The sequence below is a fragment of the Actinacidiphila yanglinensis genome (genome assembly GCF_900107965.1).
In the GTDB taxonomy this organism is placed as follows: Bacteria; Actinomycetota; Actinomycetes; order Streptomycetales; family Streptomycetaceae; genus Actinacidiphila; species Actinacidiphila yanglinensis.
In genome coordinates, this window is record NZ_FNVU01000005.1 from 1 (window position 1) to 56,685 (window position 56,685).

Consider the following 56,685-nt stretch of genomic DNA (forward strand, 5'->3'; position numbering starts at 1 on the left):
TGTCCGCCCACCCGTTGGTGTCCATGTGCAGGTTCTGGCAGTCCTTGGCCAACTGGATCGCGTGGTCGCGCGAGTAGTCGGTCACGTTCGGGAAGGCCATGTGGTGCAGGATGATCTTGTTGGTCTGGTTGCCGGTGATCTGGATCGGGCTGGACGGGGGCCGGGCGCCCCAGGTGTCGCAGTCGATGATCCAGGGGAACTCGGCGGACGGCGTCGAGGGCGTGGCGCCCGCCGCCCGCGCGGCACCGGGGAAGGCCAGTTCGGTGCCGACGACCGCGGCCACCGCCCCTCCCAGACCCACCTTGAACAGGGTGCGGCGATCGACCTCGTGCTCGTGGACGGCCATGCAGTCTCCCGTGACGGACGTGCGAACGTGTCGGACATACGGACATGCGGAGGTGCGGACGGACGGCGGTGCTGACGGTGCGGGCCGTGCTGACGGTGCTGACGAACGGAGGTGCGGGGGTACGCGGCACCGGCGGCCGGTACGACCGCCGGTGGCATCCCGGAGAATATGCGGCGAACTGATGCTTCACCAGAAGCTCTTCGAGATCGTCATGACATCGGCCGCCGAATGTCCGTCAAAAGCCGGGCATGCGCGCCCTTTTCGCCCCCCGTCCGGCCGGGTCCCGTATACGGGGGCGCCGGTCCCGCCGGGCGTCCGCGGGCCCGGCCGGATCACTCCCGGCCGGACGGGGGCGAGAGCCGCGGCGGCCCGCCGGCGGTGGCGAGCGCCTCGGCGTGCAGAACGGCGGCCACGCGGCCGACGGACCGCTCCGGCCGGAGCGGAAGGCGGGCCAGGAGCAGCCGCCGCTGCTCCTGGGGGCCGCCTCGGACCGGCAGGATACGCACCCCGGGCGGCGCGACGGACGCGAGGGTGGCCGGCACCGTGGTCAACCCGCAGCCGGCGGCGACGAGATGGAGCTTGGCCAGCCAGTCGCGGGCGGTGAGGACGATCTCCGGCCGCTCGTCCAGGCCCGGCCAGACCCCCATCAGCCGGTCCTCCTCCGACGAGGAGCCGGCGATCCACCGCTGCCCGCGCAGGTCGGCGACGTCCACGTAGTCGCCGCGGGCCAGCGGGTGGGCGGCCGGCACCGCCAGGCACAGGACACGCTCGGTCAGTGTCTGCAGGGCGAGCGGGGGCGACTCCGTGTCGGGCGCCCTGAAGGGCGGCGCGGAGGCGAGCAGGGCGAGGTCGATGCTGCCGGCCCGCAGCGCGCGGGCGAGCGCGGGGGTGCCGCCCTCGCGGCCGACGACCTTCAGGTCGGGGTCGGTGCGGCGGAGCTCGGCGAGGGCCCGCGGCACCAGGACGGCGCCCGCGCTGGGCACCCATCCCAGGCGTACCGTCCCGCCCTGCCCCGGCAGGCCGGTCAGCTCGCGCGCGGTGGCCTCGATCTCGTCGAGCACGGTCACGGCGCGCCGCATGACGATGCGGCCGGCGTCGGTGAGCCGCACGCCGTCCCGCCGTCGCTCCAGCAGTTCGGCGCCCGCCGCCCGCTCGATCGCCGCGATCTGCCGGGAGACCGCGGACTGGGTGTAGCCGAGCGACGCGGCGGCAGCGGTGAAGGTGCCCTGCTCGGCCACGGCGCGCAGCACGCGCAGGGCGGTCAGCGAGACATCGGTGAAGTCCATGACGTTTACGCATAGCACCAGTGCCCAACTTTCGTTGGACTCATGGAGCCGGCCGTTCCTAGCGTGGAGCCATGGACACCTCCCGTATCGCCCTCGTCACGGGCGCCAACCAGGGACTCGGCCGGGCTCTCGTCGAAGGGCTCGCCGCCCGCCTGCACCAGGACGACCTGGTCCTGCTCACCGGCCGCAACCGGCAGCGGGTGCGGGACGCGGCGCGCGAGGTCGCGCAGGCGCCCTCGACCCGGGCCCGCGTCCAGGGCGAGGTCCTGGACGTCACGGACACCGGCGCCGTCTCCCGCCTCGCCGAGGACCTGCGGGCCCGCCACGGCGGGGTCGACGTCGTCGTCTCCAACGCGGTCGCGCGCCTGCTGCCGGGCGAGTCGCAGGCCGACCGGGCGGACGAGTTCATCGACGTCTCCAACACCGCCACCCATGCGGTCCTGCGCTCCTTCGGCCCCGTCCTGCGCCCGGGCGGCCGGCTCCTCGTCGTGGCCAGCAGCCTGGGCACCCTCGGCCACCTCGACCCGCGGCTGCACCACCTCTTCGACGGCGCGACCCTCGACCAGGTCGCGTACGCCGTCGAGTCCTGGCGCAGTGCCGTCCACCACCGGACGGCCGCGGAGGAGGGCTGGCCGCTGTGGCTGAACGTGCCGTCGAAGGTGGCCCAGGTGGCCGCCGTGCGCGCGGTCGCCGCCGAGCGCCGCGCGCGCGACCTGGCCACGGGCACCCTGGTAGCCGCCGTGTGCCCCGGCATGGTCGACACCCCCACCTCGCGCCCGTGGTTCGAGGACCACGGCCAGGCGCAGTCGCCCGCGCGGGCCGCCGCGGCCCTGCTCGACCTGATCCTCGACGAGCACGTCGACCCCGGCCTCTACGGCGAGCTGGTCCGCTTCGGCCGGGCATTGGACTGGCACTCCGGCACACCGCCGGTGGAGCAGGACCGCCTGCTCACCCCCTGACGACGCCGCGGCCGGCCGCCCCCGCACGAACCGGCACGCCCCTGACGACCCCGTACGACCCCGTAGACCCGAGGAGTTCCCCGATGAGCCGCATCACCACCCCGTTCGGATTCGGCACCACCGCGGCCGAGGCAGCGGAAGGGATCGACCTCCGCGGCCGCCGCGCCGTCGTCACCGGCGCCTCCTCCGGGCTGGGCGCGGAGACGGCCCGCGCCCTGGCCTCCACCGGCGCGGAGGTCACCCTCGCGGTACGCGACACCACGGCGGGCGAGCGCGTCGCCAAGGAGATCACCGCCGCCACCGGGAACCGGGCGGTGCACGTCGCACCCCTCGACCTGGCCGACCCCGCGTCGGTCGCCGCCTTCACCGCCTCCTGGCAGGGGCCGCTGCACGTCCTGGTCAACAACGCCGGTGTCATGGCCTGCCCCGAGCAGTACACCGCGCAGGGCTGGGAGTGGCAGTTCGCCACCAACCACCTGGGCCACTTCGCCCTGGCCACCGGACTGCACGCCGCCCTGGCCGCCGACGGGGGCGCCCGCGTGGTGGCCGTCAGCTCCACCGGGCACCAGCAGTCGCCGATCGTGTGGGACGACGTCCACTTCGCCTTCCGCCGCTACGACCCCTGGCTCGCCTACGGCCAGTCGAAGACCGCGAACGTCCTCTTCGCGGTGGAGGCGAGCCGCCGCTGGGCCGATGACGGCATCACCGCCAACGCGCTCATGCCCGGTGCCATCTACACGAATCTGCAGCGCCACACCGAGGGGCGGGGCAGCGGCCGCGTCCCCGCCGAGCTGATCAAGACCGTGGAGCAGGGCGCCGCGACCTCCGTCGTGCTGGCGACCTCGCCGCTGCTGGACGGGGTCGGGGGCCGCTACTTCGTCGACTGCGCGGAGACCGAGGTCGTCGACCGCCGCACCGGCACCCTGCACGGCGTCGCCCGCTACGCCGTCGACCCGGACGGCGCGCGCCGCCTGTGGGACCTGTCGCACGAACTGCTCGCCCGGGCACGCTGACAGCGCCCTTTCCGGCGGCGATTCGGGCACCTCCGTGATACCGGCCAGGCGCGCGAGTGACGGATGAACGTTTTAGTATGACTTGATGCGACTCGTGGCATGGTGGGCCCTGATCTCGTCGACCTGCGCCCCGGTTCTCCTGGTCGCTGGCTTCACGACGGCGACGCTCCTGGAAGAGCCCGGGTACAACCCGGTGACGCAGACGATCAGCGTGCTGGCGGCCGGCGGCCGGTCCGGGTACTGGGTGTTCACCGGCACCCTGATCGCCGTCGGCGCGTCCTACGTGGCGACGGCCTGGGGCCTGCACGCGGCGAAACCCGCCGGACGACTCTGCCTGGCCGGCGGCGGGGTGGCCGCGATCCTGCTCACGGTGTTCCCGGCCCCCCGCACCGGCGGCTCGCTGTCGCACGGCGCGGTGGTCGGCGTCGGCTTCACCTTGCTGGCCGTGTGGCCGCTCCTTGCCACCCGCCGCGGACGGCGGCGCGCCCCGTGGGGGCTGCGGTTCGTGCCGTCGGTGGTGGTGAGCGGGCTGATGTGGGTCGGCGCCGCCTGGTTCCTGGTCGAGGTGGAGATCAACGGGGCCGCGGGGGTGGCCGAGCGCGTCGTCACCTCGGGCCAGGCGCTGTGGCCGGTCGTGGTCGTGGCCTCCTGCCTCTGGCACGCCCGGCGGCTCGCCCGGCGCCGGGCCCGCCTGTCCGTGGCGGGCCTGCAGCCGTAGCCGGGTCCCGCCCGTTCATGGCGGGCGTGCGGGCCGCGGCCCCGGCGGACGGACCGGGGCCCGGCGGGCGTCAGCCGGCCTCGCCCAGCACCGCGCGCATGAAGTCGAGGTGGTGGACCACCTGGTGCTGCCCGCCGCCCTCGTGCCGGTTGTACGGCCAGACCCGGATGTCCTTCCGGCCCGCGTAGTGGTTGTACGCGGCGAAGACCGTCGAGGGCGGGCAGATCTCGTCCATCAGGCCGACCGCGAACAGGGCGGGCGCGGTCGCGCGGGCGGCGAAGTTGACCCCGTCGAAGTAGGACAGCGTATCGAACACCTGTTCCACCTGGTCCCGGTGGGTGCGCAGGTAGGTCCAGATCTCCCGGTAGGCGTTGCCCTCCACGACGGCCAGCGCCCGCCGGTAGTGGCACAGCGACGGCTGGTCGACGACCGCGGCCCGGACCCCGTCGGCCAGCGCGGCCGCGGCGAGCGCGATCCCGCCGCCCTGGCTGCCGCCGGCCACCGCGATCCGCTCCGAGTCGACCGCCGGGTGGCTGCGGGCGGCGTCCACCGCGCGCACCGCGTCGGTGAACACCCGCCGGTAGTAGTAGTCGGCCGGCTGCTGGATGCCGCGGGTGACCATGCCGGGCGAGGACGACCCGGCGCTGCCGTGCGGGTCGCCCGTGGCACCGGGCTGGAGCGAGCCGCCCTGCCCGCGGGTGTCCATCAGCAGGTGCACGTAGCCGGCGGCCGGCCAGGTCAGCCACTCGTACGGGAAGCCGCGCCCGCCGCCGTAGCCGAGGTAGCCGACCACGCAGGGCCGAGGGGTGCGTGCGGCGGCGGGCACCAGCAGCCAGCCGGCCACCGGGTCACCGCCGAAGCCGGGGAACCGGACGTCGTAGACGCGTACCTCGCTGAGCCGCGCGTCGTACGGCGTGAACTCGGCCGGCCGGTCGTGGCCGCGGGCCTCGGCGAGGGTGGCGGACCAGAACGCGTCGAAGTCCGCGGGTTCCTGACGGTCCGGCAGGTAGCGGCGCAGCTCGTCGAGCGGCAGGTCGGTCTCGGGCACGGGTCTGTCCTCCTGCGGGGCGGTGGTCGGGCGGGGAGGTCCCGGCCGGCGGGACGGCGGGTCCGGTGGCCGGGGAGCCGGGGCTAGGGGTCCAGCCGGTCGGCGCCCTCCACGACGAGACCGGGGGGCGCGGACACCTCGGCCCGGCCGTCGGCGTCGAGGCGTACCGACAGCGGGGCGCCGGCCACCCGCAGACCGCTGACCGTCAGCGGGCCGAACGCGCCCGCCGCGGCCGGGTCGACCCGCAGCCGCCCGCCGGGCACGTCGGCGGCCAGCCCGAGCGCGGCCTGGAGCAGCAGCACGCTCGCGGCGGCCGACCACGCCTGCGGCCGGCAGGCGGCGGGGTAGGGCGCGGGCGCCTCGTCGTACCCGTCGCCGTGCCCCGCGTACAGCTCCGGCAGGCGGGCCTCGAAGCCGGCCGAGGCGGCCACGACGCCCCGGGCCAGCGGGACGGCCTGCTCGGGGAAGCCGGCCCGGACCAGCCCGTGCACGGCTATCGCGGTGTCATGCGGCCAGACCGAACCGACGTGGTAGCCCAGCGGGTTGAAGCCGGCGTTGCGGCGGCTGAGGGTGCGCAGCCCGAAGCCGCTGTCGAGGTCGGGGCCGGCCAGCCGGGCGGCGAGCAGCGCGCTCTCCTCGTGGTCCAGCAGCCCGGTGCCGAGCAGGTGCCCGAACGCCGAGGTGGCGGAGTCGACCGGGCGCTTGTCCGCGTCGAGGGCGACCGCCGGGTAGCGGCCGAGCGCGTCGGAGACCCAGAAGCCCTCCCGGAAGCGGCGGCGCACCGTGGCGGCCCACTCCTCCCAGCGGTCCGCGCCGGGCCGGTCGAAGGCGCGCAGCAGCGCGGCGCCGGCGACGGCGGCCTCGTAGGCGTACGCCTGGACCTCGGACAGGGCGATGGGCGGCGCGGCGAGCCGTCCGTCGCGCCAGCGGATCGAGTCGCCGGAGTCCTTCCAGCCCTGGTTGGCCAGACCGGCGCCGGTGCTGTCGACGTACTCCAGCAGGCCGTCGCCGTCCGCGTCGCCGTGCCGGGCCAGCCACTCCAGGCCGGCCTCGGCGTGCGGCAGAAGGGCGGCGACCTGCTCGGCGGGCATGCCCCAGCGCCAGGCGTCGTGCAGCAGCACGATCCACAGCGGGGTGGCGTCCACGGTGCCGTAGTAGACCGACGGCAGCGCGCGGGCGTCGGCCAGCCGCAGCGACTCGCGGCGCACCTCGTGCAGGATCTTGCCGGGCTGCTCCTCGGTGTGCGGGTCGATGCGGGTCCCCTGGCGGCGGGCCAGGGTGCGCAGGGTGCCCGCCGCCAGTTCGGTGCCGAGCGGCAGCAGCATGCGGGCGGCCCACAGCGAGTCGCGGCCGAAGAGGGTGAGGAACCAGGGGGCGCCCGCGGCCAGGAAGGTGTCGCCGGGGTGGTCCGGGTCGGTGAGCAGCAGGCGTTCCAGGTCGCCCACCGAGCGGGCCACCAGGCGGTCCAGCCGGCGGTCGGCGCTGGCGAGCCGGGGGCGCTGCCACTGCACGCTGCCGGGGACCGGCGCCGGGAACGGGTCGGGACGCGGGTCGTGCACGGTGCACTCGATCACGGCTTCCCAGGCGGTGCCGGGGGCGAGTTCGACGCGGTAGCGCAGTTCTCCGGTCCCGGGCCGTATCGCGGGCGTCCCGGCGGGGACGACCGGCAGGGCCGGGGCGCCGGGTCCGGCGGAGGCATCGGGCTCAACAGGAGCGTCGGATCCGGCGGAGGCATCGCGTTCAACGGGGGCCGCGGCCCGATCCGCGCGGTCGTCCCGGTCCGGGCCGCCGCCGGCCGGGCGCAGCAGCACGCGCAGCCCGTCCTGGTCGCCCCATCGCAGACCGGTGGCCGCGGCATCCGCGGCGTCCGCGGCGGTGTCGGCGCCGTCAGGTGCGCCGCTGCCGCCCGGAGTGCCGGAATCGCCGCGGCCACCGGGGTCGTGGGGTTCGGGCCGCCCGGCGTGGACGGGCGCCGCAGGGCGCGGCCGCAGGTGACGGCCCGCCTTGACGTCGTCCATCCGCGCCAGGTCGGTGCCTGCGGCGACCACCATGGTGAGTGAGACGTGCAGGGCACCGGAATTCGTGATCCGCAGCGTCTCCCGCAGGCGGCCGGGCGTCAAGCGCCGGACCCGGTGCAAGGTGACCGCGGGGTCGGCGGTGAGCTCCCCCACGCCGCGCAGGACCGCGCGGTAGGCCGTCTCGTCGGCCGCCCGCAGGGTGTGCCCGACCGGCGCCAGCGGGACCGGCACGGAGCGCGGTTCCTGCCCGCCGTCGCCGGCCTCGCCGTCGCCGTGCCCGCGCGCTCCGCGGTCCGGATCCGTCTCGAACCGCACCTCCAGCCGGGACAGCGCGCGCCGGTCGCCGTGGAAGAAGCCGTCCGCCCCGCCCGCGAGATCACCACCGGCACGCGAGAGCACCAGGCTCGGCGCGTACACGGTCGTGCAGGCGTCGTGCAGGAACGGCTGGAGCCCCTCCACGGCGCCCGCGGGTGACGGGTGTTGGGGTGCGGGGTTCCCCTGGACAGCCATGTTCACGGTGCTGGGCCTCTCGTCGTGGACGACGGTTGGATCGATCAAATAGCACCATACCCCTTGCCAACCAGGCCCTACAGGGGATTTTATCGTTCCACCAAACGCAGCGCCGCGTCGGAAACGTGGTGCCGCGGGACCCGAAGGACGAGGGAGGCCGTAGGTGGCGCGTGGCAGATCCGCAGGTGGCGGCGGCAGGCCGGTGACGCTGGCCATGGTGGCGCAGCGGGCCGGGGTGTCCGCGCAGACGGTCTCCAACGCGCTCAACTCCCCCGAGTTGCTGGCCGGTGAGACCCTGGAGCGGGTCCGGCGGGCGATCGCCGACCTGGACTACCGGCCGCACCAGGCCGCCCGCTCGCTGCGCACCCGCTCCAGCCGGCTGATCGGCTACGGCGTCGCCCCGACCCCGCCGAGCATCTCCACCTCGGTGCTGGACCGCTTCCTGCACGCGCTGTCCGACTCGGCCGACCTGGCCGGCTACCGGGTGCTGCTGTTCGCCGCACCGGTCGGCGCCGACGACGAGCAGGAGCGCTACGACCAGCTGCTGCGCGACCACTCGGTGGACGCGTTCGTGCTCAGCAACACCCACCGGGGCGACCGGCGGCCGGGCTGGCTGGCCAAGCGGGAGATCCCGTTCGTGGCGTTCGGCCGCTCCTGGGCCGCCCGGGACATCGGCGACTGGGTCGACGTGGACGGCGCGCAGGGCACCGCCGACGCGGTGGACCACCTGGTGGCCGCCGGGCACCGCAAGATCGGCCTGCTCGGCTGGCCGCGCGGGTCCGGGGTCGGCGACGACCGCGCCCGCGGCTGGCGCGAGGCGATGGAGCGGCACGGGCTGCCGGTGCGCGGCCTGCGGCAGGCGGCCGAGGACGACGCGAAGGCAGCCCAACTGGCCGTGGCCCCGCTGCTGGACGGCCCCGGCGGCGTGACCGCCGTGGTCGCGGTGAGCGACACCCTCGCGCTGGGCGTCTACCGGGCGCTGCGCGAGCGCGGCCGGACCCCCGGCGCGGACGTGGCCGTGGTCGGCTTCGACGACTCGCCGGCCGCCGCGCTGCTCTCCCCGAGCCTCAGCAGCCTGCACCAGCCGCTGGAGGAGGTGGGGCGTGCCTGCACCCGGCTGCTGGTGGCGCGACTGAAGGACCCGCGGGCGGCGCCGCAACGGCTGCTGCTCGCACCGGAACTGGTGGTCCGGGAGAGCTCCGCACCGCACCCCGGATCCCTTGCCGACCCCCCACGGGACGAGCCCCCGCACTCCCGCCGGGACCCGCACACGCCGCCCCCGCCGGACCCGCCCGCGGTTCCGGACGCTCACCCGCCCACCGCCAACCGCACCGCCTCGGAGTGATGATGAACGTACGTAGAGCCGCCCCCGCCGCCCTCTGCGGCGCCCTCCTTCTCGCCGGCTGCTCGTCGGGCTTCGGCAGCGACTCCAGCAGCAAGCAGGACTCGGAAGGCAAGCAGCACCTCACCGTGATGATCGGCTCGTCCGGCGACGCCGAGACCAACGCGGTGAAGGCCGCCGCCGCGGCCTGGGCGAAGAAGACCGGCAACACCGTCACGGTCACCGCCGCGCAGAACCTCGACCAGCAGCTCGGCCAGTCGCTGGCGGGCGGCAAGCCGCCGGACGTCTTCTACGTCGGCTCCAACACCTTCGCCAACTACGCGAAGGGCAACTCGCTGTACACGTACGGCGACCAGCTCTCGTACCAGAACGACTTCTCCGACTCGCTGCGCAAGTCCTTCTCCTACAACGGGAAGTTCGTCTGCGCGCCCAAGGACACCTCGACGCTGGCCCTGGCGGTCAACACCGCCATGTGGCAGAAGGCCGGGCTGACCGCGGCCGACTACCCCACCACCTGGCCGCAGTTGGAGAAGGTCGCCAAGAAGCTCACCTCCTCCAAGGTGACCGGGCTGGTGGTGGACGCCTCCTACAACGAGCTGGGCGTCTTCATGAAGCAGGCCGGCGGCTGGATAACCGACCCCGGGCAGGCCGCGATGACCGCCGACAGCGCCGCGAACGTCAAGGCGCTGACGTTCGTGAAGAAGCTGCTCAAGGAGGGGGCGCTGAAGTACCCCAAGCAGGTCGACACCGGCTGGGGCGGCGAGGCGCTGGGCACCCAGAAGGCCGCGATGACCATCGAGGGCAACTGGCTGACCGGCGCGATGGCCTCGGACTACCCCAAGGTCGGGTACAAGGTCCTGCCGCTGCCGGTGGGTTCGGCCGGCAAGGGCACCCTGTCCTTCAGCACGTGCTGGGGCATCGCCAACAAGAGCGCCCACCACGCGGCGGACGTCTCCCTGGTGAAGGCGTTCACCGCCGTACCGCAGGAGCTCACCTTCGCCGGCGCCTACGGGGTGCTGCCCTCCCGGACCAGCGCGCTGGCGGCCTACAGCGCGAAGTACCCCGCGAACAAGGCGTTCGCCGACGGTGAGTCCTACGGGCAGGGGCCGGTGACGCTCCCCGGCTTCACCAAGGTGCTCGCGCAGTTCGACACCGACCTGGCCGGGCTGGCCACGGCCGACCCGAAGACGATCCTGTCCAGCCTCCAGAAGAACGGAACGGCCGCGCTCGGTTCGGGCGGCTGACCCCGGTCCGGGAGCGGCGTCGGACCAGCGGGCACGTGTGAAGGGAAGCACCATGCGCAAGGAGCAGCAGGGCGGCACGGCGGCCGTCGCACTGCCCGCGGTCCGCACCCGGCCGACCGGGCGTACCGGTCCGGCCGGCACCGGCCGGACCGGACCCGGCGGGCGGTCCCGGCGCGGGATCAGGGACCGGCAGGGCCGGTGGGGCTGGCTGTTCGTCAGCCCGATGGTGATCGTGCTCGGGCTGTTCCTGCTGCTGCCGATCCTGATGGCGCTGTGGGTCAGCCTGCTGCACTGGGACGGCCAGTCCGACCCGTTCACGTCGGCGGCGGACTTCGTCGGGGTGCGCAACTACACCGACCTGTTCGGCAGCAGCGGCGGCCTGACCCACCAACTCTTCATGATCTCGCTGCGCAACAACCTGTACTACGTGCTGCTGGTCGTGCCGTTGCAGACCGTGCTGGCGCTGGGCCTGGCGCTCGCGGTCAACAGCCGCCGGCTGCGCCGCAAGGGGCCGCTGCGCACCGCGTTCTTCTTCCCGTCCGTCACCAGCTCGATCGCGATCTCCACCGTCTTCCTCTTCCTGTTCCAGGGCAGCGGCGCGGTGAACGCGCTGCTGAAGTGGGTGGGCATCAGCGGGCCGAAGTGGTTCACCGACGCGCACGGCCTGGTGTGGTCGGTGCTGGGCGCGGTCGGCCTGGTCGACCCGGACAAGCCGGTGCACGCGCTGGCCGCGCACGGCGTGCTGGGGCTGTCCTGGTGGGACTGGCTGGCCGGGCCGTCGATCGCGATGTGCACCATCATCGTGCTGGCGGTGTGGACCACCTCCGGCACCTTCATGCTGATGTTCCTGGCCGCGCTGCAGGACGTGCCCGCCGAACTGGAGGAGCAGGCCACGGTCGACGGCGCGAGCCGCTGGCAGTCGCTGCGCCACGTCACGCTGCCGGCACTGCGCCCGGTGATCTTCCTGGTGGTCACCCTCGGACTGATCGGCACCTGGCAGGTCTTCGACGCGGTCTACGTGATGAGCCAGGGCGCGCCGGGCAACACCACCCTCACGCCGGCCTACCTGTCGTACACCTCCGGCTTCCAGGACAGCGACTACGGCCACGCGGCCGCGATCGCGTTCGTGCTGCTGGCGATCATCATGCTGGTGCAGCGGGTGCTGCTGCGGGAGCGCGACGGTCAACCGAGCCGGATCCGCCGGCTCCTGGGGAGGAACCGATGAGCATCGTCCGCGGCACCACGCGCGGGACCGCCGACCGGGCCGCCCGGCGGCGCCCGCGGCGCTCGGCCACCACCGCCCTCCTGCTGGGCGTGACGGTGCTGCTCGGCGTGGTGTACGTCCTGCCGTTCGTGATCCAGCTGGTGACGTCCTTCAAGACCGATCCCGACGCGGCGTCCCATCCGCTGTCGCTGCTGCCGAACCCGTTCACGCTGGACTCCTACCGGCGGCTGTTCGGGCTCGGCGGGTCCGGCGAGTCGGTGCCGTTCATGCGCTGGCTGGGCAACTCCGTGCTGGTCACCGTCTTCGTCACCGTCGGCCGGGTGTTCTTCGACTCGCTCGCCGGGTACGCCCTGGCCCGGCTGGACTTCCGCGGCCGGAACCTGCTCTTCAACGGGCTGCTGACGGTGATGTCGGTGCCCGGCGTGGTGCTGCTCATCCCGAAGTTCCTGGTCCTCAACGAGCTGGGCATGTTCGACACCTACGCGGGCATGATCGTGCCCCTGCTGGTGGACGCGGCCGGGGTGTTCGTCATGCGCCAGTTCTTCCTGTCGGTGCCCAAGGAGGTGGAGGAGGCGGCCCGGATCGACGGCGCGGGGATCTTCCGCACCTTCTGGTCGGTGGTGCTGCCGATGGCGCGCCCCGCCCTGATCACGCTCACCATCCTCTCCTTCCAGTCGTCCTGGAACGAGTTCACCCACTTCCTGGTCGCCACCCAGTCCCCGCAGTACGAGACCCTGACCACCGGCCTGGCCCGCTTCGTCTCCGGCAGCCTCAGCGCCGGCACCCAGTACCCGCTGAAACTCACCGCGGCCCTGGTCGCCACCATCCCGGTGGCGGTGCTGTTCTTCGTCTTCCAGCGCCACTTCGTGCGCGGCGCGAACTCCGGCTCCGTGAAGGGCTGAACCGGCCCGCGCCACCGGGGCCCGCGAAACCTCCCTCACCCGCATGAAGTTCGCAGACCGGTCCAAAGCCCCGTGCCGCCCCTTTTGCATACGCCGCACGTCACGGGGCAGGGGCCGGGGCAACGGGGCAACGGAGCCGCGGGTGAGGAGACAGTACGCATGGTGGAGACGACCAAGCCCACCGTCGGGTCCCCCGACGACGGTGCGGCCGGGGGGACCCGGCTGCGCCGGGACATGGGGCGGGTCAGCCTGCTGTTCGCCGGCGTGGGCTCGATCATCGGCTCGGGCTGGCTGTTCGGCGCCCTCAACGCCGCCCGGATCGCCGGGCCGGCCTCGATCTTCTCGTGGGCGATCGCCGCGGTGATGATCCTGCTGATCGGGCTCTGCTTCGCCGAACTGGGCACGATGTTCCCGGTCTCCGGCGGGGTGGTCCGCTTCCCGCACCTGTCGTTCGGCTCGTTCGCCAGCTACACCATGGGCTGGATCACCTGGGTCGCCGCCGCGACCGTCGCGCCGATCGAGGTCGAGGGCGCCCTCCAGTACGCCACCAAGTGGGCTGATTTCACCCAGCCGCACGCCAACGGCTCGCACACGCTGACCGGCCTGGGCTACCTGGTCGCCGTCCTCGGTATGGCCTTCTTCGTCACCCTGAACTACTTCGGCATCCGCTGGTTCGCCCGGGTGAACAACGTCCTGGTGTGGTGGAAGCTCGCGATCATCCTCACCGTGGTGCTGGCGTTCCTGTTCACCGCCTTCCACGGCCACAACTTCAGCGCCAAGGAGTACGGCGGGTTCGCCCCCGGCGGCGCGAAGGGCGTGTTCACGGCGATCTCCACGGCCGGGATCACCTTCTCCTTCCTGGGCTTCCGGCAGGCGGTCGAACTCGCCGGCGAGACCGACGACCCCAAGCGCAACGTGCCGTTCGCGATCATCGGCTCGGTGCTGCTCACCGGCGCGATCTACGTCGCGCTGGAAGTCGCCTTCCTCGCCGCCGTCCCCGGCCACGACCTCAGGTCCTCCGGCGGCTGGCTCTCGCTGCAGTTCGCCAACGACTTCGGCCCGCTCGCCGCCATCGCCGGCGCGATCGGCCTGGGCTGGCTCGCCTACCTGCTCTACGTCGACGCCGTGATCTCCCCCGCCGACACCGGCCTGATCTACACCACCGTCACCGCCCGCATCTCCTACGCGATGGCCCGCAACGGCAACGCGCCCAAGCAGCTGTCCGCCACCACCTCGCGCGGCGCCCCGCTGGTCAGCCTGATCGTCACCTTCGTCCTCGGGCTGATCGTCTTCCTGCCCTTCCCGAGCTGGCAGCAGCTCGTCGGCTTCATCACCTCCGCCACGGTGCTGTCGTTCGGCTCCGGGCCGCTGGTGCTGGCCGCGCTGCGCCGCCAGGTGCCCGAGCAGGAGCGGCCGTTCCGGGTGCCGGGCGGCGACGTGATCCCCTTCCTCGGCCTGTACTCCGCGAACCTGATCGTCTACTGGGCCGGCTGGAACACCAACTGGAAGCTGTTCGCGACCATCGGCATCGGCTTCGTGCTGCTCGCCGTCTTCGAGGCGACCAGCCGGGAGACCCCCGACCTGGAGTGGCGCGCGGGTGCGACCTGGGTGATGCCGTGGCTGATCGGCCTCGCGCTCGTCAGCTGGGCCGGCGACTACGACGGCGGGCGCGGCTGGATCGGCCTGGGCTGGGGCTTCGTGGTCAACCTCGCCCTCGCCGCGATCGTCTACCTGCTGGCGCTGCGGGTACGGCTGCCCGAGCCGACCGTCCGCGCGCACATCGCGCATGCCGTCGAGGAGGCCGAGGCGGAGCAGGCGGAACTCGGCGCGACCCCCTGACCCGGCCCCGCCGGCCCGGACCCGTACGCGGTCCGGGCCGGGCCGGCGGGCTCAGCGCCCTCCCGCGAACACCCCGCCGGGAAAAGCCCCGTGCGCGATCGCGGTACGGCTCAGCCGGCCGCCGATCCCGGTGAGCCGGGCCGTCGCGTCCTCGCCGAGGTGCCGGTAGGGATCGGCGGCCAGCCGGTCGGTCATCTGCTCGAGGTCGCGCCGCAGTTCGGTGCCCGCGGCGGTGAGGGCGCCGCCGGCGTCGAGCAGGCCGCGCTCGCGCAGCCGGTCGCAGGCGGCGGACCACTCCTCGCGGCTCCAGCCGCGGCTGGCCCGGGCGAACTCCGGGACGAAGCCCTTTCCGGTCGCCGTGTGGGTGACCAGCGACTCGATCCCGTCCAGCCCGTGCGCCGCCAGCGCCGCGATGTGGCCGTCGCCGCGGTGCTCGCGCAGCAGCGTGGCCGCGTGCCAGAGCGCGAGGTGCGGCTGCGGCGGGACAGCCAGGTCGGCGTGCGCGGCGTAGAGCGGCCGCCCGGCGGACGTGCACGCCTCGGTCGCGGTCGCCGCCAGCGCGGCGGCCTCGGCGACCTCCGGGTCCTGCGCGATGTCCGCGCCGAGCAGCCGCTCCAGCGCGGCGCCGGCGGCACGCCACCGCGCGGCGACGACGGCCGCGGGGGCGGCGGCCTGCCAGGCGCGGGGCAGATGGCGGGCGATGAGGGCCGGGCTGAAGTTGTAGAAGGTGGCCGTGACCGCGCCGGCGCCCACCGCCCCCATCGCCGCGGCGCGCCCCGCGAAGTAGCCCATGCCGCCGGGCCCCATGCCGCCCGACCCCATCCCCCCGGACTCCATGCCGCCGGGCTCCAGGCCGATCGCGGTGAACTCCCGCTCGGTCTCCGGGACGAAGTAGATCAGCGAGTGCAGCGGATTGAGCGCGCCGTTGCAGTGCCGGGCCGCCGTGAGCATCATGCGGCCCATCCTCGACCACGGCGCGGCGAAATACTACCGGCGGGTACAGGGGCCTTCGGGAAGCTTTCACAACCTATCGGTTGTACAAGCCAGAGGTTGTGGATAGGCTGGCGGACATGACGGCGGTCGATGTCGAAGACGAGTTGACCCTGGTGTTCTCGGCCCTGGCCGACCCCACCAGGAGGGCGATACTGGCCCGCCTCGCCCGTGGCGACGCCACGGCCGGCGAGCTGGCGGAACCGTTCGCGATCTCCCAGCAGGCGGTCTCGAAGCACCTGAAGGTGCTGGAGGGCGCGCGGCTGATCTCGCGCACCCGGACCGCGCAGGCGCGGCCGTGCGCGCTGGACCCGGTCCGCCTGGACACGGCGGCCGGCTGGATCGCGCGGCACCGGCAGGTCTGGGCCGACCGGCACGACCGCCTGGAAGAGCATCTGGCCGCGCTGCGGGCCGAACAGCAGGGCGACGCCGGCAACGACGAGGAGGCGGCAACGCCATGACCACCAGCACGGACGAGTTCACCTACCGGCGCGTGCACCGGGGCAGCCCCGGGCTGCTCTTCGCCTGCATGACCACGCCCGAGCACCTGGCCCGCTTCTGGGGCCCGGCCGGCACCACCACGCCGATCGACGGCATCGTGGTCGACCTGCGGCCGGGCGGCGCCTTCGAGACCACCATGGTCGGCGGCGACGGCAGCACCCACACGATGCGCGCGGTGTACGCCGAAGTCACCCCGCCCGACCGGCTGGTGTGGATCGAGGCGGGCGTCGAGGGCGGCATGCGCACCACCGTCACCTTCACCGACCTCGGCGACGGCCGCACCGAGGTGGTCACCCACCAGACCAACGTGCCCGCCGCCTACCGCAGCGCCCAGGCGCAGGCCGGCTTCGCCACCAGCCTGGACCGCCTCGACGCCTACGCCGCCGAACTGGCCGCCGCGGGCACGGACCAGGACGCCGGCCCGGAGCAACCCCCGCTCACGTGACGGGTATTGCCGCGTGCCGCCGCTCCGGCCCGGCACGCCGCACCGGGCCCCGCCCGCCGGCGTTACGGGTCAGGACCCCGCGACGAGCACCGCCACCGCGTCGGTGACCACCCGGCGCCGGCGGGCCGTGTCGTTCCCGGCCAGGCGGGTGTCGAACTCGGGGGTGTTGGCACTCCAGAAACCGGACAGGTGCAGCACCAGGCCGAGGAGTTCCTCGGCGGAGAACCGGGTCGGCAGCAGGCCGTCGCGCTGCGCCCCCGCGACCGCCTTGATCTTCGCCGCGTTGCTCTCCATGACCACGGGGATCAGGCTGCCGGTGCCGGCCCGCTCCAGCCGGTACCAGGTCGCGAGCCGCTGCACCCACGGCCGGGCCTCGTAGGAGTCGAAGAGCCGGCCCGCGTACTCGGGCAGATCGGCCGGGTCGATCGGCACGGCGTCGACGGTCTCACGGCACATCGCGTCGAAGACCGCGTCGAACAGGCCGTCCTTGCTGCCGAAGTAGTGGTAGATCTGCGCCTTGTTGCTCTTGGCCGCGGCGGCGATCCGGTCCACCCGGGCGCCCGCGATGCCGTATGCCGCGAACTCCTCCGTCGCCGCGCGCAGCAGCCGGCGGCGGGTGGCCTCCGCATCCCTGTTCATGACGTCCAGGGTATCGACTAACCGGATAGTTGACAAAGGGCGGGGGAAGGTGTCTCCTGGAATTGCTAATCAACCGGTTAGTCAGGAGAGATTTCCCGATCGGAGTGTGCGCCATGCCGTCCACGTCATCCGCTTCTTCCCCCTCGTCCTCCGTCTTCCTGGTCAGCGGCGCCTCGCGCGGGCTGGGCCGCGAGATCGTGCGGGCCGCGGCCGAGGCCGGGCACCGCGTGGTGGCCGGGGTGCGCTCGCCGAAGTCCCTGGAGGATCTCGCCGAGCGGTACGGCGACCGGCTCGTCGTCGTCCCGCTGGACGTGACCGACGACGAGCAGGTCCAGGGGGCCGTCCGCACCGCCGTCGACCGCTTCGGCCGGCTCGACGTGCTGGTCAACAACGCCGGGTATGCCAACGTCGGCTCCGTGGAGGACGTCGACTTCGACGACTTCCGCACGCAGGTCGACACCAACTTCTACGGCGTGGTCCGGCTCACCCGGGCCGCGGTCCCGGTGATGCGCGAGCAGGGGGCCGGGCACATCATCCAGGTCTCCTCGGTCGGCGGCCGGCTGGCCACCCCGGGGCTGTCGGCCTACCAGTCCTCCAAGTGGGCGGTCGGCGGGTTCTCCTCGGTGCTCAACGCGGAGGTCGCTCCGCTCGGTATCAAGGTCACCGTGCTCGAACCCGGGGGGATGTCCACGGAGTGGGCCGGCTCCTCGATGCGGGTGGACCCGATCCGGCCGGAGTACCAGCAGACCGTCGGCGCGTCGGCGGGCATGCACACCAGCGGGTCCGTCACGGCCGCGAGCGATCCGGCGAAGGTCGCCCGGCTCGTACTCGATGTCGTCGCCCTGCCCGAGCCGCCGCTGAGGTTGCTCGTCGGCGCGGATGCGTTTCGCTACGCGACCGCCGCGGGGAGGGCGCTGCTCGCGTCCGACGAGGAGCACCGTGCGCTCAGCGAGTCCACGACGGCCGACGGCGCGACCGCGGAGCACCTCAACCCCTTGGGTCACTAGCCCTCCGGGCTGCCCCGTCCTGTGAGTTGCGGGACCTCACGGTCCACGGTGGTTTGCCGCGCAGTTCCCCGCGCCCCCGGTTTTGTGCAGGTCCCTCCGCGAAAAGAGGGTCACCACCTAGGGACGCGGGGAACGGCTCCCCCAGAGCTTCGCCTGGGAGGTACCCCCCACTAGCCCACCACCGACAGGTGGTCCCTCAACCGGCAGAACGGGGCAGCCGGGTGGGTCAGGGCCGGCCCGACCGGTAGGTCAGTGCCGCTGCGGCGATCGCGAGGGGCCACAGGAGATAGACCCCCGCGGTGGCGAGCAACGCCGCGACGGCGACCAGCGCGCACACCGCGGCAACCCTCCCCTTGGACCCGCGAGGAAGAAGCCGGACCGCCGCGCCCACCCCGACCGCGTACACCGCGACGAACGACCCGGTCGTGAGCAGGACCAGCGGCTGGGTGCCGACACCCGCGAGGGTGGTGGTGAGGAGGGAGACGAACCCGAGCCCGGACACGACCGCGAGGCTCCGCCGCGGCGTCCGCCCGGGCGCGCTGCCGGCGGCGAGCCACCCGGGAAGGGCGCCGTCGCGGCCGAGCGCGGCCCCGAGGTTCGCCGCGCCGGCGTAGTACGCGTTCATCGTGCCCGCCGTGAGCAGGACCGCCGCGACCGCGGCCAGTACGCGCGCCCCACCCCCGAGTCCGCGGGCCATCAGATCGCCGAGCGGTGCGCCGGAGTCCGCGGCGGACGGACCGAGCACGGTGACGACGGCGTACGCGACCAGCAGGTAGAGCACGCCGACCACGACCACGGCGACGCCCGCCGCGCGCGGCAGGTCCCGGGACGGCCGGCGGAACTCCCCGGCCAGGTGCGTGATCGCCTCCCACCCCGCGAAGCTCCACACCAGCAGCCCGGCCGCGGAGCCGATCGAGGTCCAGCCGTGCGGGGCGAACGGGTGCAGGTTGGCGGTGTGCGCGTGCGGCAGCGACAGCCCGACCGCGACCAGCAGCAGGGCGACCAGCAGCCCGGCCAGCCCGAACTGCAGCCGCCCGGTGGCGCGCAGCCCGGCCGCGTTGGCCACGGTGACCAGCACCATCAGCCCGGCGGCCGTCACGGTCGTGGTGGTCGCCCCGCCGCCGACCGCCGCGGCGACGTACGCCCCGCCGAAGTGGGCGGCCGCCGCCGCGCCCGTGGGGACCGCGAGGTAGAAGCACCAGCCGACCACCGCCGACGCGCGCGGGCCGAACGCCCGCATGGCGTAGGTCGCGACGCCTCCCGCGTCGGGGTAGCGCGCGCCGAGCGCGGCGAAGGTCGCGGCCAGCGGCACCGAGACCACCACCAGGGCGAGCCACGCCAGCAGCGAGGCCGGTCCCGCGGCCTTGGCCGCGAGCGCCGGGAGGGCGATCACGCCGGTGCCGAGCACCGCTCCGACGTACATCGCGGTGCCCTGCGGGACCGTGAGGCCGCCGGCCGCGCGGCCCGCCCCGTCGCCACCGGTGCCCGCACCGGCCCGCGGACCGGCTCCGCCGCCCGCCCCGACTCCCGTACCCTGCACCGCCGGTCCGGCGGCGCCGACGCCCTGCCCGTTCACGCTCACCGGACCAGCGTCGCCCGATCGCCGTGCCGCCACCAGCGTCAGTTTTGCCAGGGTGCGCTAAATTTCCGACATGCGCCCGCACATCGTCGCGCTCGCCGTCACCGATGCCACGCCCACCTTCGAACTGGCCGTGCCCTGCGAGGTGTTCGGCATCGACCGGTCCGATCTCGCCGACCCCTGGTACCAGGTGCGGCTGTGCGGCGAGAGCGGCCCTGACGGCGGCCCACGCACTCCCGCCGGGCTGGCGATCCCCACGCCGTACGGCTTCGACGCGCTGCCCGCCGCGGACACCGTGATCGTCGCGGCCTGCGCCCGGCCGGTCCAACTCGCGCCGCCGGCGGCCCTTCTGGCGGCGGTGCGGGCCGCGCACGACCGCGGCCGGCGCATCGTGTCGATCTGCACCGGCGCGTACGTCCTGGCCGCCGCGGGCCTGCTCGACGGCCGCAGGGCGACCACGCACTGGATGAACGCGGTGGACTTCGCGCACCGTTTCCCGGCGGTCGACTTCACGCCGTCGCCGCTCTACACGGACGACGGGGACATCCTCACCTCGGCGGGCACCGGCGCGGCCGTCGACATGTGCCTGCACCTGGTCCGCCGCGACCACGGCGCGGCGGTCGCCAACGAGGTGGCCCGCCGGATGGTGGTGCCCCCGCACCGCGAGGGCGGGCAGTCGCAGTACACCCGGCCGGTCCCCCGGGCGGTGCACGGCGACGAGTTCGCGGCGGTGCTCCAGTGGGCGCAGGAGCGGCTGCACGAGCCGCTGACGGTGCCGGAGCTCGCCCGCCGGGCGGGCCTGGGCGAGCGGACGTTCGCCCGGCGGTTCCGGGAGCGGCTCGGCACCACGCCGTTGCAGTGGCTGCTCCAGCAACGGGTGCGGCTGGCCCAGGAGTTGCTGGAGACCACCGACGAACCGGTGGAACGCGTCGCGCACGCCGCCGGGTTCGGCTCCGCCGCGAACCTGCGGCACCACTTCGCCCGGGTCACCACCATCTCCCCGCAGACCTACCGGCACGTCTTCCGCCGGCGCGCGGCCGCGCAGCTTTCGCCGCGCACGTCTTGACCGCTGTCGGCGGCTGCCGGTGAAGTGGCGGGGTACTGCCGGGATCTTCGTCAGGAGGCGGCGTGTCGACGGAACAACCGCGCGTTTCAGGTCTGGAAGTCCGTTCCATCGACTACGTCCCGTTGCGCGAGCGGCACGGGAAGCTCTGGCACCTGGGCCCGCTGTGGTTCATGTCCAACGCGCAGATAGCCACCCTCGCCGTCGGCCTGATCAGCATCACCAGCGGCGGCAACCTGATCTGGTCGCTGATCTCCATCGTGCTGGGCACCGCGCTCGGCACGTTCTTCATGGCGTTCCACTCCGCGCAGGGACCGCAGCTGGGCCTGCCCCAGATGATCCAGTCCCGGCCCCAGTTCGGCTACGTCGGCGCACTGCTGGTCTGGCTGTTCGCCTACGTGCAGTACGCCGGGTTCAACGTGTTCAACACGATCCTGGCGGGCCAGGCGATGAGCCGTACCGCGCACGGCGGTGTGAAGTGGTGGGTGGCCGGCGTGACCGTCCTGGCGCTGGTCGTCGCGCTGGTCGGGTACGACGTCATCCACCGCGCCGAGCAGGTCCTCACCTACGTGTTCCTGGCGGTCTTCGGCGTGTTCACCGTCGGGGTGCTGGTGACGCTGCACTACCCGGCCGGGTCGTTCGACCTCGGCGGCTTCAAGTGGACGCCGTTCCTGGCGCAGTTCGGGGTGGTCGCGGGTTACCAGATCAGCTGGGCGATCTACGTGTCGGACTACTCCCGCTACCTGCCGCCGGGTGTCACCGTCCGGAGGACCTTCTACTGGACGTACTTCGGCTCCGCGCTCGGCGGGGCGTGGCTGATGGTGCTGGGCTCGCTGCTCGCCGCGTGGGCGGGCAAGGACTTCGACACCATCGCGTCGATCGACGCGGCCGGCGACAAGGTCTTCGACGGCTTCGGCGCGGTGGTGCTGATCTTCTCGGCGCTGGGCCTGGTCTCGGTCACCGCGCTGAACATGTACGGCGGGTCGCTGACGCTGATCAGCGCGGCCGACTCGATCCGCAAGATCCGCCCGACGGTGAGCGCGCGCCTGCTGACCCTCGCGCTCACCGCGGTCCTGTCGCTGGCCGGCGCGCTCGCGGCGACCTCGCACTTCCTGGAGAACTTCAACAACTTCCTGCTGCTGGTGCTCTACCTGTTCATCCCCTGGACCGCGGTGAACCTGATGGACTACTACGTGGTGCGGCGCGGGCACTACGCCATCGCGGAGATCTTCAAGCCGCACGGCATCTACGGCCGCTGGGGCTGGCGCGGCATCACCGCGTACCTGGTGGGCTTCGGCGCGATGGTGCCCTTCTTCTCGGTGGGCACGCTGTTCACCGGCCCGGCCGCGAAGGCGCTGGACGGCGCGGACATCTCGCTGTTCATCGGCCTGCCGGTGTCCGGGCTGCTCTACTGGTGGCTGGCCCGCACCATCGACGTGGCCGCGGAGACCGAGCTGGCCGAGGCCGAGGCCGCGTCGCTGGAGCCGGCCGAGACGGGGTGAGCGTGGAGACGGGCACGGGACCGGACACGGAAGCGGGCGGAGCAACGGGCGCGGGCGCGGGAACGGACGCCGACGCGCGCGCGGCGGACCGGCAGGAGGTGGCCGCCTTCCGGCGCTCGCTCGGGCTCGACCGCCTGGTGGACGTCCACACGCACTTCATGCCGGAGCGGGTGCTGGCCAAGGTGTGGGCGTACTTCGACGCGGCCGGACCGCTGGTGGGGCGGCACTGGCCGATCGCCTACCGGGGGGAGGAGCGGCAGCGGCTGGAGATGCTGCGCGGTTTCGGCGTGCGCGCCTTCACGTCCCTGCTCTACCCGCACAAGCCGGGGATGGCCCGCTGGCTGAACGAGTGGGCCGCCGATTTCGCCGCCCGCACCCCGGACTGCCTGCACACGGCCACGTTCTTCCCGGAACCGAGCGCCCTGGCCGACGTGCGGCGCGCCCTCGACCAGGGGGCGCGGGTCTTCAAGTGCCATGTCCAGGTGGGCGGGTTCGACCCCAACGACCCTCTGCTGGACGGGGTGTGGCGGCTGCTCGCCGACGAGGGCGTCCCGGTGGTCACGCACTGCGGCTCCGGCCCGGTGCCGGGCGTCCACACCGGTCCGGCACCGATCGCCGCCCTGCTCGGCCGCCATCCCCGGCTGCGGCTGGTCGTCGCCCATCTCGGCATGCCCGAGTACGAGGACTTCCTCGGCCTCGCCGAGCGCCACCCCGGCGTCATGCTCGACACGACCATGGCCTTCACCCCCTTCGCCGAGTCCGAGGCCCCCTTCCCCCGCGCCGCCCTGCCCCGCCTCGCCGCCCTCCAGGACCGCGTCCTGCTCGGCACCGACTACCCCAACATCCCGTACACCTACGCCTCCGCCCTGCACGCGCTGCGCGACACCGGTCTCGGCGTCCCGTGGCTGCGGGCCGTCTGCCACGACAACGCCGCACGCCTCTTCTCCCTCTGAGCCGCAGCCGCCGAGCCCAGCGCGCCCTCGGCCCGTCCGCAGCCCCCGCACCCCTCGCGCGACCCGGGGCGTCAACCTGCGCGAGGGCCGAACGGACAAACGCCACTCCCCGCCGAACGGGGCTTCACCGGCCTGGCCGACCTCGCCGCCGAACGGGTCCCGCCGGGCCGCGGACTCCGCCGGCGACCTCCTGACGTGGCCTTTTGTCCCGGCATCCGCAGGACCGCGCGGCGCGGCGGGCGTGTGCGGCCGGATCGGCGTGACCGTGATGCCCCGCGCGTCCACCAACGGAGCGTCCGGACGCTCTGGTCCAATAACGCATATCGGGCATCAGGAGAACTCACCCATACCACCCATGGAGGCAGTCATGCGGGATGCCGGGCAGGGCGCTCGGGGGCGTACGGCCGTACGCCGGTCGGCGCTCGGGATCGGGTGCGCGGTGGCCGCGCTCGCAGGCGTGGTGGCCGCGCCCGCCGGGCCGGCCGGCGCGATCGGCGGCGCGCCGCACGTGCGCGGCGCGCTGCTCCACCCCGAGCGGGACTGGATGGGCTCGTCCATCGCCGCCCACGAGGGCCGGTCCACCGGGAGCCCCACCGCCCCCGGGGCCGCGACCCGGACCCAGGGCTTCGACGTCAGCAACTGGCAGGGCACCGTCGACTGGGCGGCCGCGTACAGCAAGGGCGCCCGGTTCGCGTACATGAAGGCCACCGAGGGCACCACGTACAAGGACCCGACGTTCAACGCGAACTACACCCACTCCTACAACGCGGGCTTCATCCGCGGCGCCTACCACTTCGCGCGCCCGGACAGCTCCGGCGGCAAGACGCAGGCGGACTACTTCGTCGCGCACGGCGGCGGCTGGTCCAAGGACGGCAAGACGCTGCCGCCGCTGCTGGACATCGAGTACCCGGCCGGCGCCGCCTGCTACGGCCTGAGCAAGACCGCGATGGTCAGCTGGATCAAGGCGTTCGTCGACGAGGTGCACGCCAAGACCACCCGCTGGGCGACCATCTACTCCACCACCGACTGGTGGACCACCTGCACCGGCAACACCGCGTCGTTCGCCGCCCACGACCCGCTGTTCGTGGCGCGTTACGCCTCCAGCGCGGGCAAGCTCCCGGCCGGCTGGCCCTTCTACAGCTTCTGGCAGCACGCCGACTCCGGCACGTTCCCCGGCGACCAGGACTACTTCAACGGCCCGCTCAGCGGGCTGCGCAACCTCGCCAACAACACCTGAGACAGGCGGAGGAGGAAGCCTCCGGCGCGGGCGTCGTACGCCCCGCACAGGGATGGCCGGCCGGGTCCGTGCCGGCCGTCCCTGCGCGGCGCGTGCGACGCCCTTTTCGTCTGCTGACCGGCGGCGGCCGAAAAGGGTCGGTCGAGGGGCGGGTCGCGCGTGCGGGCCGATCACGGCCGCGCCCGGGCCGTCGGGGAAATCGTCCGGCTCCGACCGGATTTGGGCGACCGGTGATCGTCGGTTTTCGGTAAAGCGGCACCGCTGAGCGCCATACGGTATTCCCACAACACTCACGTGGCGTGCACACTACAGGCCGGGTGCGGGTCGTGAACGAGCATGCGGTACAGGGCCGGTGCCTGACGTTTTCCTCTCACGGACCATCACGTTGGAGTCGTCATCACCCACATACACAAACCCCGTAGCCCCCGAAGGCGCGCCGGCGTGGTCGCCACCGCCTCGCTGGCTCTGCTGTCCGGGTCGCTGCTGCTCGCCTCGCCCTCCCAGGCGTCGGCGCCGGCCGCGTCCGCCAGGACCATCACCGGCAGCCACCCTGCCTGGGCCACCGCCTCGGCCGACGCGGGCTCGGTGTCGTCCTCGACCGAGATCACCGGCACCGTGTACCTCGCCGGCCAGGACCCGGCCGGTCTGACCGCGTACGCGACGGCCGTCTCGGACCCGAGCAGCTCCAGTTACGGCAAGTTCCTCACGCCGGCCCAGTACCAGGCCCGTTTCGGGGCCACCAAGGCGCAGATAGCCGCCGTGCAGAAGTGGGCCGAGGACTCCGGTCTGAAGGTGCTCTCCACCACCTCGCACGCGATCACCGTCAAGGGCACCAACTCGGCGCTCACCAAGGCCTTCGGCACCGGTGAGCACCAGTACAAGGTGGCCGGCGAACTGCGTCACGCCCCGGCCGCGAACCTGAAGGTGCCGGCCTCGGTCTCCAGCGCGATCCTCGGCGTCGACGGCCTGTCCTCGACCGCCACCAAGGCGCAGCCCGACTCGCACAAGGTGACCGCCGACGCCGCCACCACGGCCAAGAGCGCCAAGTCCGACAAGGGCCTGCCGACCACGGCGACCTGCTCGGCGTACTGGGGCCAGAAGACCGCCAAGGGCGCGCCGGCCGGGTACACCAGCAAGGACGTGCCGTTCGACCAGTGCTCGCTGTACCCCTCGCAGATCCGCAAGGCGTACGGCATCACCTCCAGCGGTCTGACCGGCAAGGGCTCCACGATCGCCATCGTCGACGCCTACGGCAGCTCCACCATGGAGGCCGACGCCGACCAGTACGCCACCAACCACGGTGACAAGGCGTTCAAGAAGGGCCAGTACACGGAGGTCGTGGACTCGTCCCAGTGGACGGACCAGGACCTGTGCGGCGGCCCGGAGGGCTGGGCCCCCGAGGAGTCCCTCGACGTCGAGATGGCGCACGGCCTCGCCCCCGACGCCAACGTGGTCTACGTCGGTGCGAACTCCTGCAACGACGACGACCTGCTGGCCGCGATCACCACGATCGTCGACAAGCACCTCGCCGATGTCGTCTCCAATTCGTGGGGCGAGATCATGCACACCACGGACAACGCGGACGTGACCGCGTCGGAGATCGCCGCCTACGAGCAGGTCTTCCAGCAGGCCGCGATCGAGGGCATCGGCATCGGCTTCTCGGCCGGCGACTGCGGTGACAGCAGCCCGCTGGCGGCCGCCACCGGCGTCAACTGCCAGGCCGACACCTCTCGCGCCCAGGCCAACTGGCCCGACTCCGACCCGTGGGTGACCTCGGTCGGCGGCACCGCGCTGGGTCTGGCCAACAAGTCCGGCGCGTACGGCTTCGAGACCGACATGGGCACCGCGCGCTCCACGCTGTCCGCGGACGGCAAGAGCTGGACCCCGGCCGCGGCCGCGGCGCCGTTCTACTTCGGTGGCGGCGGCGGTACCAGCGAGGACTTCGCGCAGCCCGGCTACCAGAAGGGCGTCGTCCCCGACACGCTCTCGCACACCCTGATGACCGGTCAGAAGGTGTCCACCGCACAGCGCGTCACCCCGGACATCTCGATGGTCGGTGACCTGTACACCTCCGTGCTCGTCGGCATGTCCGACGGTGCGGCGTACAGCGAGGGCGGCTACGGCGGCACCAGCGTCTCCTCGCCGGAGTTCGCCGCGGTCCAGGCCGACGCGATGCAGGCCGGCCACCACGCGATCGGCTTCGCCAACCCGGGGATCTACGCCCGCTCGCACGTGGTCACCGACGTCGTCGACAAGAACGCCCTGCACAGCAGCACCCCGCTGAGCAGCGTCTACGACGCGGGCGTGGTCAACGGCTCGCTGCTGGTGCGCCTGATCGGCTTCGGCGAGGACACCTCGCTGAACGCGGTGCACGGCTACGACGACGCGACCGGCGTGGGCTCGCCGAACGCCGCCTACCTGAAGTCGTTCGACTTCAAGAAGTAGGCCGCGCGCGGCACCGGTTGAACCGGACGGGTTCCCGGTGGAGGACGACTCCTCCACCGGGGGCCCGTCCGCACGTGTGATCGGATCGACTGAATAATGGACCCGGACGCACCCGCACCTGGGGTGCCGTACGGGGGGACCCGAGCACAGATGGCGAAGCTCAAGCGCGGGGCCGTGGCCGGCCTCGCCACGGCGGGGGTGGCCGCCGCGTTAACGGTGACGCTGATCGCGGTCGGCAATGGAGGCGGCGGCGGGGGCTCCGCCCACGCGAAGGCGGCGCCGCGCAGCACGCAGCCGCCGGTCCGGCACGCACCGACCACCGGCGCCACGCCCAAGTGGGACGGCAAGACCAAGGTGATCGGCGACGGCTCCACGTCCTACACCGGACCGCAACCGAACCAGCCGAGCTGGCACAAGCTCAAACCGGGCGAGAAGCCCCCGCAGTTCGTGGTGTTCTCCTGGGACGGCGCGCTGGAGGGCGACGACCACGACTTCTCCCGCTTCCGCACCCTGGCGAAGCAGTACCACGCCAACATGACGTTCTTCCTCAGCGGCATCTACCTGCTGCCGAAGGACAAGCGCACCCTCTACCACCCGCCGCAGCACCCGCCGGGCTCCTCCGCGATCGACTTCCCCACCGACCAGCACATCACGTGGACGATCGAGCAGCTCCGCCAGGCCTGGGAGGACGGCGACGAGATCGGCACCCACTTCAACGGTCACTTCTGCAAGCCCGACAAGGGCGCGGGAGCGAACTGGAGCACCAAGGAGTGGCTGAGCGAGGCGGACCAGGCGTACTCCTTCGTGCAGAACTGGAAGACCAACACCGGCGACACCGACATCCCGCCGCTGCCCTTCGACTACGCCCAGGAGCTGGTCGGCGGGCGCGCGCCGTGCCTGGAGGGCCAGAAGAACCTGCTGCCCGCCGAGAAGCAGCTGGGCTGGCGGTACGACGCCAGCTCGCCCGGCGACTTCCAGCTCTGGCCGGCGAAGAAGGACGGGGTGTGGAACTTCCCGCTGGAGCTGGTGCCCTACCCCGGCAAGAGCTTCCAGGGCCTGTCGATGGACTTCAACTTCCTCTACAACCAGTCCGGCGGCGACGTCACCGAGGGCGACCCGGCGAAGTACCCGGCGTGGGAGAAGCAGACCCGCCAGGGCTACCTCGACGGCTTCGAGCGGGTCTACAACGGCAGCCGGGCCCCGCTGTTCATCGGCAACCACTTCGAGGACTGGAACGGCGGCATCTACATGCAGGCCGTCGCCGACGTGGTGAAGGACGTCTGCACCAAGAAGGGCGTGGAGTGCGTGTCCTTCAAGGAGCTGTGCGACTGGCTGGACCTGCAGGACCCGGCCGTGGTGGCGAAGCTGCGCAACCTCGACCCGGGCGAGTCCCCGGACTGGTCCACCTTCCTCACGAAGTAGCCGGCGTCGCTCCCGGCCGCGGGTCGCCCGGTGGGCGGACCGCGGCCATGTAGCGGGTCCAGATGTCCGTCGGGTAGTCGCTGCCGGGCTTCTTCTTCGACCGTCCGCCGATGCCGGTGAGCGGCTCCAGCAGTTGCGACTTCGGGTCGATCCGGAACAGCGTGACCGCGGTGGCCATCTCCTGGTCGTAGCCGACGAAGGAGGCCGAGGTGTCGTCCGGCGCGGTGCCCGGCAGACCGGCCAGCCCCGGCCCTGCCTGCGCCACCGCGTGCCCGGCGCCGGCGCCGGTGCCGACCGCGTCGTGCAGCGCGTCGTCCACCTCCCCGGCCACCTTCGGGGTGAACGGGTGCGTGACGGCGGGCGACTTGAGCGGCATCTGCGAGCCCTTCAGGGTGACGCGCAGCACGGAGTACGGATCGGTGTGGGTGCCGCCGGCCGCGAAGGTGGCGTACCCGTCGGCCATCCGAATCGGGCTGGGTGTGGAGGTGCCCAGCGAGAAGTCCGGGATCTGCTCGGCGAAGCCGCTGTCGGGCAGCAGGCCGGCGTCGACGGACGCCTGCCGGACCTGGTTGAGCCCGACGTCCATGCCGAGTTGCGTGACCGGCCCGTTCACGCCGTCCGCGACGGCCTTGCCCAGCGGAATCTTCCCGTACGAACGGCCCCCGGCGTTCGCGGTCTTGACCACTTTCCCGTCCCGGCTCCAGTACGGCCCCTCGGGCGTCTGGATCGGCACCTTGTCGTCGCCGTCGTACGGCGAGGACGGGCTGACGGCGGCGCGTGGCGCGTCCCGGTCGCGGACCACCCCGTCGCGCAGGCCGGCCGCGTACACGAACGGCGCGTAGGTGGTGCCGGCCGGCACGATCGAGATGTCGGCGTCGTCGAAGCCCTGCTTGATGTAGTCCGGTCCGCCGTAGATGGCGAGGATCCGCCCGTCGGTGGCGACGGAGGCGGCGCCGACCCGCACGTCGCGGTCGGCGGGGCGGCCGGCCGGGTCCAGGGTGCCGAGCCGCTTCTTGACGGCGGCGGCCAGCGCATCGACCTTCGGCTTCTGGAAGGTGGTGTAGATCTGGTAGCCGCCGAGGTCGAACTGCTGGTCGGAGATACCGCTGTGGGCCGAGATGTAGGCGCGCGCGGTGTCGACGAGGTAGCCGGTCTGCCCGCTCAGGCCCACCGGCCTGGGCGGCGCGATCGGCTCCGGGAACTTCGTGTAGGTGGCGCGCTGCGCGGCCGACAACTTGCCGGTCTTCACCATCCGGTCCAGCACCCAGCTCCAGCGGTCCACCGCCCGCTGGTGGTTGGCGGCGCTCATCGAAGGGTCGTACTCCCCCGCGCCCTTGAGCAGCGCGGCGAGGAAGGCGGCCTGACTGGGGTTGAGTTGGGAGACGTCCTCGCCGTAGTACGCCTTCGCTGCGCGCTGCACCCCGTAGGCACCGCGGCCGAACCAGCTGGTGTTGAGGTACCCGTCGAGGATCTGCTGCTTGCTCATCTTGCGGTCGAGCTTGATCGCGATGAAGATCTCGGAGATCTTGCGGCTGACCGTCTGGTCCTGGTTGAGGTAGACGTTCTTGACGTACTGCTGGGTGATGGTCGAACCGCCCTGCGTCTCACCGCCGGTGGCCATGGTCGCCACCGCCCGCGTGATGCCCTTCGGGGAGACGCCGGGGTCGGAGTAGAACGACGCGTTCTCGGCCGCGAGCACCGCCGACTGCACGGAGGTCGGTATACGGTCCAGCGGCATCGCCTGCCGGTCGACCGGCCCGACCCGGGCCATCTCGGTGCCGTCCGCCCAGTAGTAGACGTTGTCCTGCTGGGTCGCGTAGGCGTTCAGGTCGGTGGGGATCGCGGTATGTTCGTAGGCCCAGCCGACCAGCGTGACCAGCGCCAGGAGCGCCCAGGTGAACGTCATGATGATCTGCCGCGGTGACGGCAGCCAGCGGCGCCACCCGGTCCGGCCCCGCCGCGGATAGTGCGGGCGCAGCCGGCGTAGCCCCCCCAGCCGCCGCACACCCGGAAGCCGCCGCAGTCCGCCCAGCCTCTTGACGCCCGGAAGCCGCCGCAGCCGCCGCCGGGATCGCCGTAACAGCCGTGCCAGGCGGTTCTCGCTGCCGCCGGCCGCCCGCTTCGGCCATGGCGGGCGGGCCGCCGCCACGCGCCGTGCCAACGCCTTGAACCGCAGCCGCCGTTGTCCCCGCCCGAGCCGTGAAAACATGCACTCTCCTGCCGGCACCCTCGGAAAGGGCGTTCCCCCGCCCCCCAACTGTTCGAATTTAGGGGGGAGTTGAGTGCGGAATGAGGCGAGATCTTCACAGGTCTGTAACAGGGCCCCCGCACCTGGCGCGTCCCGGGACGGCCTCCCCCGGACCGCCGCCGGGCTCTCGGGGCCCGCGTGGGGCGGAGGTTACGCATCCGTGACCCGGGGACCGATGACTTCCGGGCGTGCTGCGGGTCTGACCTGGGTGACAGGACGGATCGCGCCGTGCGCAGCGCGGGCGCGGGGCAGAACGAGGGAGAGTCACCCATGACGGACGACGTGACGCGGATGCTGGACCTGGGCCCTGCCGCGGCGAGGGTCGCCGGGCTCGCCGAGGGCGTGCGCGACGGGCAGTTCGGCGGTCCGACGCCCTGCCCCGAGCTCGCGGTCCGCAACCTGCTCGGCCACCTGATCGGCCTGGCCGCCGCGTTCACCGACGCGGGCCGCAAGGACCTGGGCCCCTCCACCGCGACGCCCCCGGGCACGATCGTGCCGGACATCGACGACGAGGGGTCCTGGCGGACCGCGCTGCCGAAGGTGATGGACGGCCTGGTCGCCACCTGGCAGGACCCGGCCGCCTGGGAGGGCATGACGCAGGCCGGCGGGGTGACCCTCCCCGCCGGGCAGACCGGAGTGGTCGTCCTCAACGAACTGGTGGTGCACGGTTGGGACCTGGCCCGCTCGACCGGCCAGCCCTACCAGCCGGCGCCCGCCGATCTGGAGGCGTGCCACGCGATGCTCGCCCCCTTCGCCGAGCATCACCCCGCGCAGAGCCCGTTCGGCCCCCCGGTCACGGTCCCCGCGGACGCGCCGCTGCTGGACCGGGTCATCGGCCTCACCGGCCGCGACCCCCACTGGCAGCCCGCGTCCTAGGAGCCGGCGCGCACACGGCTCCGCCCCGGGTCCCGGACGGCTCGTCCGGGACCCGGGGCGCGGTGGTACGCGGAGTACGGGAGCGAGCGGCGCCCGGAGAGGTCAGCTCTGGTACGGGTTGGCGCCCTGCGGCGGGACCGGCTGGCCGGCCTGCGGCTGCGGCTGCGCCTGGCTCGCGACCTGCGCCTGGAGCTGCTCGGCCTGCTCCTTGGGCATCGCCGTCTGCGCGCCGCAGAAGGTGCACTGGGTCGAGTACTTGGAGCTGATCGGGAAGAGCGGGATGAAGAACAGCGTGAACTTCATGACCCGCTTGCGGAGCGTGTGCGCCGCCGGGTTGCCGCAACGGCCGCAGAGCAGCGTGATCATCGCGAGCTGGTAGATGTAACTTCTGGTGCCCCAAATGATCATGGTGGTTCGCCTTCCCCCTGGAGTTCCCGCCCCTGCGACGGACTCGCTGTCAAGGAGCACAGTGTGCCGTACCCGGGCGACAACACGGCAGCCGGGCAGCGGAATTTACCTATCCATGCCATTCCGGCGGCGCGGCGGGCGCGGAACGGGCCCGGCCGGGTGCGGAACGGGCCCCGAACGCGTGCGGCCCGCCGCCCCGTTCAGTCCCTGCCGCCGGGCAACGGCGGCCGGGCACCGTCCCGCGCGGTCGCGTAGAGGGCCACTGCCAGCGGCCGGATGCTGGCCAGCCGGTGCTCGCTCTCGTCGGGCGGCGCGGGCAGCGTCTCCCCGGTCAGATCGCGCTCCAGCAGCAGTTCGGCCGCGTGGATGCGCGACCGCACCGTCTTGGCCGCGATCCCCAGCGACAGGGCGGCGGGCTCGAACCGGCAGCCGTGCCGCACCCACTCCCGTACGGTGCGCAGCAGGTCGCGGCGGTCGTCCGCGAGCGGCCGCAGCACCCTCTCCGCCCAGGCCCGCAACGCCGGTTCGGACAGCAGGGTGTGCAGATCCGGTACGGCGCCGTGGTCCGCGTCGTCCCGCCCGACGGGCGGCTCGTTGCCGTACCGCGCGACGATCTGCGCGGCCAGTGACAGCACCACCCGGTCGAGGATGCCGTCCTGGTCGAGGCCGACCGCGTCGAACACCTGCCGCACCCGGCGGGTGACGGTGTTGCGGTGCACCCCGATCACCCGGGCGGTCGCGGACATCTCGAACTCGACCGCCATCGCGGTGGTCTCCAGGATCTGCGTCCCGCCCCTCGGCATCGCCAGCACCGGCCGCAGCAGGCGGGTGGCCCAGGCGCGGGCGACGTCGGGGGCGAGCACGTCGACGATGCCGGTGACCCGGCTGGCCATCGCCACCCGGTCCGGGTTGCGGCCCGCCCGGGTCACGCAGTCGAGCGCCTCGCCGTACGCGTCGGGCACGGCGTCCAGCGGGTGGACGAGGCTGCCGCCGAGCAGCGTGCGGGCGTCGTCGAAGGAGTGCATCAGCCCGTGCAGACCCTCCTCCGCCCGGGCGGTCGAGCAGCGCGGCGCGAGGAAGATCAGGTGCCGCTGGTAGGCGGGGCAGCGCACCGTCAACGCCACGTCGGCCAGCACGCGTTCGGCCTCGCCGAGGACGGTCTCGCGGGAGGCGCGGTTGCAGTCGAGGATGAAGACCCGCACGCTGTCGCTGTCCAGCAGGGAGCCCTCTATCCCCGCGACGACCCGCTGCGCGGCCACGGTGTGCCCGGTCATGAACAGCTGGAACGCCGACAGCCGCACCCCGCGCAGCGCGTCGCCGACCGCCCAGGTGGTGCGGCGCTCGCGCAGCCCCGCCAGCGCCACCCGCAGCGCCTTGGCGGTGTACGCGACCAGCACCGGATCGGGGTCGGGCTCCTTGGTGGCGACCACGAGCGTCGCGTCACCGGCGGCCGACAGCATGACACTCCGCGCGTAGCCGCCTCCCGCAGTGCGCTGACGGATCCCCACGGGCGCGTCGAGCAGGGGCGCGAGCGAGGCGGCCGCCGCCGCGGGCGCGGCGGCGAGCGCCTCGCCGTCCGCGTGCACCAGCACCTCTGCGTCCAGTTCCCTGGCCAGATACGCGGTCAGCTGCCTGACGGTCACCCGCTCGTCGGCGCCGGGCACCGGCAACCGGTCCAGCAGCCCGGCCAGCCGGGCGTTGCGCTGCCTCACCGCGCCCGCGCCCAGCGCGGCGACCTGCGCGGCCAGTTCGCGCCAGGCGACGGTGGGGTGCGGGCCGACCAGCAGCGGCACCCCCGCAGCCGCGGCCGCCGCGACCAGCCCGGCGGTGCGCGGGTCGCCGGCCCGGGTGCCCGCCAGCGCCAGCCCGGCGGCGCCGGCCGCCGCGAGCGTCCGCACCAGCCGGTCGGGGTGGCCTATCCGGCCGGGGTCGGCGACCACCAGCGCCCGCTCGATCAGCGCGCCGGCCAGTTCCGCGTCCGGGTCCCGCGGCACCAGCGCCTGCTCGACCTCGCTGCCGCCGTCGCCGGTGACGAGGGTCAACCCGAAGTCGGGCGCGGACGCGAGGTCGTTGAGAGTGAGCACGCTGGCTCCCGGGGTCGGCGGAGGGCGAGCCGTGCACCGCCGCGCTGCGGCGCGCCGGGTCCGGCCCCCCGGCCAACCGTCCCGTACCACCGACGACATCGGTCCTGCGCGGCTCGCCCGGGTCGTCAACCCCAAGCGTAAGCTCCACTCACCGTCGCCAAAAAGCCCAGGGGGGCGCGAATCGCCCGCGCAGGGCGGCGGAACGGGCCGGTGCGGCATCGGCACGCACCCGGCCAGGACACGTGAACGGTCGGCGATCCCCTCCCCCGAGCGGTGAACCCCCCGTGCCCGCGGACCGCCGACCACGTCGAATCTAAGGTGCGTGCGAGCACCGCACCACGTCCCCCGTGCACCATTTCGCCCGGGTCGACGGCACGCGTGCACCACGCCGTCCCCGACGCACACCCGGCCCGACCTGTGGCGCAGCCGCCCGCGGCGGCCGGCACCCCTCACACTGGCAATCGAGCGCGCCGGGCCCGGCCGGCGCCCGGCGCCCTGACGACGGAAAGGCCGCACCGCACCCTATGAACGCGTCCGCATGAACACCCCGCACGCCGTGAGGACCGCCGGATGAGCAACGCCGCGGCCGAAGCACTCAGCGCCGTCCTCCTGGTCCTCGTCCTGGGTTGCGCGGTGGTCCGCCCCTGGGGGCTGCCGGAAGCGGTCGTGGCGGTGCCGGCCGCCGCGGTGGCCGTCGCCACCGGGGCGATCTCCCTGGACCACGCCCGGGCCGAGGCGCAGCAGCTGGGCCCGGTGATCGGCTTCCTCGCGGCGGTCCTGGTGCTGGCCCAGCTCTGCGACGAGGAAGGACTGTTCACTGCCTGCGGCGGCTGGATGGCCCGCGCGGCCGGCGGCAGCCCGTACCGCCTGCTCGGGCAGGTGTTCGTGCTGGCCTCGGTGATCACCGCGGTGCTCAGCCTGGACGCGACCATCGTGCTGCTCACCCCGGTGGTGTTCGCGACGTCCGCACGGCTGGGCGCCCGGCCCAAACCGCATGTCTACGCCTGCACCCACCTGTCCAACACCGCGTCCCTCCTGTTGCCGGTCTCCAACCTCACCAACCTGCTCGCCCTGGCGGCGAGCGGCCTGAGCTTCACCCGGTTCGCGGCGCTGATGGTGCTGCCCTGGCTGGCCGCGATCGGCGTGGAGTACGTGGTGCTGCGGCGGTTCTTCGGCACCGACCTGGCCGCCGGGGCGAATCCCACCGGGACCACGGAACGGCCGCCGCTGCCCCGGTTCGCGCTCGCCACCGTCGGCTGCACGCTCGCCGGTTTCGTGGTCGCCTCACTGGTCGGGATCAACCCGGCCTGGGCGGCCTTCGCCGGGGCGGCGGTACTCGCGGTGCGCGCGCTGATCCGGCGCCGCACCACCCCCCGTGCCCTGGTCCGGGCAGCCGCTGTGCCCTTCCTGGCCTTCGTGCTCGCGCTGGGCATCGTGGTGCGCGCGCTGGTCGACCACGGACTCGGCTCCGCCCTCGGCCACGCGGTGCCCGGCGGCACCGGCTTTCCCGCGCTGCTCGCCCTGGCCGCGCTGGCCGCGCTCCTGGCGAACCTCATCAACAACCTCCCCGCCGTGCTGGTCCTGCTCCCGCTGACCGCGCCGAACGGCGCGGGCGCGGTCCTCGCCGTCCTGCTCGGCGTCAACATCGGCCCCAACCTCACCTATGCGGGCTCCCTCGCCACCCTGCTGTGGCGGCGTATCGTGCGAGCCCACGAAGCCGAGGTGGACCTCGGCGAGTTCACCCGCCTCGGCGCGATCGCCGTGCCTGCCACGCTGCTGGTCGCGGTGGTGGCACTGTGGCTGTCGCTGACCGTGATCGGAGGCTGATCCCCCTGCCCACGCCCCCGCCGCCGCACCGTCCCCCCGGTCCGCCCGGTCCCCACGAGCCGCCGCACCCCCCGCACCCGCCGCACGTGAGCAGGCCCGGGCCCCCGAAGCAGGGTGGGACGAACGGCGCCGTCCGGCACGTGGTCGCCTGGATCGTCGAGGGCACCTGGCCGGCCTGCGTGGACGCGGTCCGCACCCACGCGCCCGGCGACGCCGACATCGTCCTGGTGCACGTCCCGGAGCCGGAGGTGGCCGGCGCCGCGCACGGCGCGTTCGCCGGCCTGCTGGGCCGCGGCCGGCCGGCCCGCGACCCCGGCCTGGCCCTGTCCGAGCAGGCCACCGCCTCCGGCGAGGCGCTGCTGGCCGAGGCCGCCGCCCGCCTGGCCCGCCCCTGCACCACCCGCCAGCGCACCGGCCGGGTCGAGCGCGAGGTCGTCGCCGAGTCCGACGGCGCCGACCTCCTCGTCCTCGCCCGCGACGGTGACCGCACCCACCTCGGGCCGCACAGCCTCGGCCCGCACAGCCGCTTCATCGTGGACCACGCCCCGTGCGCGGTCCTCCTCGTCTGGCCCGAGTCCGCGCCCGCCCCCGACACGATCCCGCCACCGCCACCGCCTCCCGCCCCCTAGAAGCGTCGCACGCCCCCCGAACAGCTCATCCGTAGAGGCCGCAACGGGTCGCTCGTGCTTCCTTGAGTAGAAGCAGAAGTGCGATCACGAGCCAATGCCGGTTGCCCGACGACCGGCGGGAAGCAGGCCGACATGGCGCCACGTGCACGCGGTTCAGGGCTGATCGGCGAGTTGTCCGCTGAGTTCGCCGGCACCCTGATCCTCATCCTCTTCGGCGTGGGCGTCGTCGCCCAGGTCGTCGCCGGTGGAGCCCTGACCACGCCGCCGGGCGGTCTCGGCGACCACGACAGCATCGCCTGGGCCTGGGGTCTGGGCGTCACGCTCGGCGTGTACCTCGCGGCACGACTGAGCGGCGCCCACCTCAACCCGGCGGTGACCCTGACCCTCGCGGTCTTCAAGGGCTTCTCGTGGGTCAAGGTCGTGCCGTACTGGATCGCCCAGCTGCTCGGCGCGTTCTGCGCCGCGCTGCTGGTGCGGTGGAACTACACCGAAGTACTGGCCCGGGCCGACCCCGGCCACACCTTGAAGACGCAGTTCGTCTTCTCCACGCTGCCCGGCAACGGCAACATCGCCGCGGGCGTGCACGAGTGGGGCGCGTTCCGCGACCAGATCATCGGCACGGCGATCCTGCTGATCCTGATCCTGGCGCTGACCGACCTCCTCAACAACCCGCCCCGCGCGAACCTGGGCCCCTTCATCATCGGCCTGGTCGTGGTGGCGATCGGCATGGCGTGGGGTACGGACGCCGGCTACGCCATCAACCCGGCCCGTGACTTCGGGCCGCGCCTGGCCAGCTACATCACCGGCTACAGCACAGCCTGGCGAGATCAATGGGGCAACCTCTACTGGTGGGTGCCGGTCGCGGGTCCGCTGATCGGCGGCCTCGTCGGCGGCATCGCCTACAAGCTGTTCGTCGGCATGTGGTTGCCCACCGCGGAACCGGAACCTCCGGGCCGTGCACCCATCCCGCAGGAGTGAACCCGGGTGCCCCGGCGAGTCCGGGGAACCCGACGGAGCCCGGGGGTCCGGAGCGGTCACCGCACCGGGCGCCCCGGGCATCGTGCCGAGCCGGTCCGGCTCCCGCACGCCACACCTTCGTTGACCCAGGAGATCCAGGAGAGGCAGCAAGCCATGGCGGACTTCGTCGGCGCGGTGGACCAGGGGACCACCAGCACCCGGTTCATGATCTTCGACCACGACGGGAACGAGGTGGCGCGGCACCAGCTGGAGCACACCCAGTACCTGCCGCGTCCCGGCTGGGTCGAGCACGACCCGACCGAGATCTGGGAGCGCACCAACGTGGTCATCCAGACCGCGGTGCGCAACGCGGGGATCACCGCGGCCGACCTGGCCGCCATCGGCATCACCAACCAGCGTGAGACCACGGTGGTGTGGGACCCGCGCAACGGTCGGCCGTACGGCAACGCGATCGTCTGGCAGGACACGCGGACCGACTCGATCGCCAAGAAGCTGGAGCGCGACGGGCACGGCGACCTGATCCGGCAGCGGGCCGGGCTGCCGCCGGCCACCTACTTCTCCGGCGGCAAGATCAAGTGGATGCTGGAGAACGTCGACGGCCTGCGCGAGGCGGCCGAGCAGGGCCACGCGATCTTCGGCAACACCGACGCGTGGGTGCTGTGGAACCTCACCGGCGGCCCCAAGGGCGGCGGCATCCACGCCACCGACGTCACCAACGCCAGCCGCACCATGCTGATGGACCTGGAGACGCTGGACTGGGACGACGAGCTGCTCGGCATCTTCGGCATCCCGCGCTCGATGATGCCGAAGATCAACCCGTCCTCGCACCCCGAGGCGTTCGGCAAGACCCGTCCGTCCCGGCCGACGACGACCGAGGTGCCGATCTGCGGCGTGCTCGGCGACCAGCAGGCGGCCACCGTCGGCCAGGTGTGCTTCGCGCCCGGCGAGGCGAAGAACACCTACGGCACCGGTAACTTCCTGCTGCTCAACACCGGTACGGAGGCGGTGCGTTCGGAGCACGGCCTGATCACCACGGTCGCCTACAAGTTCGGTGACGCGCCGGCCGTCTACGCGCTGGAGGGTTCCATCGCGGTGACCGGCTCGGCCGTGCAGTGGCTGCGCGACCAGCTGCACATCATCAAGGCGGCGCCGGAGAGCGAGCGGCTGGCCAAGACCGTGGACAGCAGCGACGGCATCTACTTCGTGCCCGCCTTCTCCGGGCTGTTCGCGCCGTACTGGCGCTCCGACGCCCGCGGCGCGATCGTCGGCCTGGCCCGCTTCCACAACGACGGCCACCTGGCCCGGGCGACGCTGGAGTCGATGTGCTACCAGAGCCGCGACGTGGTCGAGGCGATGGAGCAGGACTCCGGCGTGCACCTGGACGTGCTCAAGGTGGACGGCGGCGTCACCGCCAACGACCTGTGCATGCAGACCCAGGCGGACATCCTCGGCGTGCCGGTCAGCCGCCCGGTGGTCGCCGAGACCACCGCGCTCGGTGCCGCGTACGCGGCCGGCCTCGCGGTGGGCTTCTGGCGGGACACCGACGAGCTGCGCGAGCACTGGCACGAGTCGAAGCGGTGGCAGCCGGAGTGGAGCGACGAGCAGCGCGCGACCGGCTACACCGGCTGGAAGAAGGCGGTCGACCGCACACTGGACTGGGTGGACGTCGAGTAGCCGGCAATCCGGCGGAAGGGCGGTTCCGACCTCGTGTCGGGGCCGCCCTTCGACGTGTCCCCCTGCCTTCGGGCCGCTACTCCGGGCGGTGCCAGGCGGTGACGTCGAGCCGTCCGGTGTTGCCGAGATCGACGTAGAGCGGCACCCGCTGCTTCCCCCCGTCGAGGGTGAACTCGAGGGTGGCGGCGCTCGTGGCGGGCACCGTGGACTCCACGACCGTGTTCCGCCAGGCCAGCACCACGACGGCCCGCCCGCCCGGGCGCAGGGTCAGCGCGGTGGGTCCGGGGTCGGTGACGCTGTCCCGGATGTCGTTGCCGTGGTGCACCTGGACGTCGACCGTACGGCCGTCCTCGTCGAGCAGCCGCAGTCGGGGATAACCGTCGACGGCCAGGGCGGTGGTGCCGCAGTTGGTCAGCGTGACCAGGACTTGGCGCAGGCCCATCGCCCCGTCGACCGGGCCGACGCCGACCCTCGCCCCCGTGCCGGTGCAGGTCGGGGTGGGCGGGGCGTGCGGGGTGGTGGTCACGGGCGTGACCGGGGAGGGCACCGGGTGCGTCGCTCCGAAGTCCGGGGGGAGGGTGTCGGTGTGCACCGAGTACGCGCGCGCGGTCCGGACGGCTCCCGGCACGCCGGCCTCGCTCTGCGAGCCGCAGCCGCCAAGTCCGAGGCCCAGCACCGTGGTTCCGGCGAGCGCGACGGCCGCGACCGCGACGGCCCGGCTCCGGCGCTGCCGCGGCGCCGGTGTGGCCCGCGCCGTTTTCGTGGCCCTCGTGGTCCGCATCGCGCGATCATCACATATTCGTTGTCGTTCACGGTCCGATCGGGGCCGGGTGTGGCAAGAATGGGACACACCAGCCCCACCCACGGATCAGGGGGAAACAGGCCATGGCGGGCGCCATTTCACTCACACCGGGCGGCAACACGGCCCTCACCGGCGACCGGGCGCGGGCCGAGGTCGCCGCGACCGGCCCGGCCGTCGACGTGTCCGCGGTCCTGCTCGCCGAGAACCGCAAGGTCCGCGACGACACCGACCTGGTCTTCTACAACCACCCGGCGCAGGACGGCGTCAGCGTGCAGGGCCAGGGCGTCGCCGTCGACCTGCCGCGCGTCCCGCCCGCCGTGCAGACGGTCGCGGTCGTGGTCAGCGTGGACGCGAACCGCCCCGGCGCGGTCTTCGACGGCGCCAGCGGCCTGCGGGTGACGGTCACTTCGGGCGACGGGGTGATCTCCTTCGAGCCCCCGCCGTGCCGGCTCGGCGAGACGGTGGTCGTGCTCGCCGAGTTCTACCGCCGGGCGGGCGCGTGGAAGGTGCGCGCCGTGGGACAGGGGTACGCCGACGGACTCGCCGGGCTGGCCCGCGACTTCGGGGTGTCGGTCGACGACGAGCCGGCCGCGGCCGCGCCGCCGGCGCCGTCCCCGCCCACGGTGCCCGACGCCGTCCTCTCGCCGCCCACCCTCCAGACCCCCTCCCCCGCCCAGCAGTTCGGGCCGCCGCCGGACATGGGCCGGGCGCCCGCCGGCACGGGGCCGGCGCACCCGGGTCCCGCCGCGGCGCCGCCCGCGTGGGCACCGCCGCCGCCCGGAGCCGCGCCCGCGCAGCTGCCGCCGCCCGCGCCGTGGGCACCTCCGGTGGCCCCGCCGCCCGCCGCGCCGCCCGCGCCGCCCCGGGCCGCGCCGCCGATGCCCGCGCAGGCCCCCGCGATCAGCCTGGAGAAGGTCGAGCGGGCCGCGCCCGCTCTGGTGAACCTCTACAAGCAGGCCGGGATCTCCCTGCAGAAGCAGGGCATCACCGGCCAGCGCGCCGCGGTCTACCTCGTGCTCGACCACTCCGCGAGCATGAAGTCGTACTACCGCAGCGGCACCATGCAGCACCTGGCCAACCAGGTCCTCGGGCTGTCCGCGAACCTCGACGACGACGGCGTGGTCCCGGTGGTCTTCTTCAGCAGCCGGGTCGACCTGGTCTCCGAGATCTCGCTCGACAACCACGCCGACCGGGTCGAGGTGCTGCACCGCAAGTTGCCCTGGGGCGGCACCTGTTACGCCCCCGCGATGCGCGCGGTGATCGACCACTACCAGCAATGCGGCGCCACCGACCCCGCGTTCGTGGTCTTCCAGACCGACGGCGAGCCCTTCGACCGCGGCGAGACGAAGCGGCTGCTCCAGCAGACCTGCACGCTGCCGATCTTCTGGCAGTTCGTCGGCTTCGGAAATCCGCGCGGGCTGAAGTTCCTCCGGGGCCTCGACACGCTCAAGGGCCGCGCGATCGACAACGCGGGGTTCTTCGCCGCCGGCCACGATCCGCGCGAGCGCGGCGACGCCGAACTCTACGACTGCCTCATGTCCGAGTTCCCGAGCTGGCTGAAGACGGCCCGCGCGGCCCGGGTGATCCGCTGAACCGGATACCTCCACCCGTGCGGCACTACCGGCATACCACCTTTTCTTCGCACTTCGGCCTGCGGCCCGGCATAAACCAAAGGGCTGCCATGTTGTTATGTGGTTCGGCGACTGCCGTCACAGCTTCATCGGCCATACTGCTTGCCGTGGAGCAGCAGCGCATAGGTTCGATCACCCCGTCCGTGCCCGCCGCCGGCCTCGACCCGGCCTTCGTGCCCGGCCTGACCCCGCCGCGCTCCGACGCGGACGAGGCGGCCGGCACCGTCCCGGAGCAGGCCGGCGCCGCGGAGGACGCGACCGCCGAGGAGCCGCCCGCCGAGGCGGAGGCCGCGGCCGACGACGCCGGCGAGCCGGCGGAGGCCGACGCGGAAGCCGCGGAGGACCCCGAGAGCGCAGGGGACGCCGAGGACACCGCGGACGCCGAGGACCCGGCTCCCGACTTCGAGGTCTCCGACCGGCGCGGCGCGATCATCGCCGACCGGATCGGGGTCCGCTTCCGCCTCGACGAGGAGGAGGCGGACTTCCGCTGGGACGAGATCGCCGCGGTCGAGATCGACACCCCTCGCTTCGGCCGCCGTTTCAGCGTCACCGTCTACACCCCCGAGCGCCGCTGGTACGAGGCCCAGGTCGAGGCCACGTCCCGCGGCCGGCTCAAGGAGTGGACCGCCCAGCTCGACGCCGTCCTCGACACCTACTTCGAGGACGAGGAGGAGAAGGCGGCCAAGGCCGACGCCGAGGCGAAGGCCGAGGAAGCCGGTGCGGACGCGGACGCGGAGACGACCCCCTCGGACACGGCCGCGGAGGCATCCGACGAGGACGCCGAGGCGGAAGCGGACACGGACGCGGACGCGACTTCGGACGACGCGAAGGCGTCGGACGAAGAGGCGGCCGGGTCCCCGGCGGACGACGAGGCGGAGCCGGCCGGCACCGCGTCCAAGGGCGCCAAGAAGTCCTGACCCCGGCTCCCTGAGCGGCGCGGCCCCGCGCACCACGCGCGAGGGGCCGCGCCGCTCAGGGACGCCGAGGGGATTGAGCTGCACGCCACCGGCTGCGCGCTCACCCCCGCTGGGCGGATGCCCCGGGGGTCAGGCCCAGCCGTAGAGCTCCCGAAGGCGGTTGACCACGAGGTTGAACCGCCCGCGGTCCAGCGCGCACGCCTCGCGCCGCATCCCCTGCTCGTGCAGCCGCATCACCCGGTCGAGGACGACCCAGGAGTCGCGGCCCTCGCGGTCCCAGGGCCCGGACCCGAGGGCGAGCCAGTCCCCGCCGTCGTGCCGCTTGCTGGTGAGCTGGACGGCGAGCAGGGTGCCGGCGTCCTCGCGGGCGACCACGAGGACGGGACGGTCCTTGCCGCGTCCGTCGTGCTCCTCGTAAGGGACCCAGGTCCAGACGATCTCGCCGGGGTCGGGGTCGCCGTCGTGGACCGGGGCGTACACGGTACGGACCCGGCCCACGTCGCGCGGGTCGGCCTCGGTGGTGGCGTAGGGGCCGCTGGAGCCCGGGATGTCGGCGTGGCTGTCGGTGAAGGTCGTCACGCGGACGACCGTAGCGGCCCGACCGGCGACGTCACCAGCGGCCGTGCACCTGGGCCCGGATCCGCCGGTCGTACAGGTCGCGCACGCCGTCGAGCACGCTGCCGGGCAGTTCCGGCAGTTCGGCCGCCGCGGCATTGGCCCGGGCCTGCTCCACCGACCGGGCCCCCGGGATCACGCTGCTCACACCGGGCTGCTGGATGATCCAGCGCAGCGCGGTCTGCGCGGGGGTGGCCCCGCGCGGCGCCAGCTCGGCGAACTCGGCCGCCGCCTCCAGCCCGGTCTCGAAGTCGACGCCGGAGAAGGTCTCGCCCTGGTCGAACGCCTCGCCGTGCCGGTTGAACGTCCGGTGGTCGTTCGCCGCGAAGACCGTGTCGCGGGTGTACTTGCCGGTGAGCAGCCCCGACGCCAGCGGCACCCGGGCGATGATCGCGACGCCGGCCTCGGCGGCCGCGGGCAGCACCTCCTCCAGCGGCTTGAGCCGGAACGGGTTGAGGATGATCTGCACGCTGGCCACGCCGGGGCGGGCGATCGCGGTCAGCGCCTCCGCGCAGGTCTCGACGCTGACCGCGTAGTGCGCGACGCGCTTCTCCGCGACCAGGGTGTCCAGCGCGTCGAAGACGGCGTCGGAGGAGTAGACGGCGGTCGGCGGGCAGTGCAGCTGCACCAGGTCGAGGGTGTCGACGCCCAGGTTGGCGCGGGAGCGGTCGTTCCACGCGCGGAAGTTGTCGAGGGAGTAGTTCTCCGGGAGCTGCTCGGCGCGGCGGCCCATCTTCGTGGCCACGAACACGTCGAGTTCGGGGTGTGCCTTCAGGTAGCGCCCGATCAGCTGCTCGCTGCGGCCGTCGCCGTACACGTCCGCGGTGTCGAAGAAGTTCACGCCGGACGCCACCGCGGCGTCCAGCACCGCCACCGCGTCCTCCTCCCGCACCTCCCCCCAGTCCGCCCCCAACTGCCACGTCCCCAACCCCACCACGGAGACTTCTCGGCCGGTCCGGCCCCATACGCGCTTGTCCATGCTCCCGAGCTTACGAGCCCGGGCGCCGGACCCCGAGGCGGGGCGGCCGACCACCGCGGGCCGGGGCGGGCGCCCTAGCGGGTCCGGGGGAACAGGTGCGAGTAGCGGTCGACGAGCGACACCAGCGCCACCCGCTGTCCCGGCGTGATGTCGCCGGCGAGGTCGCTCTCGCGGATGTGCGCGCGGCGCAGGAACTCGTGGGTGTCCATCGCGGTGAGCGGGCGCACCGAGCGGACCAGGGCGGAGACGGTGAGGCCAGCCGCGACCTCGTCCCCGGAGGTGGCCCGGCGCAGGACGCGGGACAGTCCGCTCGCCCCCTCCGCGGCGACCTCACTCAGCAGCAGGGCCCGGCGATGGGCCGCATCGGAGCCGTACAACGTCATACGCCCACCTCGATCGCTCTCGGGATTTTCACCGCATTCACCGATGTTCCTCCCGATTCGTCCCCACGCCACGAGCGTACGCCCGAACCGCCCGGCACAAGACCTGGTAACGATTTTCACTTTCTCTCACCAAGCGCTTGATACTGACAACCGTTTTCACTTAGCGTCGGTCCCCGTGAGAACTTCGATACGCCCCCTCGCCGCAGCCGCCCTCCTCCTGACCGCCGCCACCGCGACGGCCTGCTCGACGTCGTCCGGCGACGCGGCGGGCTCCACCGGCAAGGGCACCGCCCCCGGCGGTGCCGGCACCACCATCCACGTGGTCGCCGCGGAGAACTTCTGGGGGAGCATCGCGACCCAGCTCGGCGGCTCCCACGTCAAGGTGACCAGCATCATCACCAACCCCGAGACCGACCCGCACGACTACGAGCCGACCGCGTCCGACGCCCGCACCGTGGCCGGCGCGCAGTACGCGATCGTCAACGGCATCGGCTACGACGCCTGGGCGGACAAGCTGCTCGCCGCGTCCCCGTCGGCCGGCCGCAAGGACCTGGTCGTCGGCGACCTGGTCGGCATCAAGCCCGGCGGCAACCCGCACCGCTGGTACTCCCCGCAGGACGTGCACCAGGTGATCGAGCGGATCACCGCGGACTACCAGCGGATCGACCCGGCGGACGCGGCCGACTTCGACCGGCTGAAGACCACCTTCGAGAACACCACCCTCGGCCCGTACAACCAGGAGATCGCCACCATCAAGGCGAAGTACACCGGCACCCCGATCGGCGCGTCGGAGTCGATCGTCAGCCCGCTGGCCGACGGACTCGGCCTCAAGATGCTCACGCCGTCCTCGTTCCTCACCGCGATCAGCGAGGGGTCGGACCCGACCGCGCACGACAAGTCCGCGATCGACGCGCAGATCAAGGACCGGAAGATCAGGATCTACGTCTACAACAGCCAGAACTCCACGCCCGACGTGCAGCAGCAGGTCAAGGAGGCGAAGGCGGAGGGCATCCCGGTGGCCACGGTCACCGAGACGCTGACACCCGCGGGCGCGTCGTTCCAGCAGTGGCAGGTGCGCCAGCTCCAGGGGATCGCGGCCGCGCTGGCGAAAGCGACCGGCCGGTGATCCCCGGGCAGGGCGGATCGCAGCCGCCCCCGCGGCGGGCGGACGCAGCGGCTCCGGACGCACCGGCTCCGGCAGGCGCGGCGGACCGGGCGGGCGGGGACGACCCGCGGGCCGGGTCAGGGCAGGCCGGGTCCCCGCATCCCTGCTGCCCCGTCCTGGAGATGCGCGACGCCGCCGTCCGGGTCGGCGACCGCACCCTGTGGTCGGGGGTCGATGTCCGCATCGAGCGGGGCGAGTTCGTCGCGGTACTCGGCCCCAACGGGGTCGGCAAGTCCACGCTGCTCAAGGTGCTGCTCGGCCGGCTCAGGCCCGAACCGGGCAGCGAGATCGAGGTGCTGGGTGCCCGCCCGGGTCGGGCCGGCGACCGGATCGGCTACCTGCCGCAGCGCCGCGGCTTCGACCCGAGCCTGCGGATCAGGGGCACCGACCTGGTGCGGCTCGGCCTGGACGGCGACCGGTGGGGCACTCCCCTGCCCGCTCTCCTGCCGCTGCCCGGCAACCGCCGTCGGGCCCGGGCGGCGGCCGACCGGGTCGCCGAGGTGATCGAGACGGTCGGGGCGAGTGGCTACGCGCACCGTTCGATCGGCGCGTGCTCCGGCGGCGAGCAGCAACGCCTGCTGATCGCCCAGGCGTTGGTACGGCGGCCCGACCTGCTCCTGCTCGACGAGCCGCTGGACAGCCTCGACCTGCCCAACCAGAGCGCGGTGGCCGCACTCGTCGGCCGGATCTGCCACGAGCACGACGTCGCCGTGGTGATGGTCGCCCACGACGTCAACCCGATCCTCCACCACCTGGACCGGGTGGTGTACCTCGCCGAGGGCGGCGCCGTCTCCGGCCGCCCGCACGACGTGATCACCGGCCCCACCCTCAGCCGCCTCTACCGCACCCCGGTCGAGGTCCTGCGGACGTCCGGCGGCCGCCTGGTCGTGGTCGGCGGCCCCGAGGCCCCCGCGCTCCACGCCGACCGCCACCCGCCGCACCGTGCCAGGCCGCGGACGGAACCCGACGTCCCCGAAGGCGCCCGCCCGGTCCGGCACTTCGTCAGGGGGGCGCGGCGTGCGCGTGGTTGAGCTCGCGTCGGGCGGGTTCTCCTGGAACCCGGTCAGCGACGTCACGCAGATGTGGGCGTACCCGTTCATGGTGAACGCCTTCCGCGCGGGGGCGATCGTGGCGGTGCTCGCGGGCTGCGTGGGATGGTTCCTGGTGCTGCGCCGGCAGACCTTCGCCGGCCACTCGCTGGCGATGGTCGGCTTCCCGGGCGCGGCCGGCGCGACGCTGATCGGGGTGAGCGCGTCCGCCGGGTACTTCGGGTTCTGCGTGGCCGCCGCCCTGGTGCTGGCCGCGCTGCCCCGCGCCGGACGGCACTCCGGCGGCGCGGAGGCCGCGCTGACCGGCACCGTCCAGGCGTTCCTGCTCGCCTGCGGCTACCTCTTCGTCGCGCTCTACAAGGGCTTCCTCAACGGCGTGAACGCCCTGCTCTTCGGCAGCTTCCTCGGCATCACCACCGACCAGGTGCTGGTGCTGTTCGTGGTGGCCGCCGCCGCGCTCGCCGGGCTCGCCGCGGTCGGGCGCCCGCTGCTCTTCGCCTCGGCCGATCCCGATGTGGCCGCGGCGCGCGGGGTGCCGGTGCGGGCCCTGGGCACCGTCTTCCTGGTGCTGGTCGGCGCCACGGCCGCCGAGGTCGGGCAGATCACCGGCTCGCTGCTGGTCTTCGCGCTGCTCGTGATGCCCGCGGCCACCGCCCAGGCCCTCACCGCCCGCCCTGCGCTGGGCCTCGCCCTGTCGGTGCTGCTCGCCCTGGCCGCGACCTGGCTCGGCCTGGTCGCGGCGTACTACTCGCCCTACCCGATCGGCTTCTACGTGTCCACGTTCGCGTTCGGCGGGTACGTGCTGGCCCGCGCCGGAAGCGGCACCCTCCGCACCGTACGGAGGCTGTCATGACGGCACCGGTCCGCGCCGCCGCGCTCGCCCGCGCCCACTCACCCGGCGCCGCGCTGGACCAGCTCGCCGCCGGGCCGCTGTCGCACCCGTACTTCCAGCACGCCCTGCTCGCCGGCACCGCCATCGCCGCCGCCTGCGGCCTGGTCGGCTACTTCCTGGTGCTGCGGGCCCAGGTCTTCACCGGGGACGCGCTCAGCCACACCGCGTTCACCGGCGCGCTCGGCGCGCTCGCCCTGGGCTACGACCTGCGGCTGGGCCTGTACGCGACCTGCGTCGTGGTGGCACTGCTGCTCGGCACCCTCGGCAGCGGGGCGAAGGCCGACGACGTGGCGATCGGCAGCCTCTTCTCCTGGACGCTCGGCATGGGCGTGTTCTTCCTGACCGTGTACACCACCACCCGCTCCACGGCGAACGGCGGCGCCGGCACCAGCGTGCTGTTCGGCTCGATCTTCGGGCTGTCGTCGGGGCAGGCCTGGCTCGCCGCGGCCGTCGGCGCCGCCGTGTGCGCGGCCCTGCTCGCCCTCGCCCGACCGCTGCTGTTCGCCTCCATCGACCCGGACGTGGCCGCCGCCCGCGGCCTGCCGGTCCGCGCGCTCGGCTACGGCTTCCTGGTGCTGGTCGGGGTCTGCGCGGCCGAGGCCACCCAGGCGATCGGCTCGCTGCTGCTGCTCGGCCTGCTCGCCGCCCCGGCCGGCGCCGCGCACCGGCTCACCGACCGGCCCTACCGCGCGCTGGCCCTCGCCCCGATCCTCGCCGTCGCCGAGGTGGTCGCGGGGCTCGGCCTCGGCTACGCCGTCCCCGACCTGCCGCCGAGCTTCGCGGTGGTGGCGACCGCGACCGCCGTGTACGCGGCGGCGTACACGGTCCGGCCGGTGGCCGCGGCACACGCCCGCCGCACCGGGCGCCGCCGGCCCGCTGACCTGCCCGTGTTTCCGCTGACGGATACGGGCAACCCGGACAGGACAACCCCCTCGATCCGGAGGTGAAGGTCGTGGCGCACGCGAACGGGTCCGCCAAGTCAGTGGGGACGCTGGTCAAGCAGGGCAGCGAGCAGCTGTCCGACCTGGTGAGACAGGAACTGAAACTGGCGCAGGCCGAGCTGACGCAGAAGGGCAAGCGGGCCGGGATCGGCGGCGGGCTGTTCGGCGCCGCCGGGCTGATGGCCTTCTTCGGCCTCGCCGCCCTGATCACCGCCGCGATCGCCGCGATCGCCGGGCCGCTGACGGTGTGGGCGGCCGCGCTCATCGTGGCGGGCGGGCTGCTGCTCATCGCCGGGATCGCCGCGCTCATCGGCCGCGGCGAGGTGAAGCACGCGGTGCCGCCGGTGCCGGAGGAGACCGTGGACAGCGTCCACCAGGACGTGGTGAGCCTGAAGGAGAGGGCCAGGCGATGACCCCTCGTACCGATCCCCACCTCGCCGAGCTCGAACGGCAGATCGCGGAGACGCGTGAGGCGCTGGGGCAGACCGTGGAGGAACTCGCGGCGAAGGTCGACGTGCCCGCGCGCGCGAAGGAGAAGGCCGCCCGCGCGGCGGAAGGGCTGCGGGCGAAGCTGCCCGGGAAGGGGGCCGGCGGGGGCGACCGCGCGGCGATTCCCGAGGTTTCCGCGGGGGCGGAAGGGTCGGGGGCGCATCGTGTCGAGGTCGCGGAGGGTGCGGCGCCGTCCTCCCGCGCGCGGGTTGCGGCGTTGGCTGCCGCCGGGGTGTCCGCGGCTGCGGCCGGTGCGCTGGTCTGGTTCCACCACGGAGCGGAATAGGGCGACCCTGACCCTCCAGGGTGCCCCTGCCCGCCGGTTGAGGGACCACCTGTCGGTGGTGGGTTGCTCGCGCAGTTCTCCCCCAGCCTGGCGGCTGGGAGGTGCCCCCACGCGCCCCTGGATCTGTGCGGCTCCCTCCGCGAAAGGGGGTCGGGGGCACCCTTGGGGTCAGGCTTGACCTGGAGCGCGCTCCAAGGTGTTCCCTGGGGGGATGGATTACGTGCAGCTCGGTCGGACGGGGCTCAAGGTGAGCCGAGTGGTGCTGGGAACGATGAACTTCGGGGAGGGAGTGGACGAGGAGGGCAGCCACGCGCTGATGGACGCCGCGCTGGACGCGGGCGTGAACTTCTTCGACACGGCGAACATCTACGGGGTGGACGACCGCAAGGGGTACACCGAGGAGATCCTCGGCAACTGGTTCGCCCAGGGCGGCGGCCGGCGGGACAAGGTCGTGCTGGCCACGAAGGTGTACGGCAACGTCACGAACGACGGCAAGGCGTGGCACGAGCAGTCGTGGCCGAACTTCGACCGGCTGTCCGCGCTGAACATCCGCCGCGCGGTGGACGCGAGCCTGAAGCGGCTGCGCACCGACTACATCGACGTCTACCAGTTCCACCACGTCGACCGGGCCACGCCGTGGGAGGAGATCTGGCAGGCGATCGACGTCCTCGTCCAGCAGGGCAAGATCCTCTACGCCGCGTCCAGCAACTTCGCCGGCTGGCACATCGCCCAGGCCAACGAGGCGGCCGCCCGCCGCGGTTCGCTCGGCCTGGTCAGCGAGCAGTGCCTGTACAACCTCTTCGAGCGCCGCGCGGAGAGCGACGTGATCCCCGCCGCGCAGGCGTACGGGCTCGGCGTGATCCCCTGGTCGCCGCTGCACCAGGGCCTGTTGGGCGGCGCGCTGCGCAAGGAGCGGGAGGGCGGCATGGTCCGTACGTCCGGCGGCCGCTCCGGCCGCGGCCTGGCGGACCCGGCGGTGCGGGCACGGATCGAGGGCTATGAAGAGCTCTGCGAGAAGCACGGTGTCGAGCCCGGCGAGGTCGCCCTCGCCTGGCTCCTCACCCGGCCCGGCGTCACCGGCCCCATCGTCGGCCCGCGGACCGCGGCGCAACTCGAATCCGCTCTGCGCGCGGCCGAGTTGACCCTCTCCTCGGAGTTCCTCGGCGAGCTGGACACCCTCTTCCCCGGGCCCGGCCCGGCCCCGGAGTCCTTCGCCTGGTGAGCGTGCGGTGAAACTTCTCCCGGACGCGCGGCTCCGGCGGGCCCGAGGGCTGCGCGTCCGTCTCCCAGTCGGTACGGTGTCCGCGGGAGAGGGAGTAGGGGGAGACGATGGGTGATCAGAGCAGCCAGCAAAAAGTGCCGAACCCGGCCGTGACCGATCTGAAGAACCTGCGCAAGGACCTCGCCACGGACGTCGAGACGTACCGGGACGCGCTGGAGAGCACCGCGAGCGACATGGGCGGCAAGAAGGTCTGGACCGGCAAGGCCGCGAGCGACTGGGAGAAGCAGGTCACCCACCAGCGTTCCCAGGTGAAGACGCAGGTCGACAAGCTGCTGCCGATCATCGACGCGGAGATCGCCAAGCTTCCGGCAGAGGTCTCCCCGGCGGAGGCCAAGCAGTACTACATGGACCAGCGCATGTACACCTGACCGACGCCTCCCGCGCGCCGTGCCGGGGTCACTCCGCCGCCGCGCCGCTACGCAACCGTCAGCACAGCAGGCAGTACCCACGGGGGAGCACACGGATGACCGAGTTCTCGGGGATAGACCCCCTGGCGCTCAAGGGCATGATCTCGTCGTTCAGCACGGACAAGGAGTCCCTGCACGGCGCCTACAACTCCTACTTCTACCGCTTCGGCCAGCACGGCCTGGACACCGCCGCGCTCACCAGCCTCAACACCATCGCGACCTGGATGGACGACCAGGTGCCGGGCCTCAAGCGCCGCTACACCCTGGCGGTCGGCCTGGAGCACGGCGGGGACCTCAAGACCGTCGTGCAGGTGCCCGAGCCGGTGATCAGCAGCGCGGCCGCGCAGAAGCAGGCCCAAGACCTCGCCAAGCAGCTCGCCTCGGTCAAGGAGCTGGACGGCAAGGGCGGCGACCAGTACCACCAGATCGCCCTGGAGCTGGCCAAGCACCAGGACGACCCCGACTACTGCTCGGCCTTCTACGCGGCCCTCAAGCCGCCGAACCTCGCGGTGAGCATGCCGAGCCTGCTGGCCGCCACGGGCAGCAAGACCGCCCCGAAGGACCTGGAGGCGTTCAGCAAGGCGCTGGGCGAGGCGACTCGCGCGCCCTACCCGGCCGCCGGCTTCGACAAGGTGAAGGCGCTGTACACCACCGCTGTGCCCAAGGGCGACTACGGGGCCGGCTGGGACCGGATGGCCATGATGCAGTACGGCGACTTCGACTCGACGTTCGCCGCCGCCGCCACCCGTGCCGCCGTCCTGGACCAGCTCGCCAAGGACCCCAACCAGGACTTCCGCGGCACCATGACCAACGCGCAGCAACTGGGCCTCCCCCAGGACACCGTGGCGATGGCCCTGGGCGTCCTCGGGAACAACGGCCCGGCGGCCTTCACCGCCATCGCGCAGATGGGCGACCCCAAGAACCCCGACCTGCAGGGTCACTTGGACGCCCTCTTCAAGTACGCCAAGTGGGACTCCGACGTCCAGACCAACCTCGGCAAGGCCGTCGACGCCGGCGCCGGTGTCACCGGCCACACCGACGCGCAGGGCAACTGGCACGCGGACCCCGAGAAGCACGACGACTACCAGAGCACCTTCGCGTACTGCGCGATGCTCGCGGCCGGCAACAACGCCGACGAGGTCGACAAGTACTTCGACGGCTGGGCGAAGCAGGACATGGGCCGGCTGGCGGCGTCGTACCCGGCGGAGATGACAGCCGGCGGCAACGACCTCAACCAGAACGTCACGGAGTCCATGCTCGGCGTCCCCGCGGACTACACGAACATCCCGGGCGTCAACCCCGCCTTCACGCTCAGTTCCGCGGACACCTACAAGTTCCTGAAGACCTTCGCGGGCGACGACTCCTACACCGCGCCCTACGACGAGGTGATGGGCAACTTCCAGCACGACATCCTCGTCAAGTGTGCGCAGGAGGACGCGAAGGCCGTCCAAGCCGGCAAGGCGGACCCTCAGCACTACGACATCGCCTCCCTCGCGTTCGGCAACACGGGGCGGCTCCAGTACGACGCCGAAATGAAGGTTCGCGGCGACATGGACGCCTCTGACGAGGCGAACCGTGAGGGGCTCAAGCGCCTGATCATCCTCGGGTCGGAGGTCGCAGGGGAGCCGGAGATGGGCTATGGCGCCACGCTTGCCTGGCGTGTCTTTTCCTTCTCCGCCAAGGAATACGGTGGCGCGGCCTACGTCGACCACGGCGAGGAGCGTACCGAGGGGGTCAACGACAAGAACTACGAGATGCTCATGCAGACCCGCTACAACATGACATCCACGCTGCTGGAGGGTGGCTGGCAGCAGTCGACACCGCTGCCCGACGACCTCAAGGGTCCGGACGGCAAGCTCAAGCCCTTCGAAGAACTCGCCAAGGACAACGACCTCGACTCGTTCAACGACTGGGTCAACGAGCAGCGCACTGTCCCTGGTCATGACGGCGACCCCAGCAGCCCCACGGGTTCGCTCCAGCAGAAGCAAGCCATTGCCGGTGGCCTCATGGACACGTCCCAGGCCGACGGGGTCGCCCACGAAGTGGACGGCGGCTGACCGTCCGGCGGAGTCGAAAAGGCGGTTCCGGGCCCGTCGCAGGACCCGGACCGGCTCAGCCTGTGCGCAGACACTCCGTGTGGCCCGAGACGCTCCACACCTCGGTGGTGGCGTGTTCTCCGGAGGCGGTCGCAGTGACCGTGAGGTGGATGCCGGACTTCTTGTTCACCAGGATCTGGGAGTTGCGGGTGTAGTAGTCGTTCTTCGGCTTCGCGTCGAAATCGATGCTGTAGCCACGGTCCTTCATCCACGCATCGACCACCGTGGTGACGTCCAGATACGTGTGCACCGGGCCGATGGTGAACGTCTGCTGCCCGGCGAAGGTGTAACTCGCCTTGCCGTGCCCGCAGGACACCGCCTTCGTGCCATCCTGGGTGACCGTGAACGGGGTCGTGGCCTTGTTGGACGAGCGCTCCTTCTGCGCCAGCCACTTCGCGTCCGCGGACATCTTCGCCGCGGAGTCGGCCGCTTTCGGCCCGGAGGGCGAGCTGGAGCACGCGGTCGCGGTGAGCGCGAGCACCACCGCGCCCACCGCACAGGCCGAGGTCCACACGGCGCCTCGCGACGGGTGGTGCGGTCGTGCGGACACCGGCATGCGGGCTCCCCCGTGTGTGTGGCCTGACCGGCGCGGTCATGGACGGCAGTTCGGAAACTATCGCACGGCACGCCGGGACGGGAGGGGGCACCCGAGGTCCGCGGGGGAGCCGCCCGCGGACAGAGGGTCGCGCCGGGCGGCTACGACGGGCTGGACGAAGGACGCTGGGGCAGCAGCGCCTTGCAGGTGTCGTACGCCTTGGCCGTCTTCGGGTCGGCGGTGTTGAGGTTGCGCAGCTCACCGAAGGCGCCGCGCCCGCCGGCCGCGCCGCTCGCGCCGGCCGAGGGGGTGGGAAGGGTCACGCCGTGGTCCTTCAGGCACCCGGTGAACGCCTGGATCGCGCTGGCGTCGGCCCCGCTGTTCGCGCCCTGGCCGCCGCGGCCGTTGAACTTCGGCGCCTTGGAGGCGCACGCCTTGAGCGCCTTCTGGGTGGCCGCGTCGGGTGAGGCACCGCCGAGGCCGGGAATGCCGCCGCCCCCGCCGAAGCCGCCACCGAAGCCGCCGCTGGGACGGCCACTCGGACGGCCGCTGGGCGCTCCGCTCGGCCGGGCGCCGCCGGAAGGCCGTTTGAACGTCGGCAGGTTGACGCCGTGCTGCGACAGGCACTGCCGGTAGGCGTTCATGTCCGCGCCGTTGGCGCCGCCGCCCGAGGCGGCCGCGGAGGCGGACGCCGATCCGGAGGCCTTCGCGTCCGCCGACGAGGAACCGCCGGAGGAGCACGCGGTGAGCGCGAGCGCGCCCGAGGCGATGACGGCGACGAACGCCCCGGCGCGCACCGCGATACGGGCCGCGGGCGGCCGGCTGGTGGTCCAGTTCATGTCCGTGGGTCTCCTCGGGTGAAGCGGAGGTCCGCACCACCGGACCCGCGTCCGGCCGTGGCTGCTGACTGTGCGTGCCGCCCGCGCGCACGCACAGGACGCTGAGGACACGCGAGCGACGGTGGAACTGAACCGCATACAAGTGGGGACTGTCGGGGATCGAGCTGTGAGTTCCCGGGGAGTCGCCCGCCCGTACGGCGTGCGGGAGGCGGCCTTTTCGCCCGGTAAGCGGTGCGCTGTCCCTTTCCCGGCCGCCCGGAACGGGGTGGGGGGCACGCGGGTTCCCAGCGAACTCCCAGGATTCTCCCAGGGGTTCAATGGCGTCGGCGTCCAGGATGCGCGCCATGAAGGTGCTCCCACGGCGGCGCAGGGCCGTCCTGATCAACTCGGTGCTCGGCGTGGTGGTCCTCGCGGGCGCCGGCGGTGCCTATGCGGCGGTGCACGACGACGGCAGCGGCAACTCCGCCGGCTCGGGCGGTGCGCGGACCGCGACGGTCACCACGGCGACGGTGTCCGCCACCGTCTCCGGCTCCGGCACGCTCTCCTCCCCGAGCGACGCGGGGCTGAACTTCACCACCGGCGGCACCCTGACCAAGGTCGACGTCAAGCCGGGCGACAAGGTGAAGAAGGGCCAGGTGCTGGCCGAGGTCGACCCGACCTCGGCGAACGAGACACTCCAGCAGGACCAGGCGTCGCTGACGGCGGCGCAGGCGAACCTCACGAAGGTCGAGGAGGGTGAGACCCCGGCCTCGACCGGCAACGACTCCGGCTCGGGTTCCGGCTCGAGCGGCAGCCGCGACAGCGCGGCCAGCCCGACCCCGACGCCGACGCCCACCGTCGACCCGGCCCAACTCGCCTCCGCGCAGGCGCAGCTGACACAGGCGCAGAACGCCGTGGACGCCGCACAGCGCGCGGTGGACGGCTGCGTGCTGAAGGCCGCGGTGAGCGGCACCGTCGCGTCCGTGGACGGCGCGAAGGGCGACACGGTCAGCGGCAGCTCCGGCAGCGGCTCCGGCTCCTCGGGCGGGTCGACCGGTTCCAGTTCCACGACGAGTTCCAGCTCGAGTTCCAGCAGTTCCACCCCGACCGGGTTCGTGGTCCTCACCAACCCCTCGGGCATGCAGGTCAAGGCGGACTTCTCCGAGGCCGACGCGCTGAAGATCAAGGCCGGCCAGACCGCGACCGTCACGCTGAACGCGGAGTCGGGCACCGTGCTCGACGCCAAGGTGCTGTCGATCAGCTCGCTGCCGGTCAGCAGCAGTTCCGGCTCGGGCTCCGGTTCGGGCTCCAGCGGCAGCGCGGTGCAGTACGCCGCCACGCTGACCATCACCAGTGACACCTCGAACCTGCGGACCGGGCTGAGCGCCAGCATCCAGGTGACCACCGGCACGGCGGCGAACGCGCTCAGCGTGCCGACCGCCGCGGTCTCCGGCACCGGCGCCAACCGCACGGTCCTGGTGGTCGGCTCCGACGGCTCGACCACCCGCACCTCCGTGACGGTGGGTGTCGAGGGCGACTCGACCGACCAGATCACCAGCGGTCTCAAGGCGGGGCAGCAGGTGCAGATCCCGCAGGTCGCCTCGTCCGGCAACGGCGGCTTCCCGAGCGGCTCGTTCCCCGGCGGCATCGGTGGCGGTACCAACCGGCTCGGTGGCGCGGGCGGCTTCCGCGCCGGCGGCTTCGGCGGCGGGGGTGGCCGCGGATGAGGCAGGCCCTGGGCAAGCGGCTCGGCGGCTTCGCCGGAGCGGCGTCCGGCCTGCACCGGCTGCGCCGCGGGACGGGTGACGGACCCGGCGCGGCGCTCGGCGCGCGCCCCGACGGCTCGGAGGAGGGCCCGTGGGGGCCGTCCCCGGTCATCGAGGTGCGCTCCCTGCTCAAGACGTACGGGCACGGCGACGCCGCCGTCCGCGCGCTCGGCGGCCCCCCCGACCCGGTCACCGGCCACTCCCCCGGAGTGGACCTGGTGGTCGAGCAGGGCGACATGGTCGCGGTGATGGGCAGTTCGGGCTCCGGCAAGTCCACCCTGATGAACATCCTCGGCTGCCTCGACGTGCCGACCGCCGGCCGCTACCTGCTGGACGGCATCGACGTCGGCGGGCTGGACGAGCACCAGCTCTCCCTGGTCCGCAACCGCAAGATCGGCTTCGTCTTCCAGTCGTTCAACCTGGTGCCGCGCACCCCGGCCCTCGCGCAGGTCGAACTGCCCCTGGCCTACGCCGGGGTGAAGTCCGCCGAGCGGCGGCGCCGGGCGCTGGCCGCGCTCTCCCTGGTCGGGCTCGCCGACCGGGTCGACCACCGCCCCAACGAGCTGTCCGGCGGCCAGCAGCAGCGCGTGGCGGTGGCCCGCGCCCTGGTCACCGCCCCGGCGATGCTGCTCGCCGACGAGCCGACCGGCAACCTGGACAGCCACAGCACCGAGG

Annotated in this window: 50 protein-coding genes and 1 pseudogene (1 of these 51 only partly in view); 35 read left to right on the plus strand and 16 right to left on the minus strand. The window is 73.0% G+C overall.

From position 1 onward, the window contains the following. Both C4U44_RS12605 and C4U44_RS12610 read right to left on the minus strand, forming a co-directional pair. Window positions 1-346, minus strand: a pseudogene (locus C4U44_RS12605) (peptidoglycan recognition protein family protein); the annotation flags it as partial. A gap of 332 nt (window positions 347-678) precedes the next feature. Next, window positions 679-1,632 (minus strand): LysR family transcriptional regulator, encoded by a 954-nt coding sequence (locus C4U44_RS12610; RefSeq protein WP_103885850.1) that lies wholly within the window; start codon window positions 1,630-1,632, stop codon window positions 679-681. A 71-nt stretch (window positions 1,633-1,703) separates the two neighbouring features. On the opposite strand from C4U44_RS12610, the gene C4U44_RS12615 reads away from it, so the two are divergent. The 3 genes from C4U44_RS12615 (at window position 1,704) to C4U44_RS12625 (ending at window position 4,322) form a co-directional block, all read left to right on the plus strand. Further along, a complete protein-coding gene (locus C4U44_RS12615) occupies window positions 1,704-2,591 on the plus strand; it encodes an SDR family NAD(P)-dependent oxidoreductase (protein WP_103885851.1) in 888 nt (295 codons plus the stop codon). An 83-nt stretch (window positions 2,592-2,674) separates the two neighbouring features. Then, complete coding sequence (locus C4U44_RS12620) at window positions 2,675-3,604, plus strand: SDR family NAD(P)-dependent oxidoreductase (protein WP_103885852.1); 930 nt, start codon at window positions 2,675-2,677, stop codon at window positions 3,602-3,604. 85 nt (window positions 3,605-3,689) lie between these two features. Beyond that, entirely contained in the window at window positions 3,690-4,322 is a 633-nt protein-coding gene (locus C4U44_RS12625) for a DUF998 domain-containing protein (RefSeq protein WP_103885853.1), read from the plus strand. Between the two features lie 70 nt (window positions 4,323-4,392). Here the strand turns inward: C4U44_RS12625 and C4U44_RS12630 are convergent, their stop codons facing one another. Then, complete coding sequence (locus C4U44_RS12630) at window positions 4,393-5,370, minus strand: acetylxylan esterase (RefSeq protein WP_103885854.1); 978 nt, start codon at window positions 5,368-5,370, stop codon at window positions 4,393-4,395. 83 nt (window positions 5,371-5,453) lie between these two features. Next, window positions 5,454-7,898 (minus strand): glycogen debranching N-terminal domain-containing protein, encoded by a 2,445-nt coding sequence (locus C4U44_RS12635; RefSeq protein ID WP_235032080.1) that lies wholly within the window; start codon window positions 7,896-7,898, stop codon window positions 5,454-5,456. A 163-nt stretch (window positions 7,899-8,061) separates the two neighbouring features. On the opposite strand from C4U44_RS12635, the gene C4U44_RS12640 reads away from it, so the two are divergent. From C4U44_RS12640 to C4U44_RS12660, 5 genes are all read left to right on the plus strand, one after another. Further along, window positions 8,062-9,243 (plus strand): LacI family DNA-binding transcriptional regulator, encoded by a 1,182-nt coding sequence (locus tag C4U44_RS12640; RefSeq protein ID WP_322973603.1) that lies wholly within the window; start codon window positions 8,062-8,064, stop codon window positions 9,241-9,243. Window positions 9,244-9,245: 2 nt separating this feature from the next. After that, window positions 9,246-10,484 carry a type 2 periplasmic-binding domain-containing protein gene (locus tag C4U44_RS12645; protein WP_103885857.1) on the plus strand — a complete coding sequence of 413 codons (1,239 nt, stop codon included), beginning with the start codon at window positions 9,246-9,248 and terminating at the stop codon, window positions 10,482-10,484. Between the two features lie 52 nt (window positions 10,485-10,536). Continuing rightward, a complete protein-coding gene (locus C4U44_RS12650; protein ID WP_235032032.1) occupies window positions 10,537-11,709 on the plus strand; it encodes a carbohydrate ABC transporter permease in 1,173 nt (390 codons plus the stop codon). Further along, window positions 11,706-12,611, plus strand: a complete 906-nt coding sequence (locus C4U44_RS12655; RefSeq protein WP_103885858.1) for a carbohydrate ABC transporter permease — start codon at window positions 11,706-11,708, stop codon at window positions 12,609-12,611. Before C4U44_RS12650 ends, C4U44_RS12655 begins: the two co-directional genes overlap by 4 nt. Before the next feature lie 159 nt (window positions 12,612-12,770). Next, window positions 12,771-14,450 (plus strand): APC family permease, encoded by a 1,680-nt coding sequence (locus C4U44_RS12660; RefSeq protein ID WP_235032033.1) that lies wholly within the window; start codon window positions 12,771-12,773, stop codon window positions 14,448-14,450. A gap of 51 nt (window positions 14,451-14,501) precedes the next feature. On the opposite strand, the gene C4U44_RS12665 is transcribed toward C4U44_RS12660, so the two are convergent. Beyond that, the gene (locus C4U44_RS12665; protein WP_103885859.1) at window positions 14,502-15,413 is read right to left on the minus strand and encodes an SCO6745 family protein; all 912 of its coding nucleotides are present in this window, start codon (window positions 15,411-15,413) and stop codon (window positions 14,502-14,504) included. Between the two features lie 107 nt (window positions 15,414-15,520). Between C4U44_RS12665 and C4U44_RS12670 the strand changes: the two genes are divergently transcribed. Both C4U44_RS12670 and C4U44_RS12675 read left to right on the plus strand, forming a co-directional pair. Continuing rightward, window positions 15,521-15,901 carry an ArsR/SmtB family transcription factor gene (locus C4U44_RS12670; protein ID WP_103885860.1) on the plus strand — a complete coding sequence of 127 codons (381 nt, stop codon included), beginning with the start codon at window positions 15,521-15,523 and terminating at the stop codon, window positions 15,899-15,901. Continuing rightward, entirely contained in the window at window positions 15,898-16,386 is a 489-nt protein-coding gene (locus C4U44_RS12675) for an SRPBCC family protein (protein WP_103885861.1), read from the plus strand. Before C4U44_RS12670 ends, C4U44_RS12675 begins: the two co-directional genes overlap by 4 nt. 69 nt (window positions 16,387-16,455) lie before the next feature. Here the strand turns inward: C4U44_RS12675 and C4U44_RS12680 are convergent, their stop codons facing one another. After that, window positions 16,456-17,025 carry a TetR/AcrR family transcriptional regulator gene (locus C4U44_RS12680; protein WP_103885862.1) on the minus strand — a complete coding sequence of 190 codons (570 nt, stop codon included), beginning with the start codon at window positions 17,023-17,025 and terminating at the stop codon, window positions 16,456-16,458. A 113-nt stretch (window positions 17,026-17,138) separates the two neighbouring features. Between C4U44_RS12680 and C4U44_RS12685 the strand changes: the two genes are divergently transcribed. Beyond that, entirely contained in the window at window positions 17,139-18,032 is an 894-nt protein-coding gene (locus C4U44_RS12685) for an SDR family NAD(P)-dependent oxidoreductase (protein WP_103885863.1), read from the plus strand. Between the two features lie 226 nt (window positions 18,033-18,258). Here the strand turns inward: C4U44_RS12685 and C4U44_RS12690 are convergent, their stop codons facing one another. Continuing rightward, the gene (locus C4U44_RS12690; RefSeq protein ID WP_103885864.1) at window positions 18,259-19,665 is read right to left on the minus strand and encodes an APC family permease; all 1,407 of its coding nucleotides are present in this window, start codon (window positions 19,663-19,665) and stop codon (window positions 18,259-18,261) included. A gap of 19 nt (window positions 19,666-19,684) precedes the next feature. On the opposite strand from C4U44_RS12690, the gene C4U44_RS12695 reads away from it, so the two are divergent. The 6 genes from C4U44_RS12695 (at window position 19,685) to C4U44_RS12720 (ending at window position 28,233) form a co-directional block, all read left to right on the plus strand. Beyond that, complete coding sequence (locus tag C4U44_RS12695; RefSeq protein WP_103885865.1) at window positions 19,685-20,677, plus strand: GlxA family transcriptional regulator; 993 nt, start codon at window positions 19,685-19,687, stop codon at window positions 20,675-20,677. A gap of 62 nt (window positions 20,678-20,739) precedes the next feature. Next, entirely contained in the window at window positions 20,740-22,176 is a 1,437-nt protein-coding gene (locus C4U44_RS12700; RefSeq protein WP_103885866.1) for a purine-cytosine permease family protein, read from the plus strand. 98 nt (window positions 22,177-22,274) lie between these two features. After that, the gene (locus C4U44_RS12705; RefSeq protein ID WP_103886260.1) at window positions 22,275-23,129 is read left to right on the plus strand and encodes an amidohydrolase family protein; all 855 of its coding nucleotides are present in this window, start codon (window positions 22,275-22,277) and stop codon (window positions 23,127-23,129) included. Between the two features lie 367 nt (window positions 23,130-23,496). Continuing rightward, complete coding sequence (locus C4U44_RS12710) at window positions 23,497-24,366, plus strand: lysozyme (protein WP_103885867.1); 870 nt, start codon at window positions 23,497-23,499, stop codon at window positions 24,364-24,366. Between the two features lie 441 nt (window positions 24,367-24,807). After that, window positions 24,808-26,811 (plus strand): S53 family peptidase, encoded by a 2,004-nt coding sequence (locus C4U44_RS12715; RefSeq protein ID WP_103885868.1) that lies wholly within the window; start codon window positions 24,808-24,810, stop codon window positions 26,809-26,811. A gap of 150 nt (window positions 26,812-26,961) precedes the next feature. Beyond that, window positions 26,962-28,233, plus strand: a complete 1,272-nt coding sequence (locus tag C4U44_RS12720) for a polysaccharide deacetylase family protein (RefSeq protein ID WP_235032034.1) — start codon at window positions 26,962-26,964, stop codon at window positions 28,231-28,233. On the opposite strand, the gene C4U44_RS12725 is transcribed toward C4U44_RS12720, so the two are convergent. After that, window positions 28,223-30,139 carry a transglycosylase domain-containing protein gene (locus C4U44_RS12725; protein ID WP_235032035.1) on the minus strand — a complete coding sequence of 639 codons (1,917 nt, stop codon included), beginning with the start codon at window positions 30,137-30,139 and terminating at the stop codon, window positions 28,223-28,225. The genes C4U44_RS12720 and C4U44_RS12725 overlap by 11 nt on opposite strands. A gap of 612 nt (window positions 30,140-30,751) precedes the next feature. Here C4U44_RS12725 and C4U44_RS12730 point away from each other — a divergent pair. After that, window positions 30,752-31,357: a TIGR03086 family metal-binding protein gene (locus C4U44_RS12730; protein WP_103885870.1), complete on the plus strand. Its 606-nt coding sequence runs from the start codon at window positions 30,752-30,754 to the stop codon at window positions 31,355-31,357. A 102-nt stretch (window positions 31,358-31,459) separates the two neighbouring features. On the opposite strand, the gene C4U44_RS12735 is transcribed toward C4U44_RS12730, so the two are convergent. Next, complete coding sequence (locus C4U44_RS12735; RefSeq protein WP_103885871.1) at window positions 31,460-31,765, minus strand: zinc-ribbon domain-containing protein; 306 nt, start codon at window positions 31,763-31,765, stop codon at window positions 31,460-31,462. 200 nt (window positions 31,766-31,965) lie between these two features. Next, window positions 31,966-33,849, minus strand: coding sequence for a helix-turn-helix domain-containing protein (locus C4U44_RS12740; protein WP_103885872.1), 1,884 nt, complete (start codon window positions 33,847-33,849; stop codon window positions 31,966-31,968). Between the two features lie 570 nt (window positions 33,850-34,419). Here C4U44_RS12740 and C4U44_RS12745 point away from each other — a divergent pair. The 4 genes from C4U44_RS12745 to glpK all read left to right on the plus strand — a co-directional run bounded on the left by C4U44_RS12745 (window position 34,420) and on the right by glpK (window position 38,957). Further along, a complete protein-coding gene (locus C4U44_RS12745) occupies window positions 34,420-35,676 on the plus strand; it encodes an SLC13 family permease (protein WP_103885873.1) in 1,257 nt (418 codons plus the stop codon). Window positions 35,677-35,762: 86 nt separating this feature from the next. After that, entirely contained in the window at window positions 35,763-36,305 is a 543-nt protein-coding gene (locus C4U44_RS12750; protein WP_235032036.1) for a universal stress protein, read from the plus strand. Between the two features lie 132 nt (window positions 36,306-36,437). Next, entirely contained in the window at window positions 36,438-37,283 is an 846-nt protein-coding gene (locus C4U44_RS12755) for an MIP/aquaporin family protein (protein ID WP_103885875.1), read from the plus strand. A 153-nt stretch (window positions 37,284-37,436) separates the two neighbouring features. Beyond that, on the plus strand, window positions 37,437-38,957 hold the full coding sequence (gene glpK, locus C4U44_RS12760; protein ID WP_103885876.1) for a glycerol kinase GlpK: 1,521 nt from the start codon (window positions 37,437-37,439) through the stop codon (window positions 38,955-38,957). A gap of 76 nt (window positions 38,958-39,033) precedes the next feature. Here the strand turns inward: glpK and C4U44_RS12765 are convergent, their stop codons facing one another. Next, entirely contained in the window at window positions 39,034-39,738 is a 705-nt protein-coding gene (locus C4U44_RS12765; protein ID WP_103885877.1) for a DUF4232 domain-containing protein, read from the minus strand. Window positions 39,739-39,842: 104 nt separating this feature from the next. On the opposite strand from C4U44_RS12765, the gene C4U44_RS12770 reads away from it, so the two are divergent. Together C4U44_RS12770 and C4U44_RS12775 are read left to right on the plus strand one after the other, a co-directional pair. Continuing rightward, the gene (locus C4U44_RS12770) at window positions 39,843-41,351 is read left to right on the plus strand and encodes a VWA domain-containing protein (protein WP_103885878.1); all 1,509 of its coding nucleotides are present in this window, start codon (window positions 39,843-39,845) and stop codon (window positions 41,349-41,351) included. A gap of 146 nt (window positions 41,352-41,497) precedes the next feature. Then, window positions 41,498-42,307, plus strand: coding sequence for a hypothetical protein (locus tag C4U44_RS12775; protein ID WP_103885879.1), 810 nt, complete (start codon window positions 41,498-41,500; stop codon window positions 42,305-42,307). A 129-nt stretch (window positions 42,308-42,436) separates the two neighbouring features. Here the strand turns inward: C4U44_RS12775 and C4U44_RS12780 are convergent, their stop codons facing one another. The 3 genes from C4U44_RS12780 to C4U44_RS12790 all read right to left on the minus strand — a co-directional run bounded on the left by C4U44_RS12780 (window position 42,437) and on the right by C4U44_RS12790 (window position 44,284). Continuing rightward, window positions 42,437-42,886 (minus strand): type II toxin-antitoxin system PemK/MazF family toxin, encoded by a 450-nt coding sequence (locus C4U44_RS12780; RefSeq protein WP_103885880.1) that lies wholly within the window; start codon window positions 42,884-42,886, stop codon window positions 42,437-42,439. A gap of 31 nt (window positions 42,887-42,917) precedes the next feature. After that, on the minus strand, window positions 42,918-43,901 hold the full coding sequence (locus C4U44_RS12785) for an aldo/keto reductase (protein ID WP_103885881.1): 984 nt from the start codon (window positions 43,899-43,901) through the stop codon (window positions 42,918-42,920). Window positions 43,902-43,975: 74 nt separating this feature from the next. After that, window positions 43,976-44,284, minus strand: coding sequence for a hypothetical protein (locus tag C4U44_RS12790; RefSeq protein ID WP_103885882.1), 309 nt, complete (start codon window positions 44,282-44,284; stop codon window positions 43,976-43,978). Window positions 44,285-44,459: 175 nt separating this feature from the next. Here C4U44_RS12790 and C4U44_RS12795 point away from each other — a divergent pair, with 175 nt between their 5' ends. From C4U44_RS12795 to C4U44_RS12835, 9 genes are all read left to right on the plus strand, one after another. Further along, window positions 44,460-45,410: a metal ABC transporter solute-binding protein, Zn/Mn family gene (locus C4U44_RS12795; protein WP_235032037.1), complete on the plus strand. Its 951-nt coding sequence runs from the start codon at window positions 44,460-44,462 to the stop codon at window positions 45,408-45,410. A 161-nt stretch (window positions 45,411-45,571) separates the two neighbouring features. Then, a complete protein-coding gene (locus C4U44_RS12800) occupies window positions 45,572-46,480 on the plus strand; it encodes a metal ABC transporter ATP-binding protein (RefSeq protein ID WP_103885884.1) in 909 nt (302 codons plus the stop codon). Beyond that, on the plus strand, window positions 46,467-47,351 hold the full coding sequence (locus tag C4U44_RS12805; RefSeq protein WP_235032038.1) for a metal ABC transporter permease: 885 nt from the start codon (window positions 46,467-46,469) through the stop codon (window positions 47,349-47,351). The genes C4U44_RS12800 and C4U44_RS12805 overlap by 14 nt, the downstream gene beginning before the upstream one ends. Beyond that, on the plus strand, window positions 47,348-48,337 hold the full coding sequence (locus C4U44_RS12810; protein ID WP_103885885.1) for a metal ABC transporter permease: 990 nt from the start codon (window positions 47,348-47,350) through the stop codon (window positions 48,335-48,337). The genes C4U44_RS12805 and C4U44_RS12810 overlap by 4 nt, the downstream gene beginning before the upstream one ends. 5 nt (window positions 48,338-48,342) lie before the next feature. After that, window positions 48,343-48,744, plus strand: a complete 402-nt coding sequence (locus C4U44_RS12815) for a phage holin family protein (protein ID WP_235032039.1) — start codon at window positions 48,343-48,345, stop codon at window positions 48,742-48,744. Continuing rightward, complete coding sequence (locus C4U44_RS12820; protein WP_103885887.1) at window positions 48,741-49,106, plus strand: DUF3618 domain-containing protein; 366 nt, start codon at window positions 48,741-48,743, stop codon at window positions 49,104-49,106. Before C4U44_RS12815 ends, C4U44_RS12820 begins: the two co-directional genes overlap by 4 nt. Before the next feature lie 211 nt (window positions 49,107-49,317). After that, entirely contained in the window at window positions 49,318-50,328 is a 1,011-nt protein-coding gene (locus tag C4U44_RS12825; RefSeq protein WP_103885888.1) for an aldo/keto reductase, read from the plus strand. Between the two features lie 107 nt (window positions 50,329-50,435). Continuing rightward, entirely contained in the window at window positions 50,436-50,756 is a 321-nt protein-coding gene (locus C4U44_RS12830) for a hypothetical protein (RefSeq protein ID WP_146088256.1), read from the plus strand. A gap of 95 nt (window positions 50,757-50,851) precedes the next feature. Continuing rightward, window positions 50,852-52,852 carry a hypothetical protein gene (locus C4U44_RS12835; RefSeq protein WP_103885890.1) on the plus strand — a complete coding sequence of 667 codons (2,001 nt, stop codon included), beginning with the start codon at window positions 50,852-50,854 and terminating at the stop codon, window positions 52,850-52,852. A 55-nt stretch (window positions 52,853-52,907) separates the two neighbouring features. Here the strand turns inward: C4U44_RS12835 and C4U44_RS12840 are convergent, their stop codons facing one another. Then, the gene (locus C4U44_RS12840; RefSeq protein ID WP_146088257.1) at window positions 52,908-53,441 is read right to left on the minus strand and encodes a hypothetical protein; all 534 of its coding nucleotides are present in this window, start codon (window positions 53,439-53,441) and stop codon (window positions 52,908-52,910) included. A gap of 146 nt (window positions 53,442-53,587) precedes the next feature. Next, window positions 53,588-54,265, minus strand: a complete 678-nt coding sequence (locus tag C4U44_RS12845; RefSeq protein ID WP_200823234.1) for a hypothetical protein — start codon at window positions 54,263-54,265, stop codon at window positions 53,588-53,590. A 344-nt stretch (window positions 54,266-54,609) separates the two neighbouring features. Here C4U44_RS12845 and C4U44_RS12850 point away from each other — a divergent pair, with 344 nt between their 5' ends. Further along, on the plus strand, window positions 54,610-55,971 hold the full coding sequence (locus tag C4U44_RS12850; RefSeq protein WP_160145024.1) for an efflux RND transporter periplasmic adaptor subunit: 1,362 nt from the start codon (window positions 54,610-54,612) through the stop codon (window positions 55,969-55,971). Then, window positions 55,968-56,685, plus strand: the 5' portion of a protein-coding gene (locus C4U44_RS12855; protein WP_103885893.1) for an ABC transporter ATP-binding protein. It continues 230 nt past the right edge of the window; 718 of the gene's 948 nt are visible here — the first part of the coding sequence; the start codon lies at window positions 55,968-55,970; its stop codon lies beyond the right edge, outside the window. Before C4U44_RS12850 ends, C4U44_RS12855 begins: the two co-directional genes overlap by 4 nt.

Bases quoted from the DNA above. Each gene is read 5' to 3' on its own strand.
- C4U44_RS12720 (WP_235032034.1), top strand. From the start codon at position 26,962: ATGGCGAAGCTCAAGCGCGGGGCCGTGGCCGGCCTCGCCACGGCGGGG.
- C4U44_RS12820 (WP_103885887.1), top strand. From the start codon at position 48,741: ATGACCCCTCGTACCGATCCCCACCTCGCCGAGCTCGAACGGCAGATC.
- C4U44_RS12650 (WP_235032032.1), top strand. From the start codon at position 10,537: ATGCGCAAGGAGCAGCAGGGCGGCACGGCGGCCGTCGCACTGCCCGCG.
- C4U44_RS12645 (WP_103885857.1), top strand. From the start codon at position 9,246: ATGAACGTACGTAGAGCCGCCCCCGCCGCCCTCTGCGGCGCCCTCCTT.
- C4U44_RS12635 (WP_235032080.1), bottom strand. From the start codon at position 7,898: ATGGCTGTCCAGGGGAACCCCGCACCCCAACACCCGTCACCCGCGGGC.
- C4U44_RS12620 (WP_103885852.1), top strand. From the start codon at position 2,675: ATGAGCCGCATCACCACCCCGTTCGGATTCGGCACCACCGCGGCCGAG.
- C4U44_RS12730 (WP_103885870.1), top strand. From the start codon at position 30,752: ATGACGGACGACGTGACGCGGATGCTGGACCTGGGCCCTGCCGCGGCG.
- C4U44_RS12665 (WP_103885859.1), bottom strand. From the start codon at position 15,413: ATGGGCCGCATGATGCTCACGGCGGCCCGGCACTGCAACGGCGCGCTC.
- C4U44_RS12835 (WP_103885890.1), top strand. From the start codon at position 50,852: ATGACCGAGTTCTCGGGGATAGACCCCCTGGCGCTCAAGGGCATGATC.
- C4U44_RS12710 (WP_103885867.1), top strand. From the start codon at position 23,497: ATGCGGGATGCCGGGCAGGGCGCTCGGGGGCGTACGGCCGTACGCCGG.
- C4U44_RS12680 (WP_103885862.1), bottom strand. From the start codon at position 17,025: ATGAACAGGGATGCGGAGGCCACCCGCCGCCGGCTGCTGCGCGCGGCG.
- C4U44_RS12735 (WP_103885871.1), bottom strand. From the start codon at position 31,765: ATGATCATTTGGGGCACCAGAAGTTACATCTACCAGCTCGCGATGATC.
- C4U44_RS12660 (WP_235032033.1), top strand. From the start codon at position 12,771: ATGGTGGAGACGACCAAGCCCACCGTCGGGTCCCCCGACGACGGTGCG.
- C4U44_RS12830 (WP_146088256.1), top strand. From the start codon at position 50,436: ATGGGTGATCAGAGCAGCCAGCAAAAAGTGCCGAACCCGGCCGTGACC.
- C4U44_RS12800 (WP_103885884.1), top strand. From the start codon at position 45,572: ATGCGCGACGCCGCCGTCCGGGTCGGCGACCGCACCCTGTGGTCGGGG.
- C4U44_RS12790 (WP_103885882.1), bottom strand. From the start codon at position 44,284: ATGACGTTGTACGGCTCCGATGCGGCCCATCGCCGGGCCCTGCTGCTG.
- C4U44_RS12785 (WP_103885881.1), bottom strand. From the start codon at position 43,901: ATGGACAAGCGCGTATGGGGCCGGACCGGCCGAGAAGTCTCCGTGGTG.
- C4U44_RS12655 (WP_103885858.1), top strand. From the start codon at position 11,706: ATGAGCATCGTCCGCGGCACCACGCGCGGGACCGCCGACCGGGCCGCC.
- C4U44_RS12685 (WP_103885863.1), top strand. From the start codon at position 17,139: ATGCCGTCCACGTCATCCGCTTCTTCCCCCTCGTCCTCCGTCTTCCTG.
- C4U44_RS12615 (WP_103885851.1), top strand. From the start codon at position 1,704: ATGGACACCTCCCGTATCGCCCTCGTCACGGGCGCCAACCAGGGACTC.
- C4U44_RS12675 (WP_103885861.1), top strand. From the start codon at position 15,898: ATGACCACCAGCACGGACGAGTTCACCTACCGGCGCGTGCACCGGGGC.
- C4U44_RS12745 (WP_103885873.1), top strand. From the start codon at position 34,420: ATGAGCAACGCCGCGGCCGAAGCACTCAGCGCCGTCCTCCTGGTCCTC.
- C4U44_RS12670 (WP_103885860.1), top strand. From the start codon at position 15,521: ATGACGGCGGTCGATGTCGAAGACGAGTTGACCCTGGTGTTCTCGGCC.
- C4U44_RS12725 (WP_235032035.1), bottom strand. From the start codon at position 30,139: ATGACGTTCACCTGGGCGCTCCTGGCGCTGGTCACGCTGGTCGGCTGG.
- C4U44_RS12755 (WP_103885875.1), top strand. From the start codon at position 36,438: ATGGCGCCACGTGCACGCGGTTCAGGGCTGATCGGCGAGTTGTCCGCT.
- C4U44_RS12810 (WP_103885885.1), top strand. From the start codon at position 47,348: ATGACGGCACCGGTCCGCGCCGCCGCGCTCGCCCGCGCCCACTCACCC.
- glpK (WP_103885876.1), top strand. From the start codon at position 37,437: ATGGCGGACTTCGTCGGCGCGGTGGACCAGGGGACCACCAGCACCCGG.
- C4U44_RS12850 (WP_160145024.1), top strand. From the start codon at position 54,610: ATGAAGGTGCTCCCACGGCGGCGCAGGGCCGTCCTGATCAACTCGGTG.
- C4U44_RS12610 (WP_103885850.1), bottom strand. From the start codon at position 1,632: ATGGACTTCACCGATGTCTCGCTGACCGCCCTGCGCGTGCTGCGCGCC.
- C4U44_RS12695 (WP_103885865.1), top strand. From the start codon at position 19,685: ATGCGCCCGCACATCGTCGCGCTCGCCGTCACCGATGCCACGCCCACC.
- C4U44_RS12765 (WP_103885877.1), bottom strand. From the start codon at position 39,738: ATGCGGACCACGAGGGCCACGAAAACGGCGCGGGCCACACCGGCGCCG.
- C4U44_RS12845 (WP_200823234.1), bottom strand. From the start codon at position 54,265: ATGAACTGGACCACCAGCCGGCCGCCCGCGGCCCGTATCGCGGTGCGC.
- C4U44_RS12770 (WP_103885878.1), top strand. From the start codon at position 39,843: ATGGCGGGCGCCATTTCACTCACACCGGGCGGCAACACGGCCCTCACC.
- C4U44_RS12625 (WP_103885853.1), top strand. From the start codon at position 3,690: ATGCGACTCGTGGCATGGTGGGCCCTGATCTCGTCGACCTGCGCCCCG.
- C4U44_RS12825 (WP_103885888.1), top strand. From the start codon at position 49,318: ATGGATTACGTGCAGCTCGGTCGGACGGGGCTCAAGGTGAGCCGAGTG.